The 57,440-nt window shown below is 63.3% G+C and carries 50 protein-coding genes and 1 pseudogene (2 of these 51 running past the window's edge); 24 read left to right on the forward strand and 27 right to left on the reverse strand.

The annotated features are described in order from the left end of the window. The 5 genes from HBF32_RS09870 to HBF32_RS09890 form a co-directional block, all read left to right on the forward strand. On the forward strand, positions 1-823 hold the 3' portion of the coding sequence (locus HBF32_RS09870; protein ID WP_166699460.1) for an acyltransferase family protein. 236 nt of this gene lie to the left of the window's left edge; only the last 823 of its 1,059 coding nucleotides appear in the window; the start codon falls outside the window, past its left edge; its stop codon occupies positions 821-823. Continuing rightward, a complete protein-coding gene (locus HBF32_RS09875) occupies positions 823-1,884 on the forward strand; it encodes an NAD-dependent epimerase/dehydratase family protein (protein WP_240147812.1) in 1,062 nt (353 codons plus the stop codon). The genes HBF32_RS09870 and HBF32_RS09875 overlap by 1 nt, the downstream gene beginning before the upstream one ends. Next, positions 1,881-2,828 carry a glycosyltransferase family protein gene (locus HBF32_RS09880; protein WP_193570349.1) on the forward strand — a complete coding sequence of 316 codons (948 nt, stop codon included), beginning with the start codon at positions 1,881-1,883 and terminating at the stop codon, positions 2,826-2,828. Before HBF32_RS09875 ends, HBF32_RS09880 begins: the two co-directional genes overlap by 4 nt. A gap of 1 nt (position 2,829) precedes the next feature. Further along, on the forward strand, positions 2,830-4,680 hold the full coding sequence (locus HBF32_RS09885) for a methyltransferase domain-containing protein (RefSeq protein WP_166699462.1): 1,851 nt from the start codon (positions 2,830-2,832) through the stop codon (positions 4,678-4,680). A gap of 188 nt (positions 4,681-4,868) precedes the next feature. Then, complete coding sequence (locus tag HBF32_RS09890; protein WP_166699463.1) at positions 4,869-6,785, forward strand: LTA synthase family protein; 1,917 nt, start codon at positions 4,869-4,871, stop codon at positions 6,783-6,785. Here HBF32_RS09890 and HBF32_RS09895 read toward each other — a convergent pair whose 3' ends face one another. The 3 genes from HBF32_RS09895 to HBF32_RS09905 are packed head-to-tail and all read right to left on the reverse strand — an operon-like array spanning position 6,786 to position 10,127. Then, entirely contained in the window at positions 6,786-8,150 is a 1,365-nt protein-coding gene (locus HBF32_RS09895; RefSeq protein WP_166699464.1) for an ABC transporter ATP-binding protein, read from the reverse strand. After that, entirely contained in the window at positions 8,140-8,973 is an 834-nt protein-coding gene (locus tag HBF32_RS09900) for an ABC transporter permease (protein WP_166699465.1), read from the reverse strand. Before HBF32_RS09900 ends, HBF32_RS09895 begins: the two co-directional genes overlap by 11 nt. Then, positions 8,970-10,127 (reverse strand): trans-sulfuration enzyme family protein, encoded by a 1,158-nt coding sequence (locus HBF32_RS09905; RefSeq protein WP_240147813.1) that lies wholly within the window; start codon positions 10,125-10,127, stop codon positions 8,970-8,972. The genes HBF32_RS09900 and HBF32_RS09905 overlap by 4 nt, the downstream gene beginning before the upstream one ends. Before the next feature lie 187 nt (positions 10,128-10,314). On the opposite strand from HBF32_RS09905, the gene rfbB reads away from it, so the two are divergent. From rfbB to HBF32_RS09930, 5 genes are read left to right on the forward strand one after another with little or no spacing between them, the layout of a single operon-like run. Continuing rightward, positions 10,315-11,364 (forward strand): dTDP-glucose 4,6-dehydratase, encoded by a 1,050-nt coding sequence (gene rfbB, locus HBF32_RS09910; protein ID WP_166699467.1) that lies wholly within the window; start codon positions 10,315-10,317, stop codon positions 11,362-11,364. Then, on the forward strand, positions 11,361-12,245 hold the full coding sequence (gene rfbA / locus HBF32_RS09915; protein WP_166699468.1) for a glucose-1-phosphate thymidylyltransferase RfbA: 885 nt from the start codon (positions 11,361-11,363) through the stop codon (positions 12,243-12,245). The genes rfbB and rfbA overlap by 4 nt, the downstream gene beginning before the upstream one ends. Next, positions 12,242-12,799: a dTDP-4-dehydrorhamnose 3,5-epimerase gene (gene rfbC, locus HBF32_RS09920; protein WP_166699469.1), complete on the forward strand. Its 558-nt coding sequence runs from the start codon at positions 12,242-12,244 to the stop codon at positions 12,797-12,799. Before rfbA ends, rfbC begins: the two co-directional genes overlap by 4 nt. Next, positions 12,796-13,719, forward strand: coding sequence for a dTDP-4-dehydrorhamnose reductase (rfbD, locus tag HBF32_RS09925; protein WP_166699470.1), 924 nt, complete (start codon positions 12,796-12,798; stop codon positions 13,717-13,719). The genes rfbC and rfbD overlap by 4 nt, the downstream gene beginning before the upstream one ends. A 7-nt stretch (positions 13,720-13,726) precedes the next feature. Further along, entirely contained in the window at positions 13,727-15,151 is a 1,425-nt protein-coding gene (locus tag HBF32_RS09930; RefSeq protein ID WP_166699471.1) for a mannose-1-phosphate guanylyltransferase/mannose-6-phosphate isomerase, read from the forward strand. On the opposite strand, the gene HBF32_RS09935 is transcribed toward HBF32_RS09930, so the two are convergent. Both HBF32_RS09935 and HBF32_RS09940 read right to left on the reverse strand, forming a co-directional pair. Beyond that, entirely contained in the window at positions 15,144-16,484 is a 1,341-nt protein-coding gene (locus tag HBF32_RS09935; protein WP_166699472.1) for a phosphohexomutase domain-containing protein, read from the reverse strand. The two genes, HBF32_RS09930 and HBF32_RS09935, sit on opposite strands and share 8 nt — an antisense overlap. Beyond that, a complete protein-coding gene (locus tag HBF32_RS09940; RefSeq protein ID WP_205287730.1) occupies positions 16,481-18,187 on the reverse strand; it encodes a glycosyltransferase family 39 protein in 1,707 nt (568 codons plus the stop codon). The genes HBF32_RS09935 and HBF32_RS09940 overlap by 4 nt, the downstream gene beginning before the upstream one ends. Here HBF32_RS09940 and HBF32_RS09945 point away from each other — a divergent pair. Beyond that, positions 18,174-19,124 (forward strand): glycosyltransferase family 2 protein, encoded by a 951-nt coding sequence (locus HBF32_RS09945; protein WP_166699474.1) that lies wholly within the window; start codon positions 18,174-18,176, stop codon positions 19,122-19,124. The genes HBF32_RS09940 and HBF32_RS09945 overlap by 14 nt on opposite strands. 5 nt (positions 19,125-19,129) lie before the next feature. On the opposite strand, the pseudogene HBF32_RS19485 reads toward HBF32_RS09945, so the two are convergent. The 6 genes and pseudogenes from HBF32_RS19485 to HBF32_RS09975 form a co-directional block, all read right to left on the reverse strand. After that, positions 19,130-19,594: pseudogene (locus HBF32_RS19485) on the reverse strand (acyltransferase); the annotation flags it as partial. Further along, positions 19,591-21,420 (reverse strand): glutamine--fructose-6-phosphate transaminase (isomerizing), encoded by a 1,830-nt coding sequence (glmS, locus tag HBF32_RS09955; RefSeq protein WP_166699476.1) that lies wholly within the window; start codon positions 21,418-21,420, stop codon positions 19,591-19,593. The pseudogene HBF32_RS19485 and the gene glmS, both read right to left, overlap by 4 nt. 17 nt (positions 21,421-21,437) lie before the next feature. Next, on the reverse strand, positions 21,438-22,808 hold the full coding sequence (locus HBF32_RS09960; RefSeq protein WP_166699477.1) for a pyridoxal-phosphate dependent enzyme: 1,371 nt from the start codon (positions 22,806-22,808) through the stop codon (positions 21,438-21,440). A 199-nt stretch (positions 22,809-23,007) separates the two neighbouring features. Beyond that, positions 23,008-23,361 carry an HP1242/YdcH family protein gene (locus HBF32_RS19325; RefSeq protein WP_240147814.1) on the reverse strand — a complete coding sequence of 118 codons (354 nt, stop codon included), beginning with the start codon at positions 23,359-23,361 and terminating at the stop codon, positions 23,008-23,010. Between the two features lie 244 nt (positions 23,362-23,605). Next, positions 23,606-24,268 carry a DUF4398 domain-containing protein gene (locus HBF32_RS09970; protein ID WP_166699478.1) on the reverse strand — a complete coding sequence of 221 codons (663 nt, stop codon included), beginning with the start codon at positions 24,266-24,268 and terminating at the stop codon, positions 23,606-23,608. Next, positions 24,268-24,792 carry a DUF4398 domain-containing protein gene (locus HBF32_RS09975; RefSeq protein ID WP_166699479.1) on the reverse strand — a complete coding sequence of 175 codons (525 nt, stop codon included), beginning with the start codon at positions 24,790-24,792 and terminating at the stop codon, positions 24,268-24,270. The genes HBF32_RS09970 and HBF32_RS09975 overlap by 1 nt, the downstream gene beginning before the upstream one ends. 93 nt (positions 24,793-24,885) lie before the next feature. Between HBF32_RS09975 and HBF32_RS09980 the strand changes: the two genes are divergently transcribed. Then, entirely contained in the window at positions 24,886-25,995 is a 1,110-nt protein-coding gene (locus HBF32_RS09980) for a PilT/PilU family type 4a pilus ATPase (protein ID WP_166699480.1), read from the forward strand. Between the two features lie 99 nt (positions 25,996-26,094). Here HBF32_RS09980 and maiA read toward each other — a convergent pair whose 3' ends face one another. Beyond that, positions 26,095-26,751, reverse strand: a complete 657-nt coding sequence (gene maiA / locus HBF32_RS09985) for a maleylacetoacetate isomerase (RefSeq protein WP_166699481.1) — start codon at positions 26,749-26,751, stop codon at positions 26,095-26,097. 118 nt (positions 26,752-26,869) lie between these two features. Here maiA and HBF32_RS09990 point away from each other — a divergent pair, with 118 nt between their 5' ends. Continuing rightward, positions 26,870-28,051, forward strand: a complete 1,182-nt coding sequence (locus tag HBF32_RS09990) for a phosphoglycerate kinase (protein WP_166699482.1) — start codon at positions 26,870-26,872, stop codon at positions 28,049-28,051. Continuing rightward, positions 28,051-28,701, forward strand: a complete 651-nt coding sequence (locus tag HBF32_RS09995; RefSeq protein ID WP_166699483.1) for an HAD hydrolase-like protein — start codon at positions 28,051-28,053, stop codon at positions 28,699-28,701. The genes HBF32_RS09990 and HBF32_RS09995 overlap by 1 nt, the downstream gene beginning before the upstream one ends. 727 nt (positions 28,702-29,428) lie before the next feature. Here the strand turns inward: HBF32_RS09995 and HBF32_RS10000 are convergent. Both HBF32_RS10000 and tkt read right to left on the reverse strand, forming a co-directional pair. After that, a complete protein-coding gene (locus HBF32_RS10000) occupies positions 29,429-31,489 on the reverse strand; it encodes an acyltransferase family protein (RefSeq protein WP_166699484.1) in 2,061 nt (686 codons plus the stop codon). 1,382 nt (positions 31,490-32,871) lie between these two features. Further along, the gene (gene tkt / locus HBF32_RS10005; RefSeq protein WP_166699485.1) at positions 32,872-34,884 is read right to left on the reverse strand and encodes a transketolase; all 2,013 of its coding nucleotides are present in this window, start codon (positions 34,882-34,884) and stop codon (positions 32,872-32,874) included. A 228-nt stretch (positions 34,885-35,112) separates the two neighbouring features. On the opposite strand from tkt, the gene HBF32_RS10010 reads away from it, so the two are divergent. Both HBF32_RS10010 and HBF32_RS10015 read left to right on the forward strand, forming a co-directional pair. Then, positions 35,113-35,844, forward strand: a complete 732-nt coding sequence (locus tag HBF32_RS10010) for an outer membrane protein (protein ID WP_166699486.1) — start codon at positions 35,113-35,115, stop codon at positions 35,842-35,844. A 204-nt stretch (positions 35,845-36,048) separates the two neighbouring features. After that, a complete protein-coding gene (locus tag HBF32_RS10015) occupies positions 36,049-36,633 on the forward strand; it encodes a porin family protein (RefSeq protein WP_166699487.1) in 585 nt (194 codons plus the stop codon). A 106-nt stretch (positions 36,634-36,739) separates the two neighbouring features. Here the strand turns inward: HBF32_RS10015 and HBF32_RS10020 are convergent, their stop codons facing one another. The 4 genes from HBF32_RS10020 to HBF32_RS10035 form a co-directional block, all read right to left on the reverse strand. After that, positions 36,740-37,762, reverse strand: a complete 1,023-nt coding sequence (locus HBF32_RS10020) for a class I fructose-bisphosphate aldolase (RefSeq protein ID WP_166699488.1) — start codon at positions 37,760-37,762, stop codon at positions 36,740-36,742. Positions 37,763-37,868: 106 nt separating this feature from the next. Further along, positions 37,869-38,309 (reverse strand): energy transducer TonB, encoded by a 441-nt coding sequence (locus HBF32_RS10025; protein ID WP_166699489.1) that lies wholly within the window; start codon positions 38,307-38,309, stop codon positions 37,869-37,871. A gap of 234 nt (positions 38,310-38,543) precedes the next feature. Next, positions 38,544-40,013, reverse strand: coding sequence for a pyruvate kinase (pyk, locus tag HBF32_RS10030; protein WP_166699490.1), 1,470 nt, complete (start codon positions 40,011-40,013; stop codon positions 38,544-38,546). A 41-nt stretch (positions 40,014-40,054) separates the two neighbouring features. Further along, on the reverse strand, positions 40,055-40,879 hold the full coding sequence (locus HBF32_RS10035; RefSeq protein ID WP_166699491.1) for a S1/P1 nuclease: 825 nt from the start codon (positions 40,877-40,879) through the stop codon (positions 40,055-40,057). A gap of 149 nt (positions 40,880-41,028) precedes the next feature. Between HBF32_RS10035 and gap the strand changes: the two genes are divergently transcribed. Both gap and HBF32_RS10045 read left to right on the forward strand, forming a co-directional pair. Then, positions 41,029-42,045, forward strand: a complete 1,017-nt coding sequence (gene gap, locus HBF32_RS10040) for a type I glyceraldehyde-3-phosphate dehydrogenase (RefSeq protein WP_166699492.1) — start codon at positions 41,029-41,031, stop codon at positions 42,043-42,045. 81 nt (positions 42,046-42,126) lie between these two features. Next, positions 42,127-42,681, forward strand: coding sequence for an SEL1-like repeat protein (locus HBF32_RS10045; RefSeq protein ID WP_166699493.1), 555 nt, complete (start codon positions 42,127-42,129; stop codon positions 42,679-42,681). 4 nt (positions 42,682-42,685) lie between these two features. On the opposite strand, the gene HBF32_RS10050 is transcribed toward HBF32_RS10045, so the two are convergent. Genes HBF32_RS10050 through hppD form a run of 3 tightly spaced genes read right to left on the reverse strand, consistent with a single transcriptional unit; the run spans position 42,686 to position 46,079 of the window. Beyond that, entirely contained in the window at positions 42,686-43,666 is a 981-nt protein-coding gene (locus tag HBF32_RS10050; RefSeq protein ID WP_166699494.1) for a fumarylacetoacetate hydrolase family protein, read from the reverse strand. Between the two features lie 14 nt (positions 43,667-43,680). Further along, on the reverse strand, positions 43,681-44,991 hold the full coding sequence (gene hmgA / locus HBF32_RS10055) for a homogentisate 1,2-dioxygenase (protein ID WP_166699495.1): 1,311 nt from the start codon (positions 44,989-44,991) through the stop codon (positions 43,681-43,683). Continuing rightward, on the reverse strand, positions 44,991-46,079 hold the full coding sequence (gene hppD / locus HBF32_RS10060; protein ID WP_166699496.1) for a 4-hydroxyphenylpyruvate dioxygenase: 1,089 nt from the start codon (positions 46,077-46,079) through the stop codon (positions 44,991-44,993). The genes hmgA and hppD overlap by 1 nt, the downstream gene beginning before the upstream one ends. An 88-nt stretch (positions 46,080-46,167) precedes the next feature. Here hppD and HBF32_RS10065 point away from each other — a divergent pair, with 88 nt between their 5' ends. Continuing rightward, positions 46,168-46,617, forward strand: a complete 450-nt coding sequence (locus HBF32_RS10065) for a MarR family winged helix-turn-helix transcriptional regulator (protein ID WP_166699497.1) — start codon at positions 46,168-46,170, stop codon at positions 46,615-46,617. Between the two features lie 104 nt (positions 46,618-46,721). Here HBF32_RS10065 and HBF32_RS10070 read toward each other — a convergent pair whose 3' ends face one another. After that, positions 46,722-48,227, reverse strand: a complete 1,506-nt coding sequence (locus HBF32_RS10070; RefSeq protein ID WP_166699498.1) for a peptide MFS transporter — start codon at positions 48,225-48,227, stop codon at positions 46,722-46,724. A 164-nt stretch (positions 48,228-48,391) separates the two neighbouring features. Further along, a complete protein-coding gene (locus tag HBF32_RS10075) occupies positions 48,392-49,240 on the reverse strand; it encodes a tryptophan 2,3-dioxygenase (protein ID WP_166699499.1) in 849 nt (282 codons plus the stop codon). Between the two features lie 229 nt (positions 49,241-49,469). Between HBF32_RS10075 and pdhA the strand changes: the two genes are divergently transcribed. The 5 genes from pdhA to HBF32_RS10100 all read left to right on the forward strand — a co-directional run bounded on the left by pdhA (position 49,470) and on the right by HBF32_RS10100 (position 54,081). After that, a complete protein-coding gene (pdhA, locus tag HBF32_RS10080) occupies positions 49,470-50,546 on the forward strand; it encodes a pyruvate dehydrogenase (acetyl-transferring) E1 component subunit alpha (RefSeq protein WP_166699500.1) in 1,077 nt (358 codons plus the stop codon). A 12-nt stretch (positions 50,547-50,558) separates the two neighbouring features. Beyond that, positions 50,559-51,539 carry an alpha-ketoacid dehydrogenase subunit beta gene (locus HBF32_RS10085; RefSeq protein ID WP_166699501.1) on the forward strand — a complete coding sequence of 327 codons (981 nt, stop codon included), beginning with the start codon at positions 50,559-50,561 and terminating at the stop codon, positions 51,537-51,539. Between the two features lie 13 nt (positions 51,540-51,552). Continuing rightward, the gene (locus tag HBF32_RS10090) at positions 51,553-52,935 is read left to right on the forward strand and encodes a dihydrolipoamide acetyltransferase family protein (RefSeq protein WP_166699502.1); all 1,383 of its coding nucleotides are present in this window, start codon (positions 51,553-51,555) and stop codon (positions 52,933-52,935) included. A 138-nt stretch (positions 52,936-53,073) separates the two neighbouring features. Further along, entirely contained in the window at positions 53,074-53,538 is a 465-nt protein-coding gene (locus HBF32_RS10095; RefSeq protein WP_166699503.1) for a YehS family protein, read from the forward strand. 162 nt (positions 53,539-53,700) lie between these two features. After that, positions 53,701-54,081, forward strand: coding sequence for a VOC family protein (locus HBF32_RS10100; RefSeq protein ID WP_166699504.1), 381 nt, complete (start codon positions 53,701-53,703; stop codon positions 54,079-54,081). A 102-nt stretch (positions 54,082-54,183) separates the two neighbouring features. Here the strand turns inward: HBF32_RS10100 and HBF32_RS10105 are convergent, their stop codons facing one another. The 4 genes from HBF32_RS10105 to HBF32_RS10120 form a co-directional block, all read right to left on the reverse strand. Next, positions 54,184-54,510, reverse strand: coding sequence for a hypothetical protein (locus HBF32_RS10105; RefSeq protein ID WP_166699505.1), 327 nt, complete (start codon positions 54,508-54,510; stop codon positions 54,184-54,186). A 1-nt stretch (position 54,511) separates the two neighbouring features. Further along, positions 54,512-55,930 (reverse strand): tryptophan--tRNA ligase, encoded by a 1,419-nt coding sequence (locus HBF32_RS10110; RefSeq protein ID WP_166699506.1) that lies wholly within the window; start codon positions 55,928-55,930, stop codon positions 54,512-54,514. A 214-nt stretch (positions 55,931-56,144) separates the two neighbouring features. Next, positions 56,145-57,065, reverse strand: a complete 921-nt coding sequence (gene rocF / locus HBF32_RS10115; RefSeq protein WP_166699507.1) for an arginase — start codon at positions 57,063-57,065, stop codon at positions 56,145-56,147. An 11-nt stretch (positions 57,066-57,076) separates the two neighbouring features. After that, positions 57,077-57,440, reverse strand: the 3' portion of a protein-coding gene (locus tag HBF32_RS10120; RefSeq protein ID WP_166699508.1) for a rhodanese-like domain-containing protein. The gene runs 35 nt beyond the window's last position; only the last 364 of its 399 coding nucleotides appear in the window; its start codon lies beyond the right edge, outside the window — the gene reads right to left on this strand; the stop codon is at positions 57,077-57,079.

Here is a 57,440-nt window from a genome sequence, read left to right on the forward strand (position 1 = left end):
ACTCTTTGCAATCTGTGTCCTGACAGTATTCATTGCCGGCCCCCTGATGACCACACTGTCTCTGGGGGAGTATTTCGGTTTTCGCCATACTTATAGCTATTTTCACAACGTGCTCCTGAGGCCGGTTTATGACCTGCCAGGGCTGTTCGCAAACAACGCCTATCCCATCGCGGTCAATGGATCGCTTTGGAGCCTTCCCATCGAGTTTTCGATGTATTTGTTGCTCCCGGTTTTGCTAGTCGCAGGCAGGCTTATAAACAAGAAAGTGGTGATCGTCCTTGCAACGGCCTTGTTGTGCGCACTAAACCTGAACTTCGTTCGCATCTCACCCCCGCAGGCTCATCCGGTCTTTTACGGAAGCGACCTTATAAGCGCACTCGATGTCGCGCCGTACTTCCTCATTGGCGCAACCATCAAAATTTGCAATCTCGACCGATTTCTCGATCCCGTCATGGCACTTTTCCTCGCCATTCTGGTGGCCTTGATTCCTCCTGCTGCTGCTGCGACGTCGGAACTTGCTCTATTCCTCTTGCTGCCCTATTGCACTTTGTCATTGGCGATGTCATCGCACCGGTTTCTTTCCAAGGCTGGTCGCTTTGGAGACTTCTCGTACGGGTTGTACCTCTATGGGTTCCTCGTTCAGCAGTCAGTAAATCATTTCACCCAGAATACACTTACCGCACTGCAGAACGCACTCGTAAGCCTTCCCATCGCCTTGGCGCTGGCGGCGCTTTCGTGGCATTACATTGAAAAGCCGATGCTATCTCTCAAACCCCGCCCCCGCATGGATGACCTGAAAATTTCTCTTGAGGAGACCAAGTGATGACCACCTGCCTAGTCACCGGAGGCGCCGGCTTCATAGGTTGTGCAATTTCCCATGAGCTCGTAAAGAACTTCGACAAAGTCATTGCCGTGGATAACCTGCATCCGCAGGTTCACAAGAAGAGAGAGCGGCCAGAGAACCTGGCAAGGGAAGTAGTCCTCCACTTCGGGGATGTGACAGAACCGAATATGTGGCAGGAGTTACTCGCGGATATCCAGCCGGACACGATTATTCACCTTGCGGCCGAGACCGGAACCGGACAATCCTTGACGGAAGGATCGCGTCACGCAAGTGTCAATGTTGTCGGCACGACTCAGATGCTCGATGCGCTGGCGCGGTACGAGATACGTCCGCAAAGGTTTGTGCTGTCTAGCAGTCGCGCTGTCTATGGCGAGGGTGCATGGGCAAACGCCGAGGGAATGAACATTTACCCGGGACAGCGGTCCTCCGCGATGCTCGAGTCTGGAACATGGGATTTTCCTGGCCTGCGTGCGCAGCCGTTCAGCGCGGACACAACCCATCCAGCCCCCACGAGCATCTACGGCGCAACCAAACTCGTCCAAGAGCACATTCTGAACGCGTGGGCGCTATCGTTCGGCTCCTCAGTAAACATCGTCCGCCTGCAAAACGTCTTCGGGCCAGGACAGTCTTTGACGAATCCTTACACAGGGATCGTTTCCCTCTTCGCTCGCCTCGCCAAGTCCGGAAAAAGCATCCCCGTTTATGAAGATGGGGCCATGCTGCGAGATTTTGTGTTCATCGATGACGTCGCGCGTGCCATCGTCAGCGCCGCGTTGACAGAACGAACCGGGGTCCTTGCAGACATCGGCACCGGAGCCTCTCTGTCCATTGCGGACATTGCCAGAATCACCGCCGATATCTACAACGCACCCGCGCCTCATATTACTGGCCAGTACCGGAACGGTGATGTTCGTCACGCTGCATGCCGGATTCACCTCGCCGCTCAGCAACTCGGGTGGACTCCTGCTGTCACAGCCGAAGAGGGTATCAGGCGCCTTTGCACCTGGATCGACAACTTGAACGAGATAGCGACCGCATGAATTTCGGTAAGCCGCCAGTACACAGCGCAGGACATATCCGGGTCCACTCTGTTCTATACGGTAACGAACTGGACCGGATCATTACGACCGTCAAGCATCTGAATCGTGCAGCAGACCTGGCCATTGCTGCCGGTGCCGCTGAATCCGTCACTTTAATTTACGGCGACAGCTCACCACACCCTCTATTTTCTGACGAAGATGTCGCACGTCTTAAGAGTGAGTGCTATGCCATCGCCAACATCGAATATCACTTCTTCGACTCCAACCTCGGCTCTGCATTGGGTCATAACACACTCCTCGCGGCAGCCGCCAACTCGCTAACGGCAGGCGTGGCGGTAGATAGCGTGTTGATCATGAACCCCGATGTCATGTTAGCACCCGATGCATTGATCGAATTGGCTCGCCCGCTTTTCGACACCAAGGTTGCGATGGTCGAGGCACGCCAGCTGCCGATCGAACATCCAAAGGAATACAACCGATCTACAGGGGAGACCGGCTGGGCCACCACAGCCTGCGCCCTCATTCCCTTTGCCGTTTGCCAGGAATTGGGCGGCTTCGATAACGAGTCCTTCTTCCTCTACTGCGATGATGTTGATTTTTCCTGGCGGGCTAGGATTGAAGGTTACAAGATCATCTACCAACCTTCAGCCACCGCCTTCCACGATAAGCGACTCGACAAGAGGGGGCGCTGGGCTCCTACGCACTCTGAGCGCTATTACTCTGCGGAGGCCGCGCTCCTTATGGCGCATAAGTATTCGCGCCCAGGGATCTTGAAGGATCTACTCAAGCAATTCGCAGACTCACCGGAGGATCACATCCGGCTTGCAGCAGCAAATTTCTTGCAGCGTAAGGAGGAAGGACGCCTGCCCGCTCCGATAGATCCCGGTCACAAGGTTTCGGTCTTCGATGGCCCCTTCTACACTAAACACCGATTCGAGCTCTGACATGGCCCTGTACGAGAATCCATTTCATCACGACAACGTTTACGGACATGTTGTCACGCTCTTATCGAAACATACGGCCGGAGCAACTGGGCTACATCTCGATTTTGGCTGCAACGTTGGGCCGATTGCCGAATCGATCCGTGACGACCTTGCCCGCGAGTACATCGGTTTCGATATCGATGAAGACGCTCTCCAGATTCTACGGGGGCGCGGTTTCGATGCACATCGGGCCGACCTTACTAGGGTCGAAGAAACCGAACAGCAGATTCTGAAGCTTGTAGCCGGCCGAAGCGTAGCATCTATTTCCATTATTGATACGCTTGAACACCTCCCCAATGGCCCTGATGTACTCTCGATGCTTCGTCGCATCGCAGCTTCTCACAACGCCTCCCTGGTGACATCCGTACCCAACGTTGCGCACAGAGACGTCGGATTCAAGCTGGCTTTCGGAAAATGGGACTACACCCCTAAAGGGTTGCTCGACTATACGCACGTGCATTTCTTCACGGAAGATGGGCTGCGTGCAATGATGAACCAAGCCGGCTGGCACGAAACTGCCTCCCATGATGTCTTCGTGGAGATCAGCGACCAACACTTTCCAGCTAACCACCCAGCCATCGCTACATCGTCGTCTCTTCACCGATTCCTGGGCACATTGCGAGCCTCCATCGATTCGAATGATCGGGTGAACCAGTTCATTCGGCTCTGGCTTCCCGGCCCATCCAAAGGACGGGGGCATGTCAGACATGAGGAAGCCAAGCCGCGTCCGTTTCTCACTGTAGTGACGCGAACGCAAGGCCGTCGACTGGACACGCTGCGAGATGTCTTATTGTGTCTTTCGGCACAGTCCGATCCGGATTTCGAAGTCTGCGTCATTGGTCACAAGCTCACCGAGAGTGGGCGCCTTGCTGTCGAGCGAATTATCGAGGACACAAACTCCGACTTACGACACCGCATACGACTAATCAAGATAGATTCCGGCAATCGTACGCGACCGCTCAATGTCGGCTTTCGCGAAGCGCGGGGAGAATACGTCGCGATCCTCGACGACGACGATGTTGTTCTCGGCCACTGGGTTGAAGAATTCAAAAAGCTGGCTGACAAGGCGCCGGGCACTGTATTGCGCGCCGCGAACGTCGCGCAGTTGTGGCAACCCGTGCGGACCAGCGTAGGGACTCAGGCCGTTAGGGCCGTGGGATCGCCTCGGCTTTGCTACCCAACTAAGTTTGACTACCTCGACCATCTGATCGAAAACGCAACCCCGCCAGTGTCATTGGCATTCCCGCGTTCCGCTTTTGCCGATCTCCGCATCGAGTTCGATGAATCGCTAACAACTACCGAGGACTGGGATTTTCTGATGCGTACGGTGGCCGTCTGTGGCACCTCATCATCAGACGAAATCACATCGATTTATCGGCAGTGGGATGGTGCCGAGTCATCCTTCACGGTGCATACCAAACAGGAATGGTTAGACAATCATCACGCCATATGGCGAAAACTCGACGCAATTCCGTTGCTTCTTCCGGAGGGTAGCGCGGCGAAGATACGTCGACTTCTTTCAGATTATCATGCGAGACACGGCGGACGACGCGGCCCCGCCCCGGATGCTCTCCATGAGACAGAACAGTACGAGGATTGCCTGCGCGAGGAGATTCACGGGCTACTACATAGCCGGTCCTGGCAGATCACCGCTCCATTGCGATTCATCAGCATAGTTCTTGGGCGACGCAATGGGTTTCCGATGCTTTGGGCCATGAACGGCCAAGAGCTCGAAGCCACCAAGACGGCGATACTCACCTCGCGCTCCATGCGCGTGGCTGCCAAGATAAAGCGGCTCTTAGCGAGACGCTGAGGTACGCGTTCCGGTGCGGAGGCGCCGGAACCGAAGATATTGCGGTGGATACCGCTCAAGGGGGGGGAGACAAATTGAAGGCGAGTGTTAGGCGAACGGCCATCTGGGCAGCTGTGCAAGTGTGCGTATTTGCTGCTACATGGCTCCTTGTTCTCAAGGTGGACCCCTACGTCTCCGTAGGAACGTCTTTGGCCATTCAGTCAGTGAATGCGCTCTTCGTGGCATTGCTGGCGGTCGCATTATCCGCAACGACGGGACGAGCCCTTTTTGCGATTCTTATCGCGGGCGGCTTTCACGCACTTCTCGTTTACGCTGATCGCGTCAAATCTTCTGTCCTGCATGCGCACGTCATTTATGCGGACTCGCACATTGTTCCGATGCTCTTGTTGGACCCTTCGCTTGTCTTTGGGTTCATCGTCAAGTCGCCTTGGCACGCTGTAATCGGCCTCACCGTAACCGTCGCCACTCTGGTATTCGCTTGGAAAGGGCATAAGCTCAGAGCACCCGCGGTCGCGCGCCTGCTTGTCACCGTCGGTTCTCTCGCAATCTTTGCCACATTCCTCTTTTCTGCGCGAGGCATAGCACCGACTGATCCCCAGTGGAATGTATTTCAGCAAACCGACGAGACACCTCTCTATGGGGTAATGGCGAACATCGTGTATGGCATGCGCGCCTCGGCCCCGGTGGCACCACCAGGTGATCCGAACAGTCAACAAAGACTAATTTCTTCGCTGCCTATTCGGAATGCAGAGGCCAAATTAACTCGAGCGAATACCATTACGCCGGATATCGTTATCGTCCAGAGCGAGTCCCTATTCGATCCGTCAACACTATGTGGTACGCATGACGACAGTCAGTTGCCGGCAATCACCTCGGGGCGTCACGGCGATCTTATGGTGCCTGTGTTCGGCGGGCGGACGTTACAGACGGAGTTCGAGACGCTTACTGGGCTTCCGGTCGCGATGTTCCCGAATGCTAACTTCTCCTACCTGGATCTGATTCCGGGCTCCCTGAATGCCCTGCCTCGCGAACTCAGCCGCCTGGGTTACCGAACCATCGCCATTCACCCAAACGACCGGAATTTCTGGAGACGTAGCTATGCATTTCCCGCGATGGGCTTCGATTCATTTATCGACATACGTTCATTTTCAGGTGTCGACGTGGGCGCCGGAGGGCATGTAACTGATAAGGCTCTCATGACGGCAGCATTATCCGAGATTGATGCAGATAAGGGGCCCTCGTTCATCTTCGTCATCACCATGGAAAACCATGGGCCATGGGGTGGCCATGGCACAAGCGAACTGGATGACTACACAGGAAGAGCTCAGGAGGCGGACGCAGCATGGCGGAACCTAACAGAGCAATTAGCGAAACGCGGAAGACCCGCAATCGCTGTTTTGTATGGGGACCATCTACCGGGGCTGCCCGAAACATATTCGTCGCGATGCTTCAAGGACGGCCAGCCACCTGAGCGGCATATGCCGCCTGTAGCTGTCTGGTCCAACATCCCAGGCGATGACCGGCCACCGCCGACAGCTAGCTTCCTCATACCCGGTTGGATTCTCGATACGGCGCACCTGCCACGGTCGCAGCTCTTCGCAATTAACGGAGCTATCGGCCTGATCGCAGAGCAAGACGGGATGGCGGCAGTTGACCGATTGAAGACTGATTACGCAGCTTCTGCGTGGAATTGGCTCAGGAACTCCGATCCGGTGCTGCACTCACGCGCACCGCTCAAGCCCAACGCAATCGCAAAGATGCTCACTCACTCGCTCGTCAAGGGACATCGGGGATCCTGGACCCCCCAAGACCTCCTGATTGACGCCACCCCGACCCCCGATGCAGCCGTCGTTCTACAACTGGACGGAAAGACCAGAAGCATCACTTTCCGGCCATACCCGGGCTCGAGCTCCTGCGACGAAACCGATCCTATTGAGGTAAGGGTCGACGGGCGCGTAGTCGGGCGGATAAGGGGCGCTCCCGGAGCTAACCTAGCAACAATAAATACCACCGACGCCTCGAAATTGTCACTCATGAGCACCCCAGAGTCAGGTGTAGCGAAGTGCCAGAGCACCGTAATTCGAGTGGTACAAGTGGACAGGTAGCTAGGCAGTTCGGGAGAGACTGATCCTATGCATGGGAATGCCGATCAGGCCGGTACTGACGCTGGAGGAATGACTGGTTAAGATCAGGGCGTCGTGCATCCATTGATGCACGATGTGGGATTGCTGACTGCCATCGGAAACGGCGATCGATATCGAATATTCGCCCGCTGGCAGTACCGGCATTCGGAAGTCGAATCGAGCCACCCACGCATCTGACGCTTCCGCCTGTACTCGCTGATCTACGTACGACAGATAGGTGTTGTCACCGAACAGAGAGATTCCCTGTTTATTTCGGACGAGGAATCCAACAATAAGGTTGGACAGTCGTTCCTTGACACGTATTGCTACAACCAATGATACCGCCTCGCCTCCTATCACCACGCGAAGGGGAGAGCCGCGGTCGTCCAGCAATTTTGCACCAGTGACCTTTGCCCCCCCCTTGCCAAAATTCTCGGCTGTTTCATTGAACTGGATCACTTCCAGGTCATTTCGAAGATTCGAATGAAGAATGAAGTCGCGTCGTGTATCGATGAAATCGTCCATAGAAGACAGTCTCTCGCCGTTATCCGCGATGTCTTTGCTCCACGACTTTTCCGCTACCGCCAGCTGCTCGTCGCCACCCTGATCACTTCTATACATATCCGCGAGGTAGGCTTCGGTAACTTGCTTCGGGTTTGCGTCGAGGCGAACCCTCCCGTCATGCAGCCAGATTGCACGATCGCACAATGCCGTTACAGTCGTACTGTCATGGCTGACAAAGAGCAATGTCCCCCCACGCGCTTTGAATCCATGCAGGAAACGCATGCATTTCTGCACGAAATACGCGTCGCCAACAGCCAAGGCCTCGTCGACTACCAAGACATCCGCATTTACATGTGCGATAACTGCGAAGGCCAAGCGCATGAACATGCCGCTTGAATACGTCTTGACGGGCTGATCAATGTATTCCCCAATGTCGGCGAATGCTTCGATATCGCCGTATCGAGCGTCAACCTCATCTTCCGAGAGGCCTAGGATCTGGCCACTCATGTAGACGTTTTCCTTGCCAGTGAACTCCGGATTGAAACCCGCGCCAAGCTCCAATAGCGCAGCCACGCGACCATGCACCCGGCTAGTTCCAGCCGAGGAGTCAAGCGTCCCACACAAAATCTGCAACAGAGTAGATTTCCCGGACCCATTGCGACCGATCAGGGCAACCGTCTCACCTCGACCCACGGAAAACGATATGTCCCGGAGAACGACGTGCTCACGGAAAAAATTTCGCCGTCCACGGAACAGCATTTGCCACAAACGGTGCGCCGGGCTCTCGTAAATCGAGTAACTCTTGCAGAGCGAGGTAACCTCGATAGCGATATCAGACAACATCAGCAAAGCCGTTCTTCGTGCGCCAGAACCACCAAAATCCCGTAGTACATATTGATATCGCTGCAAAGGAATACCAAAGCAATCCAATCCAATCCGGCCAGTTGCCACTTAGCGTGATCAAGCGCAACTGTGTTACAGGAAACGTAAGCGGGTTGATGGACAGCCATGGCCTGAATTGCAGGGGAACCAGGTCGATTGGAAATAGTATCGGACTAAGGTACATCAAGAGCATCGTGAGGATCCCAGTCACCTGCGCAAGGTCCCGAATGAACACCCCTAGAGATGATAGGAACAATATAACGCCATATGTCAGCACAAGAAATGGAAGAAGGACGAGAGGGACGGCAATCCATGTGATAGGCACTCCGCCGCCGAACCATAATTCGCCTGCTGCAAGAATGAGCAATGACACCAGCAGATTGATCGCCGCACTTCCTAGTACGACCCCCGGGAGCAGCTCAAGCGGAAAAACGACCTTTTTTACGTAGTTCGAATTTTGCAATATCAGAAGAGGTGAGCGGTTGATGCACTCAGCCAGGAATGTGAAGAGTATCAACCCTGAAAAAAGTACCAAGGTGAAGTTTCTTCCACCAACACCCCACTTCGCGTTAAGAACAATGCCGAATACGAACGAGAACACGACCAGGAGAGATAGTGGGTTGAGCAGCGCCCAAAAGATTCCCAACACCGATCCTTTGTATCGGATCCTGACATCACGGTCCACTAATCGCGCATAAAGCGAACGATTGGCGAAAATGGAAAGGAAGCCGCCTGTGAGATACCAGATCACACCTGCACGACGACGCTCAGGGATAGGCATCATCGGAGTGCGGCATCCAACTCGTCACGCAGGTCATCGACGTCCTCGGTTCCGACAGAAAGGCGCACCAAGCTGTCGCTGATGCCCAGTCGACGCCGCGTGACTGGCGGAATGGAAGCGTGCGTCATGATCGCAGGATGCTCAATCAGACTTTCGACCCCGCCCAATGACTCAGCCAGGGCAAACAATTTGCATCTTTCCAACATCCTTCGAGCCTTTCGGAGCCCGCCGCCCACCTCGATGCTGATGATTCCGCCGAAGCCGGTCATCTGCTTGCGTGCGAGAGAATGCTGGGGATGGCTCTTAAGTCCGGGGTAGATCACGCGCGACACCCCTGGGTGCCTTTCGAGCCAAGATGCCAAAGCCAGTGCGGATTGACAGTGCGCCTTCATGCGCAGATGCAGCGTCTTGAGACCCCGCAGCGCCAAGAAGGAATCGAATGGCCCGGCAACCGCTCCAGTGGAGTTCTGTAAGAATGCCATCTCTTCGGCCAACTCACGCTTCGCGGCCACAACCAAACCGCCAACAATATCTGAATGCCCATTGAGATATTTCGTCGCGGAATGCAGCACGAGGTCAGCACCGTACTCAATTGGGCGCTGTACGAGGGGCGATGCAAAAGTGTTATCCACCACAAAGACTAATTTATGCTTGCTGGCAAACGCCCCAACTGCCTCAAGGTTCACCAGCTTAAGCATCGGGTTGGTCGGTGTTTCCGCCCATATCATCCGTGTATTGGGGCGTAGGGCGGCCCGCAAAGCCTTGGCATCGTTTAAGTCGACAAAGGAGAAATCGAGCCCAGCAGATCGGCGGCGTACCTTGTCGAACAGCCGGAAGGTGCCACCGTACAGATCGTCCATCGCTATGACATGGCTGCCCGAGTCGAGAAGATCGAGCACCGTAGCTGCTCCGGCGAGGCCCGACGCGAACGCAAAGCCGGCCACACCTCCTTCCAGGTCCGCAACGCAGCGCTCATATGCCATTCGCGTCGGATTCTGGGTGCGGGAATATTCATATCCCCGGTGGCGCCCCGGGCTCTCCTGTACATAGGTCGAGGTGGCATAGATCGGCACCATAATGGCGCCGGTCGATGGGTCCGGCTGCTGCCCCGCGTGGATAGCCCTGGTCCCCAGTCCTAGGGGCTTTGAACGTTTCATTGACATAATCCTCTACAGACGGGCGGGAGCCGGTGAATGGAATCGGGGCAGTATCTTAGTGGACACCTGCTCACAGTTTAACATTTCGTTAAGTGCTATTTGGAGGGGTCCGCCGTTCAGCATAAAAAAGATCTATAGGCGGTCCCGGCATGTCAAAATCGGACCCTTTACAGTCTCGGACCGTGGCATGAGAACTTTGTTGGTCACCGGCGGTGCCGGCTTCATCGGCGCGAACTTTGTGCTTCAGGCCGTAGCCGACGGTCTGCATGTGATCAACCTCGACAAGCTGACCTACGCAGGCAACCTGCAGACGCTTCAGTCCATTGAGAATGATCCCAAACACAACTTCGTGGAAGGCGACATCGGCGACCGTGACGTCGTCATCCACCTTCTGACAGAGTACCGTCCCGATGCGGTCGTCAACTTCGCTGCGGAGAGCCACGTAGACCGTTCCATCGACGGCCCGGCGGCATTCATCGAAACCAATGTCGTGAGCACGCTTGGTTTGCTCGAAGCGACCCGCGACTACTGGCGTGGCCTGAAGGACGCGGACGCCGGAGCTTTTCGTTTCCTGCACGTCTCCACCGACGAAGTATATGGTTCGCTGGGTGCCGAGGGCTATTTCACGGAATCCACACCCTACGCTCCCAACTCGCCCTACTCGGCATCGAAGGCCGCCTCCGATCACCTGGTTCGCGCCTTCCATCATACCTATGGCCTGCCGGTCCTGACGACCAACTGCTCGAACAACTACGGGCCGTACCAGTTTCCCGAAAAGCTGATACCGCTGGTCATCCAGAAAGCGCTCGCCGGGGAGGCCCTCCCGGTCTACGGCGACGGCATGAACGTGCGTGACTGGCTGTTTGTCGAAGACCACTGCAGCGCCATCCGTCGCGTGCTCGAGGCTGGCCGGGTGGGCGAGACCTACAACATTGGCGGCAACTCCGAGCGCGCGAACATCGTGGTCGTCAAGACCATCTGCGCGATCCTCGACGAGGTCGCGCCGCTGGCCGACGGCCGGGCACATGAGAGCCTCATCACCTTCGTCCGCGATCGCCCCGGTCACGACCGCCGCTACGCGATCGATGCGAGCAAGCTGAAGAGCGAACTCGGCTGGACCCCGGCCCACACCTTCGAAGCCGGCATCCGGGCCACGGTCCAGTGGTACCTGGACAACAAGCCATGGGTGCAGGGCATCCTCGACGGCAGCTACAAACTGGAGCGACTCGGCGCATGACTACCAAGGGCATCATCCTTGCCGGCGGATCGGGCACCCGGCTCTACCCCATCACCCATGCGGTCAGCAAGCAGCTCCTGCCGGTCTATGACAAACCGATGATCTACTACCCGCTGGCCACGCTCATGCTGGCGGGCATCCGGGACGTGCTGGTCATCAATACGCCGCACGAACAGGCGCTGTTCAAGCGCCTACTCGGCGACGGCAGCCAGTGGGGCATCAATATCACCTACGCGGTTCAGCCCTCCCCCGATGGCCTCGCGCAAGCCTTTCTCATCGGTAAGGATTTCATCGGCAACGACCCGAGCTGCCTCGTCCTCGGCGACAACATTTTTTACGGCGTGGGCCTGACCGAGCGCATGAAGCGCGCGGCATCCCGCGAGAGCGGTGCCACGGTCTTCGGCTATTGGGTTAGGGACCCGGAGCGCTATGGCGTGGCCGAGTTCGATGCGTCCGGCAAGGTAGTTGGCCTCGAGGAGAAGCCGGCGAAGCCGAAATCGAACTATGCCGTCACCGGCTTGTATTTCTATGACAATCGCGCCGTTGAGTTCGCCTCGTCGCTGAAGCCTTCGCCCCGCGGCGAGCTTGAGATCACCGACCTCAACCGTTGCTATCTCGACGACCGCACACTGCACCTCGAGCAGTTGGGCCGCGGCTATGCATGGCTGGATACCGGCACCCATGAATCGCTCATGGAAGCCGGCGAGTACATCCAGACCATCGAGAACCGGCAGGGCCTGAAGGTGTGCTGTCCCGAAGAGATCGCGTACGTAAACAAATGGATCGATGCCGAGCAGCTGCTGAAGCTTTCGGAGCCGCTGGCGAAGACTGGCTATGGCCAGTACTTGCAGAATCTGATCAAGCAGGGTTACGTCGGATGAAGTTCATTGAAACCAGCCTGCCGGGATGCGTGGTGATCGAGCCTCAGGTATTCGGCGACGCTCGCGGATTCTTTTACGAAAGCTATAACGAAGCGAAGTACTGCGAGGCCGGCATCGAGCGAAAGTTCGTGCAGTCCAATGTCTCGCGTTCCGCACGAGGCGTTCTTCGCGGCCTGCATTATCAGTGGCCGCATCCCCAGGGCAAGCTGGTCAGCGTGCTCGAAGGCGAGGTTTACGACGTGGCCGTCGACATCCGTGTCGGCTCGCCAACCTTCGGCAAGTGGGCGGGCGTGATGCTGACGGCGGAAAATCACCGGCACTTCTGGATACCGGAAGGTTTTGCCCACGGTTTCTGCGTCGTATCGGAGCACGCGACCTTCTCGTACCAGTGCACCGATCTCTACGACGCCAAGGCCGACGGAAGCGTACGCTGGGACGACCCGGCCATCGGTATCGACTGGCCGCTCTCTTCGCCGCTGTTGTCCGACAAGGACGGGAAAGCTCCCCTTCTTGCCGATGTTCCCGAAGCCAGGCTACCGGAGTACCGGGCGTGAAGATCCTGTTGCTCGGCGCTCACGGCCAGCTGGGACAGACATTCATCGCGCACGGCGGCCTCGCCTCGCGTGGTGCGCTCGTCGCCGCCTCCCGTGACGGCCGGGCGCCTGAAGGCATCCGCGGCGTGCAGGCCGACCTTGCGGACCAGGACGCGCTGCTGGCAGTCCTCGATACAGAACGTCCCGACCTCATCGTCAATGCCGCCGCCTATACCGCCGTGGACAAAGCGGAAGCCGACGAGGCAATGGCCACCGCGGTCAATGGCGACGCGCCCGGTACGCTGGGACGCTGGGCCGGCGCTCATGGCGCGCTGGTAGTTCACTACTCCACTGATTACGTGTTCGCCGGGGATGCCCAGTCGCCTTACGAGCCGGATGCTGACACGGGCCCGCAAGGAGCCTACGGTCGCAGCAAGCTCGCGGGCGAGCGCGGACTGGAGGCCAGCGCTGCCGATCACCTCATTCTCCGTACCGCATGGGTCTATTCCCCGGTCGGGCATAACTTTCTGAAGACCATGTTGCGCCTTGGCGCGGAACGCGACGAACTCAAGGTCGTGGCCGATCAGCGAGGCACACCGACCACCACGGCCCTCATCGTCGAAGGCAGTCTCACGGCCATCGATCGGTGCATGGCAGCTTCCGACAGGTCTTCCCTGACCGGCACCTATCACCTGACGGCCAGCGGCGAGACGACATGGCACGGCTTTGCCGATGCCATTTTCGACGAAGCCATCGTGGCCGGGCTGCTAGCCCGGCGGCCCGTGGTCCGGCCCATAGGAACTGCCGATTTCCCCACCCCCGCCAGGCGTCCGGCCTACTCGGTGCTCGACAACCGATCCTTCGCGCAGACGTTCCGGCACGACTTGCCGGATTGGCGCGCAGGTCTGCACGATATTGTCCACTCGCTCGCATCGCCGTGAGGCACCCATGCTGATTCCCCTCATACTCAGCGGCGGAAGCGGCACTCGGCTTTGGCCGATCTCGCGCCGCAACCTGCCAAAGCAGTTCCTGTCCCTCGCAGGCAAGGAGACGCTTTTCCAGCAGACCGTGCGACGCGCGGCGACATTGGCCGACGTGACCGACCCGATCGTCGTGGCCAGCGATGACCAGCGCTTCCTTGCCGCGGAGCAACTTCAGGAACTCGGTATCACCCGCGCAAGCATCCTGCTCGAGCCGGTTGCCCGGAATACGGCACCGGCGATCGCCGCGGGTGCGCTGGAGGCTTTGCGCAGAGACAAGGACGCGTTGATCCTGGTGCTGCCCGCGGATCATCTGATCGGCGACGACCAGGCATTCACCGACGCGGTCGCCCGGGCCCGCCCCCTGGCGGAACAGGGCTGGCTTGTCACCTTCGGCATTCGCCCCGACCGTGCCGAAACGGGATTTGGCTATATCCGCCGCGGCGCCAATCTCGGGGGCGACACGTTCCAGGTCAGCCAGTTCGTCGAAAAGCCAAACCCGGAGATTGCAGCACGGTACGTGGCCAGCGGCGAGTACGACTGGAATTCCGGCATGTTCCTCTTTCGTGCGTCCCGTTACCTTGAGGAACTTGGGCAGTACGCGCCGGCCATGCTGTCCGCTGCGGAGGCGGCGTTTGCGCGGGCGAATACGGATCTCGACTTCATAAGGCTCGAAGGCGATGCCTTCGCCGCCGCGCCAAGCGATTCCATCGACTATGCCGTCATGGAAAAGACCTCGCGTGCCGCCGTGGTTCCCGTCAGCTGTGAATGGAGCGATATCGGTTCATGGGACGCCCTCTGGCTGGCTGCTGAAAAGGATGCAAACGGAAACCATCTGGAAGGCGATGTCATCGCCCTCGATACCCGCAATTCGCTAATCCGGTCGCATGATCGTCATCTCGTCGCCACCATCGGCCTGGAAGACGTCGTGGTCGTAACGACGCCTGACGCCACCCTGGTCGCACGGCGGGATGCTTCGCAGGACGTCAAGAAGATCGTCGAGCACCTGAAGGCTGCCGGCCGCACCGAACACGACCTCCACCGCGTCGTCCGCAGGCCGTGGGGCAGCTACGATTCGCTGGAATCGGGAGACAGGTTCCAGGTAAAGCGCATTGTCGTCAAACCTGGCGCGGCGCTCAGCCTGCAGATGCATCACCACCGGGCCGAGCACTGGATCGTGGTCAAGGGCGTGGCCGAGGTCACGTGCGACGACAAGGTGTTCCTCCTGGCGGAGAACCAAAGCACTTACTTGCCGCTCGGTAGCCGGCACCGCCTGCGCAATCCCGGCAAGGTACCCGTGGAATTGATCGAGGTGCAGTCCGGCAGCTATCTCGGCGAAGACGATATTGTCCGCTTCGACGATGTCTACGGCCGAGCGGGAAAGATCAGCTGATCAACCGCGACAGCTCTTCGGTCCGCCAGGCAAGCAGCACGGCATCATCCCTGGTTTCGACATTGAGGCGCAGGAGCGGTTCGGTGTTGGACGACCTTAAGTTGAAGCGCCAGGAACCGAAGTCAGCACTGACACCGTCGACGTACTCGAGAGAAGGCGACTCCTTTTCGTAATACGCCAGAACACGCGCTACCGCCGCCTTCGCATCCTCCACCACGAAATTGATCTCGCCACTGCAGGGATACGCCGCCATGCGCTCGGCCAACATGTCGGCAAGGCTCGTTCCCGTCACGGACAGCCGCTCGGCTATCAACAGCCACGGGATCATTCCCGAGTCGCAATAGGCAAATTCGCGGAAGTAATGATGCGCACTCATCTCCCCGCCATAGATGGCGTCCTCGGCACGCATCCGCTCCTTGATAAAGGCATGCCCGGTCTTGCTCTCGACAGGCACCCCACCCGCCTGGCGAACCATGTCGATGGTGTTCCAGGTGAGCCGCGGGTCGTGGATGATCCTGGCGCCCGGATGCTTCTCCAGCAACTGCGCGGCGAGCAAGCCGACGATGTAATAGCCCTCGATGAACTCGCCGCTCGCGTCGAAGAGGAAGCAGCGATCAAAATCGCCGTCCCAGGCGACGCCGAAGTCCGCCCCGTGAGCACGCACCGCGTCGGCCGTAGCCGCACGGTTCCCGGGCAGCAGGGGATTGGGAATGCCGTTGGGAAAGCTGCCATCCGGCTCGTGATTCACGCGCACGAAATCCAGCGGAAGATGGGCCTGAAGCAAGTCGACGATCTGGCCGGCTCCTCCGTTCCCGGCGTTTACCACCACCTTGAGCGGCCGGATCACACCCAGGTCGATGTAACCGAGGAGATGATGGATGTAGGCACTCTTGTCGTGGTCGCCAACCACTCCGCCGCGTGCACCGGCGGGTTCGCCGAAGGCATCCTCTTCCACCATGCGTTCGATGTCGCGCAGGCCGGTGTCGCCGCTGATCGGGCGCGAGCCCTCGCGCACGAGCTTCATGCCGTTGTAGTCGATCGGATTGTGACTCGCCGTCACCATGATTCCGCCAGCGACCCGGCGGTGGAAGGTCTGGAAATAGACCTCCTCCGTACCACATAGGCCGATATCGACGACATCGCGGCCCTCGTCATTGAGACCACGCACGACGGCTCCCGCCAACGCCGGACTGTCGCGCCGGATGTCGTATCCGACGACGACGGCGCCCTCGCCCACCGTGCGCGCAAATGCCCGACCCAGGCGGTACGCGATATCCTCGTTCAACTCGTCCGGCACGCGGCCACGGATATCGTAAGCCTTGAAACACTTCATGGGTGACCTCCAAGCCCGCCCCGCAACCAGTGGAATACCGGCTGTCCCTCCCGAGAAGGAAACGTACGGGCTTCCAGCGACTGAATGCCATTCGCCTGCAATGCCTGACGGTAGCGACCTTCATCGGCCGCATTCCAATAGACAAGGCGAAACTCGGTGATACCGTCCTTCTCCAGCTTCGCGATCGTCGCCGGCTCGATATCGACGCTGTAGCGTACGCGGTTCCCGGTGAGGAAGGCGAATGAGGTGAAGAACCCCCATTCGGGAAACAGGTAGGCGACATTCGCCGGCACGCCGCGTGCTTCGAGCGCCAGCGTCGTGAGGGCGTCGCTGCTGCGGCCGCGACCTCCGGTCTTTGCCAGCCACTCGTGGAAGCGGGCCTGCTGGACAAGGTTTCCACCGATCACTGCCAGTGCAAGCGCCACGACAACCGCCATAGGGACGGGACGGGCGGGAAGACGCGCCAGCTCGGCGAGTTTCGCCGCCAGGAGGGCCGGTAGCAGGTAGACGAAAGGCAAGAGGACACTGAAGTGGTGCGCCCAGAGTCGATGACCGAACAAGGACGCCACGGCAACGAAGGAGATTGGCATCAGCCCCGGAAGGATCATCATCGTCGCCTGTGGCTGACGCCTGCACACAAGGACGATGCCGATCGCAACGAGACCCGCGACGGCGGCAACCAGCCACCAGGCCTTCATCGCGCCCCAGGCGCCGGGCAACCCTTGCCCGAAGATCATTGCCTCGTTCGCGGCATCGCTCGTAGCCAATCCGAGCAAGGCCCACGCATATTGAAGGTTGTTTCCGGAAGCGCCGCTGGCATCGAAGGGCTTGAGCTGCCCCAGCATCCCGCGCACGAACTCGAGCGTCGGCTCGACACCATGCTTCTTCGCCAGCAGCGAGAGGAACCCGAGCAGGAAGGGTGAAACGCCGACAACGGCGCCGGCCACCCAGCGCCCCCAATCGCGGCGGGGTATCCAGCAGGCCACCAGGATGGCCATCGCCGGCGCGAAGAAGGCCAGCACGAAATAACCATAACTGGCGAGGCCAAAAAACACGCCGGACCAGAACACCCGACGCCGGACGATCCACGATCCGCCCTCGGCCGGAAGCGCGAGCAGCATCGAAACGACGAGCCATGCGGCGCCGCCGAGCACGATGTAGAACTGGGTGCGGAACGACGCCGTGAAGGCGAGTTCCGTCGCAAGGCCTATGCCGGTCGCCAGCGCTAGTCCATGCGCCCCGGTGAGGCGGCGTGTGAGCTGGTAAAGCGCCGCCAGCAGGATCAGGCCGAATACCGCCTGCTCGAGACGCAGCGAGGTGACACTGAACCCCGTCACGGCGAAGAAAGGCAGGCCCAGGTAGGCGTTCTGTAGCCCGTGGTAGAAGCTGCCCAGGATGGGAAAGATCTTTGACGGGATCCCCGCACCGGGGTTGTGCCCGCGATGCAGCCACTGGGCCGCGAGGAAGTCCGGATTAACGGCGTCCATATAGACCCCAGGCAGGTCCGAATGGACGAGAACGAGACCAAGGAACACGCCAAGCGGCAGCATCCACGCCAGGCGGGCCGCCCAGGCTTCCTTCCAATACATCAAGGCCGTCTCCTCTCGGTCGCAGCCCGTGCGCCGGCGCTGGTTCGCAAGATTATACAATCGCAGCAGACACGCCGATCCACCAGGGGACGAACGCCTCATGCAGACAACCACTCCGTCCCACGGTCAGGACGTTGCCGTACTGATTCCCTGTTTCAACGAGGAACTGGCCATCGCGGAGGTCGTCAGGGATTTCCGCGCCGCGCTGCCGGAAGCCCGCATCCACGTCTTCGACAACGCCTCCACGGACAGGACCGCCGAGATCGCGAGGGAGGCCGGTGCCATCGTCAGGACCGTCGGCCTTCGCGGCAAAGGCAACGTGGTCCGTCGGATGTTCGCCGATGTCGATGCCGAGGTTTACGTCCTCGTCGATGGCGATGCCACCTACGACGCAGCCAGCGCCCCGGCGATGATCGAGCGGCTACTGCACGACGGATCGGACATGCTGGTCGGCGTACGTAAGGACGACAACCTGGCGGGGGCCTACCGCAGCGGCCATCGCCTGGGCAACCGCATGCTGACCGGCTGCGTGGCCATGATTTTCGGCGGCGCGTTCACCGACATGCTGTCCGGCTACCGCGTGTTCACCCGCCGCTACGTAAAGTCGTTTCCCGCCCTCTCGGCCGGTTTCGAAACGGAAACCGAGTTGACCGTCCACGCGCTCGAACTGCGCATGCCGTGGAGCGAAATGGACACACCTTACTCCGCGCGCCCCGAAGGATCGGAAAGCAAGCTGTCCACCTATAAGGATGGTTTGCGGATACTCCGGATGATCCTTCGCCTGTTCGTGGCGGAACGTCCCCTGCACTTCTTCGGCATCGTAGGCGCCTTGTCGCTCGTGGTCGGTGTGGCCATCGCCGTTCCACTGCTGATGACTTATCTGGCAACCCACGAAGTGCCTCGGCTTCCCACCGCAATTCTCTCTACAGGGTTCGCGCTGGTCGCGGCAATCTCCATCGTTTGCGGCCTCATCATGGATGCCGTCACGCGCGGCCGGAGGGAAATGAAGCGCCTCTTCTATCTCGGTATCCGCGGACCCACGAGACCCTAGGGATCGACATACCCGATGACGCTCGCGGGATTACCGACAACGATCGCGCGCTCCGGCACGTTCTTCGTTACCACCGCCCCCGCACCCACCATCGCCCTGGCACCAATCTCGACACCAGGCAGGATCGTCGCCCCACCCCCTATCGACGCCCCTGACCGAACTACCGTCTGCGGAAACGCCACCGGGTAGGCCCGCGACCGCGGAAACGGATCGTTGGTGAACGTGACGTTCGGCCCGACGAACACATCATCCTCCAGCCGCACCCCATCCCAGAGCTGCACCCCACTCTTCACCGTCACCCGGTCGCCCACCACCACGTCGTTCTCGACGAAGCAGTGCGAACAGATATTGCAGTCGGCACCGATGACGGCACCCGGAAGGATCACCACGAACTGCCACACCCGCGTACGCGGTCCGATGTGCAGCGCCTGCACATCGGCCAGGGCATGAACGAACGGCTCGTCGCTCACTCGACGGTGACCGACTTCGCCAGATTGCGCGGCTGATCCACGTCCGTCCCACGCTGCACGGCGACGTGATACGCCAGCAACTGCATCGGCACGGTAAACACGGCCGGCGCGATCAGGTCGCCGCCGCCATCCACGCGCACGGTGGCGATATGCGCCGTGTCCGCATCCATCTCCGCCCGTTCGTCCGCGAACACGATCAGCTCGCCGCCACGCGCCCGCACTTCCTGCAGGTTCGACTTCAGCTTGTCCAGCAGCGGTCCGTTCGGCGCCACGGCCACGATGGGCATGTTCTCGTCCACCAGGGCCAGCGGGCCGTGCTTCAGTTCGCCGGCCGGATAGGCTTCGGCATGGATGTAGGAGATCTCCTTGAGCTTCAGGGAGCCTTCCAGCGCCACCGGGAACTGCGCACCGCGGCCGAGGAACAGCGCGTGCTGCTTGTTGATGAAGTGGTCGGCGATCTTCACGATGGCCGGTTCGCTCTGCAGCGCGTTCTCGATATAACGCGGCAGCGACTGCAGTTCCTTGCAATGCTCGAGATAGCGCGCGTTGTCCAGCCCGCGGCGACGGCCGAGGTCCAGCGCCAGCAGTGCGAAAGCCGCGAGCTGCGTGGTGAATGCCTTGGTCGAGGCGACGCCGATCTCCGGACCCGCGCGGGTCATCAGGCGCAGGTCGGATTCGCGCACCACCGAGGATTCCGGCACGTTGCAGATCGCGAACGTGGCCAGGTAGCCGCGGCGGCGCGATTCGCGCATGGCGGCCAGCGTGTCGGCGGTTTCGCCGGACTGCGACACCGCCACGAACAGCGTGTTCTCCGGCACCACGACGTCGCGGTAGCGGTATTCGCTGGCCACTTCGACCACGACCGGGATGCGCGCCAGTTCCTCGATCCAGTATTTCGCCACCATGCCGGCGTGGTAGCTGGTACCGCAGGCGACGATGTGGATGCCGCGCGTCTTGTCCAGGATGGGATCGGCGTCGATGCCGAAGATGTTCGGCAGGACGCCGTGCGGTCCGATGCGACCCTCGAGCGTATCGGCGACGGCGCGCGGCTGTTCGAAGATTTCCTTCTGCATGTAGTGGCGGTACTCGCCCCGCTCCACCGAATCCGCGCTGATCTCGCTTTCGTGCGCGGTGCGGTCCACCGGCTTGCCGTCCAGCCCGAAGACGGCGACGCTGTCGCGGGTGATCTCGACGACGTCGTCCTCCTCCAGGTACATCATGCGGTTGGTGACCTTGATCAGCGCCTGCGCGTCCGATCCCAGGAAATGCTCACCGATGCCGATGCCGACCAGCAGCGGGCAGCCACGACGGGCACCGACGATGCGTTCCGGCTCGTCCAGGCTCATCACCGCGATGGCATAGGCCCCCTCCAGTTCGCGCACGGCGGCGGTGACGGCCTCACGCAAGGGCTTTCCGGCCTTCACATGCTCGTCGATCACGGCACCCATCACTTCCGTATCCGTCTCGGACTGGAAGGTGCGGCCCTTGGCCTTCAGCGCATCCCGCAGCGAGGCGTAATTCTCGATGATGCCGTTGTGCACGATGGCGATGCGGCCCTGCACATGCGGGTGGGCGTTCAACTCGCTGGGAACGCCATGCGTCGCCCAGCGGGTATGCGCGATACCCGTGCCGCCCGGCACCGGGTCGGCGTCGTACAACGCCTCCATTTCGCGGACCTTGCCCTTGGCGCGCACGCGGCGGATCTCGCCGCCGTCCGCAATGGCCATGCCCGCGGAGTCGTACCCGCGGTATTCCAAGGCCTTGAGCCCCGCGATGAGGATGGGCGCGATATCACGCTGCGCGACAGCGGCGACGATTCCACACATGACGCTTCCCCTGTTCCTTAGTTGACCTTGCGACGCAGATAATTGAGCAAATCGATCCGCGTGATCAGCCCGAGGAATTGCTCCCCGTCGACCACGATCGCGACATGACCCTTTTCGAACACCGGCAACAACGCCTCGATGGGCGAAGTCACCTGGAGCATTTCCGGCGAGGCGATCATGGCGGTGGACACCGGATCGCGGAACTTCGCGCTGTCGGCGTGCACATGGAGCAGCACATCGGATTCGTCGAGGATGCCGACGATGCGGTCGCCCTCCATGACCGGCAGCTGCGACACGTCGTACAGCTTCATGCGGTTGTAGGCGGTGATAAGCATGTCCTGCGGCTTCACCACGACGGTATCGCGCTGGGCGTACGGGCGCAGGATGAGATCGCGCAGGTCGCCGAAGGTCTCACGCTCCAGGAAGCCGTTATCGAGCATCCAGTAATCGTTGTACATCTTCGACAGGTATTTGTTGCCCGTATCGCAGACCAGGGTCACCACACGCTTGGGCGTGGTCTGTTCGCGGCAGTATTTCAGCGCAGCGGAAAGCAGCGTACCCGTGGATGAACCGCCCAGCACGCCCTCCTTCGCCAGGAGCTCACGCGCGGCGAGGAAGCTTTCCTTGTCGCTGATGGCGTAGGCCTTCTTCACCATCGAAAAATCGCTGATCGAAGGGAGGAAGTCCTCGCCGATGCCTTCCACCATCCAGCTGCCTGACTTCTCCGACAGCGTGCCCTCGTTGATGTACTGCGCGAGGATGGAGCCCACCGGGTCGGCAAGGACGATTTCGGTATGGGGCGAGTGCTCGCGAAGGTAGGCGGTGAGGCCGCTCATCGTCCCGGACGAGCCGCAGCCGACGACGATGGCGTCGACCTTGCCGTCCAGCTGTTCGAGGATCTCGGGCCCGGTGGTTTGCACATGGGCAAGCGGGTTGTCCGGGTTGCCGAACTGGTTGATGAAGTACGCCCCGGGCGTTTCCCGGGCGATGCGCTCGGCCATGTCCTGGTAGTACTCGGGGTGCCCCTTGGCGACGTCCGAGCGGGTGAGCACGACTTCGGCGCCCATGGCCTTCAGGTTGAAGATTTTCTCGCGGCTCATCTTGTCGGGCACGACCAGGACCAGCCGGTAGCCCTTTTGCTGCGCGACCAGGGCAAGCCCCAGGCCGGTATTGCCGGCGGTGCCCTCCACCAGCGTGTCGCCTGGCTTGATCTTTCCGGCGCGCTCGGCGCCCTCGATCATCGAACGGCCGATGCGATCCTTCACCGAGCCGCCCGGATTGGCGCTTTCCAGCTTCAGGAACAGTTCGCAACAGCCCGCATCCAGGTGCTGGGCGCGCACCATCGGGGTACGGCCGATCAGTTCGAGGATGCTGTCGTGAACACTCATTGGAACTCCATGGTGGGTCGGCGCGGCCCCGTCGGCGCGCCCGTTGGGAGCACATGATAAAGGGTGCGGTACTGAACCGATGCCCGGCTTCTCGGCCGAGCCAAAACGGTGTATGGACCGTGCGCGGGGCGTTTCGGTTCCGGAAACGAGAACGGGCGCCTCGCGGCGCCCGTTTCCGTAGGATCGGCCCGTTGGGGCGTCAGTGTCGCGACTGTTGCCAACGGTCCCACATTCGCTGGAGCTGTACCTTGGCCTGCAGCTTTTCCCGCTTCATCTTGCTCAAGGCCTCGTCGCCAAGCGCCAGACATCCGCGGCCGGCGTCTTCGAGCTTGGAATCGAGTTCCTTGTGGCGGAAATAGAGACGGCGAGTCTCGGCATCGGCGTGGATGAACTGCTCGACGTCGTCGTGCTGCTGGTTTTCGAACATATCGATCTCCTCGCGGTGGGATCGGTCTGCGGTGCGGACCGGTCGTGAGGGGAGCCATGCGGGCACCATCCGCGCATCGGCGGAAAGGGGACTGGCGATGCTATGTGCCTGGGTGAACGTACGCATGCTCCGGCAGGACCGCCACGTGTTTTTTCCGTGACGGGAGGTCGAAGCTACTCCCCTCTCGGGGGGGCCGCAAGAGCGATACTTCTCAAAAAATGCTAAAAAATAGTTGCGTGGGCAACGGCTTACGCAGCAGCTGCCGAGCTATGAACTGTAGGAGCCGCTATAGCGGCGAGAAGCCCACGAAGCGAGGAAGCGGCGAGGCGAGTTCCCCTCGCCGCTATAGCGGCTCCTACAAAGGCGGGCTTCAGTGCCCGTTCTTCTTCGTCTTCTTCGGAGCCGGCGTGGCCGGCGTCGAGGCGGGGGCGCCGCCGTCCGAGGAGTTCATATCGCGCAGGGCGCGGGCGGCAGCCTCGGCCAGGGCGGCCTGCTTCTTGGCGGCGTTGGCCACGCGGGCCTGGGCGGCCGCGACCTGCCGGGCCTTCTCGCCCTCGGCCTTGGCCTGCTCCAGGGCCTGGGAATATTCCACGCCCTGCTGCTGCAGGCGCGCCGCCTCTTCCTGGATCATCTGGTTCTGCATGCGCTGCTGCTCGAGCTGGCGCCGGGCCATCTCGGCGTCGAGGCGGCTGGCCTCCAGCAGGATGGCGTCGTGCTCGCGATCCAGTTGCGCGCTCTTCGCCTGGGCGTCCTGGTACTGGGCCATGGCCTTGGCGATGTCCACCCGGCGTTCGGCGATGTACAGGTAGTGGCCATGCTCCTTGTCCTTGGGCTTGAACTGCGCCATCTGGCCGATCGCCTCGCGGGCACGGGCTTGTTCGGCCTGGGCATAGCCACCCAGGGCCGGATCGGAGGAAAGCTGATCCAGGCTGGATGTCAGGCGGCGCACATCGAGGTCCTCGGTGGCGGCGACGGCCGTACCCGCGGAAACGGCAAGAACGAGGGCCGAGAGAAGGATGGTGGAGCGCTTCATCACTGGCCTCCCTGGTCGTTCAGCGGCTGGGTTTCGCCACCGGCGGGCGGAGGCGTGTTGTCGATGGGTTCCGGCAGGACCGTCTCGGATTCCTGCACGTTGTTCGGAATCGGCACGGTGTCGTTCGCGTGGTTATCGATCATCTCCACGCGCATGCTGGCGTTTTCCTTGCTCTTGGCCGCGTTTTGCGCACGGACCGCGCCCAGGCGCGCCTTGGCGCGGGCCAGCTCGCTGTCCGCGCGGGATTCGTCGGCGAGCAGGGCGGCGTCCTCGTACTTGCGGCTGGCCATGGCGGCCTGGGCCTGGCGGAATTTGCTTTGTGCGTAATCCAGGTCCACCGGCGCATAATCTGCGGCGCCGGCGTCGCGCGCGGCCTGGAGTTGCGCGAGCGCCTGGTTCATGGCGCCGTCCGGCGGGGGCACGCTGGCGCAGCCAGCGAGGGTGGCGATAGCCAGGGCCAGGGAGGCCAGGCCGATGAGCCGGCGGCCCCTCGAAAGGGCGTTCGACGGCAAGATGTGCACCATCACTCGTTCCTCGTACAGATTTGCGAGATATTGTCGATATACAGGTCAGTGAGACCGTCTTCTCGATTGTAATGCGAACGCCCGGGGGTTTAGGTGGATATTGGTTATTTCCTGAAGCTGATGGTGGACAAGGGCGCGTCGGACATGTTCCTGACGACCGGTGCCCCTGTGAACATCAAGGTGGAGGGCAAGCTTTACCCGCTCGGTAACACCGGCCTGCCCAGCGGCATGGTCAAGAAAATCGCCTATTCCCTGATGGACGAGGGGCAGGTCCCCCAGTTCGAGCGCGATCTCGAGCTCAACATGGCCCTGGCCGTGAAGGAAGCCGGACGGTTCCGCATCAACGTGTTCAAGCAGCGCGGCGAGATCGGCATGGTCATCCGTGCCATCAAGAGCGAGATCCCCTCCCTCGAGGAACTCCGCCTGCCCGCGATCTTCCGCGACCTGATCATGGAGCCGCGCGGCCTGATCCTCGTCGTGGGCGCCACCGGCTCGGGCAAGTCCACCACCCTGGCGGCCATGCTCGACCACCGCAACAGCAACAGTTCCGGGCACATCCTCACCATCGAGGACCCGATCGAGTACCTGCACCGGCACAAGCGGTCCATCGTGAACCAGCGCGAGGTGGGCCTCGACACCCACAGCTACCACGAGGCGCTGAAGAACGCGATGCGCGAGGCGCCGGACGTCATCATGATCGGCGAGATCCGCGACACCGACACGATGGAGGCCGCCATCTCGTTCTCGGAGACGGGCCACCTCTGCCTCGCGACGCTGCATTCGAACAACGCCGACCAGACGCTGGAGCGCATCCTCAACTTCTTCCCGGAATCGGCACACAAGAACGTGCTGATGAACCTCGCCCTGAACCTGCGCGCGGTGATCAGCCAGCGCCTGGTCATCGGCAAGGACGGCCGCCGCATGCCGGCCACCGAGGTCCTGCTCAACACCCCGCTGATCCGCGACATGATCCGCCGCGGCCAGATCCACGAGGTGAAGGACGCCATGGACCGCAGCCTGCAGGAAGGCATGCAGACCTTCGACCAGTCCCTGTACCGCCTCTACAAGGAGGGCCTGATCACGCTCGAGGAATGCCTCAACAAGGCCGACTCGCGGGACGGCCTGGCGCTGAAGATCCGCCTGTCGGAAGGGGCCTCCGGAAACGAGTTCGCCTCGAGCGACCCGTACGGTATCGGGGTCTGACCTTCCGCCGACATCTACCTGTAGGAGCCGCTACAGCGGCGAGGGAAACGTGCCTCGCCGCTTCATCGCCTCGTTGGCTTCTCGCCGCTATAGCGGCTCCTACAGGGGATTCGGAGCGTCTGGCTGGGCCTCGGGCGCGGCCCTGCGGAAGGCATCCAGCGCCTGGCAAGCCTCGACCACCCGCCGGATCGTCGGATACGGCGCGAGGTCCACACCCCAGCGCACGGCGTTGTAGTACTGCGGCACGAGGCAGGCGTCGGCCAGGCTCGGCGTGTCCCCATAGCTGAACCGGCCAGCCGTGCCGTCGGCCAGCAGCTTTTCCAGGCCGTCGAAGCCGAGCGCGATCCAGCGCCTCGACCAGGCTTCCTTCACGGCCTGGTCGGCGCCGAAGTCGGCCTCGATCGCCTTCAGCACCCGCAGGTTGCCTACCGGATGGATATCGGTGGCGACCGCCTGCATGAGTTCGCGCACCTTCGCCCTGCCTGCGGGGTCGGCCGGCATCAGCGCCGGCTCGGGACGGGTCTCCTCGAGGTACTCCATGATCGCCATCGACTGGCGCACGATGCGCCCGTCGTCGACGAGCGTGGGCAACTGTGCCTGCGGTGACAGCGCGCGGTAATCGGCCTTCAGGTGCTGTCCGCCCTCGTTCACGAGGTGTACCAGGCGGGCCTCGTAGACCAGCCCCTTGAGGTTGAGCACGATGCGCACGCGGTAGGCAGCGCTGGAGCGCCAGTAGGTGTAAAGGACGAGGGACATGTCGGGCCTTCCTTCGGAGTCGCAGGCATTCTAGCGGCACCGGTGCCGCCCCGATTTGCGCCGGTCCGTCCCCGCCAAGGACAATAGCGGTCTTCCGTCCCGAAAGCTGGAGCCCAACGTGTCCGTCATCCGCATGCAAGACCTCGACCTGCGCGGCAAACGCGTGCTGATCCGCGAGGACCTGAACGTTCCGGTGGAGAACGGGAAGATCACCTCCACCCAGCGCCTCGACGCCTCGCTGCCGACCATCGTCGCCGCCCGCGACGCCGGCGCGAAGGTCATGGTCATCTCGCACCTGGGCCGGCCGAAGGAGGGCGAGTTCGACGAGGCCTCTTCGCTGAAGCCCGTCGCCGACTGGCTCGGCGGGAAACTCGGCAAGGACGTGCGCCTGGTGCGCGACTACCTCGACGGCGTGGATGTCGCCGACGGCGAAGTCGTGGTGCTGGAGAATTGCCGCATGAACGTCGGCGAGGGCAAGGACGACGAAGGACTGTCGAAGAAGTACGCCGCGCTCTGCGATGTCTTCGTCATGGACGCTTTCGGCACGGCCCATCGTGCCCAGGCATCGACCCACGGGGTCATCCGCTTCGCGCCCGTGGCCGCCGCAGGCCCCCTGCTGGCGAAGGAGCTGGATGCGCTGGGCAAGGCGCTGGAGAACCCGAGCCACCCGCTGCTGGCCATCGTCGCCGGCTCCAAGGTGTCCACTAAGCTCGAACTGCTGCAAAACCTCGTCGACCGCGTCGACCAGCTGATCGTGGGCGGCGGCATCGCCAACACGTTCATCCTCGCCGCCGGCCACAAGGTGGGCAAGTCGCTGGTCGAAGCCGACCTGCTCGATACCGCGAAGAAGATCATGGCCGATGCGAAGGCGCGCGGCGCCGACGTGCCGGTGCCGACCGACGTCGTGGTCGCCACGGAATTCTCGGCCAGTGCCAAGGCCACGGTGAAGGCCGTCGGCGAAGTGGCCGACAACGAGATGATCCTCGACATCGGACCCGAGACGGCGAAACGCTACGCCGAACTGATCGCCAAGGCGGGCACGGTGGTCTGGAACGGCCCGGTGGGCGTCTTCGAATTCGACGCCTTCGGCAAGGGCACGGAAACGCTGGCCCGCGCCATCGCGGCTTCCAAGGCCTTCTCGATCGCCGGGGGCGGCGACACCCTTGCAGCCGTCGACAAATACGGCATCGAAGATGGCGTGTCGTATATCTCCACCGGCGGCGGAGCCTTCCTGGAATTCCTCGAAGGCAAGGAGCTGCCGGCCGTGGCCGCACTCAAGGCCCGGGCGGAAGCGAAGTAATGCTCGTCCTGTTCGACCTCGACGGCACCCTCATCGATTCGGAACTCGGCATACTCGCCGGCGTTCGCCATTCGCTGGCGAGCGTGGGCGCGGACGCCCCGGACGACACCGTCCTGCGCTCCTGGATCGGACCGCCGCTCCGGATAAGCTTCGGTGCGGTGCTGGACGGTGACAGCGAGCGCGTGGAAGCGGCCGTCGAGGCCTATTCGCAACGCTTCCGCGAGGTCGGCTGGTCCGAGCATACCGTGTACGACGGCGTCGGCGAGATGGTCGCCGCCCTCGTCGAGGCGGGACATCGCCTCGCGGTGGTGACCAGCAAGACGCGCACGCACGCCGAGCCGATCCTCGCCCACCTGCCCTTCGGCCACCTGTTCGAGCGCCTCTATGCTCCGCCGCCGGCGACGGCCCACAGCGAAAAGGCGGAAATGATCGCTGCGGCACTCGCCGACTTCGCACAACCCGCCGGCGATACGATCATGGTTGGCGATCGCCTCTTCGATATGGAGGGTGCGGTCGCCAACGGCGTGCGCGGCGTCGGCGTGCTCTGGGGCTTCGGCGACCGGGAAGAGCTTGAGACGGCCGGTGCGTGGAAAGTGGTCGAGACGCCCGCCGAAGTCGTCCTGCTCGCGGGCGAGGTCATCGCGGGCTAGGGTGTGTTCGACAAAGGCTTCGGCGTACGGTGCGCGTTGGTATAAGCCGATGTTCCAGTAAGACAGCGTGTCGTACCGTCATGCGATGTGCGCGATTGCGCTCGATCCGGAAAGACCCGCATGCGCCTATACCACGTCGTACTCGTTGCCGTCACCAGCTGCGTGTCCTGCACCTGCGCTCACGCCGCTTCCCGCCCGGACTTGACGCGTCTATGGCGAAACGACAATCCCGGCCGGCCGCGAACAGACACGGGCCCGTTCGATCCTCAATGCCTGAATGTCATCAACGTCGACAAACCGCCGCGCGACCCATGGCGGAATGGCGATCCGGCTTTCGTTCCGACAGATCGGCGGGAGCGCTTCGCGAAGAACATCCCGTATTTAGGCCCAGCCTTGCCGGCCACCGCCGCGGTCTGCACATCGGGCACACTTGCCCCTGTCCAGGCACAATCGTCGTGGATGTCGCCACTCGCCCTCCAGCCCATGGCCGCGTATCGCGCGAACAGTTCGGACCTTCGACCAAATGTCGACTTACAAGCGGCAACCAACCGGAAGGCCGGGGCGGGCCCGGCGGCGCAATGGCTCATGAAGGCGGCCTTAGCACTGAGCGCTACGGGAAGAATCTCCGGCACCGGGCACGACACGACGGCCGACATCGGAAAGTCTTTACTGGGAGAGCCCACCGGTCTTTTTGCACAGGGCATCCAAGGCGGCGTCCGATGGCGGATCAATCGGTAACGACCGCTTGCCTGATTGCGTTCATGAGCGATGGCAGAAGCACGCTGTTCCCGTACGCGCTGATATGGTCACCATCGAAGAATAGCGGCCGTCCATTCGCGAATGCACTGCATACGGGGCCTTCCGGGCACAAGATCTTTCCCGCATCGAACACGGTGACCCCATCGTCACCTCGCGCGAGTTCCTCCAACGCATGGAGCATCGGAGAGCGCTGAGAGAGGAATTCGGCACGATCTATTTCAGCCCCTCCGGCACAGATCTCGTTGGATTTTGACCACCAGTCGACACAACGAAAGGCAGGGGCTTTTAGAACCGGGCCCGGAGCCTGCAGGACGACCTTCGCCCCGGTGCCTCTCAGTTGCCCGATTATCCCGGCTGCGCTCCTCACCGCCGCTTGGAGCGACGCCTCCGTACCCCGATTCAGCGATTCCACCTCCTCTCGTGGGAAGACGATCCATTGATCGACAAATCTCGGCAGACGAAGCGAAGGAAGGAATACGACGTCGCTCGGCTCCAGCCTCGGCAAGAGATCATTCATCGCGACAGATGAATTCTCCCGGCACAGCGCGTTGTCCTCCCGCCAAGGCTGCAGGCTCAGGAACGGACAACCGCCATTGTTGTAGACGGTCACCTCGCCGCCGGTTTCGAGCGCGTATGCCGCAAAAGCAGGCCCATATGAGAGCGCGTGCGAATCACCAATCGCAAAGAGGCGCGGTGCTGAGACGGGTGTCTCGCAGCCCGACCTGCGATACGTAATTCGTCGTCCGGACGACAATGCCTCTTGAGAAGGGACGACCCGACATCCACGGTCGTCGACGAGCTTCTGCCCACGCGATGGATACCAATCCTCGGGTGACTGAGCAACGCTACTGAAGGTAAAGTGCGGCTGATGGCGTTCCATGGTGCGAGCTGCGAACGACCCCAAACATACCGCAGCTACCGCGGCGACGATTGCCTTCGCCTTCATGACCGACGGCATGAGCGGCGAGCGGAACGGTTGCTCAACGAAGCGCCACGATGCCCAAGCCAATACACCGGTCAACGCCAGCGCGGCGCCGCCGAACCATGGACCGGAAAGCCCCACGGTCCATTTAAACAGTACGATTACCGGCCAGTGCCACAGGTACAGGGAGTACGAAAGCCGGCCAATTTGCAGGAACGACGTCATGTACACCGGAGCACGCCGGCCGACGGTTATCGATCCCGAACGCGGCATGGCGACAAGGAAAGCCATGGCAGCGATGACCGGCAGCACGGCACCATATCCCGGTAAGGTCTCCGGCTTCAGGAACAGAAACGCATAAGCGAGAAGGCTCAGTCCGCCAAGGGCCACTCCCCCCCTAATCATCGCGCTTCCCAGCGCCCCCGCAAGACGCCGGCTGGCGAGAGAGGTTTGCGCCATGTACAGCAGCACGCCCACCGCGAGTTCCCAGTACCTCGTCGAAAGCAGGTAATAGGCACCCGCGTCGCCGTCTGCATGCATGTAGACGGCGTAGACAAATGAAGCCGCCCCTAGGACCAGGAAGATTGCCGCACATCCATGCCGCCACAGCCCGCCTCGCGTCCATAAGTAGAACAGGCCAGGAAAGAGAAGATAAAACTGCTCCTCCACGCCCAGCGACCAGGTATGGGTGAATGGATTGAATTCGGCCAGCGGCGAAAAATAACTGTCTGCCTGGGTCGAAAGGACGAGATTGCTCGCTCCGAAGAACGCGTATCTTCCCGTGCGCGGTATGTTGTCGCTCAACCACGACGGGGGAATCCACAGCATCGTGGCCAAGGCAGTGACAAGCAAACAGACCACAAGTGCCGGAACGATACGACGGACGCGCCTTGCGAAGAAATCTATTGCGAATTTTCTGAGTGAGGCGCCGTCATGGGCATCGGCCGACCTGCTGACGACGAAGCCGGATATGACGAAGAAGACGTCCACGCCCGCAAAACCACCGGGCAGTAAACGACTATCGAGGTGGTAAATAACGACAGCCAGAACGGCTACAGCACGAAGGGCGTCTACATGCGGGAGATAGCTGGAACGCGCGGTTGTCATCTTGACTGAAAGATCCTTGGAGCCGACATTCTAGCAAGAAGACCCTCTGAAGCCGGCGGCCGTCCTGTAGTCCATGGGCGATGCATACATCGGCCAATAACGACGCATCACATCAACCGGAGGTTTTCTTACATGACGCGCCGGGTGAGGATGGCATCATGACAGGGCGGCATAATTTATTTTACCAACGCGCATCACCATCCCTTCCTGGAGCAACATCGTGCGCCAAAGCTTTCCTGTACTGGCTTTCCTCGTCATCACTGCTTCTTGGATTGCGGCTGGCAGAGCCCACTCAGCGGACACCATTATCACTGACAGTTCAGCGCCACTTTCGTGGGCACCTCCACGTGCTTATCAATCTAAGGATGCATACCGGAAAACCCGTCCCAGCGCCCACCCGAATGCCGACGATCCGCTAACGTTTCCCATACCGCATACCATCGCAACAGCACATCGGAGACTGGACTCGGCCCTGCTAGTGCTGAATCCCTCCGGCAGAATCAAGATAGCCGGCGATACCACGGCATATTCGCGAAAGCCGCCGCTAGGGATCGGCAGCACCCCATACCCCATCACGGCGCATGGCGGAATCCGATAGAGACGTCGATGGCAGCAGTCACCGCCAGATCTGTGGATGCGGCAGGAGGCCGAAGGCACATAGTTACAATATGCTCCCGCAGCGACTGCGACACCGTCAAACGATGACTGGCCGCTTCGGATGACGACGACATTTGCTGTCTATGAACGACGTTATCGCTTAATGATCCACCTCCCTATCGTAGCCACTCATCCACTAACTCACGGGGATGAACTACCAAAGGAGGATTCAATAATGAAACCAACTCGCGCTATCAAGATTACGCCTCTTGTTGTAGCCGCCCTTGCGTGGTGCAGCGGTGTTCAAGCGCGGCTAGACCCCGGACAAAGTCTTCATACAGGCCAGGTCACGTATTCGGATAGCGGTCGCTATCTTGCGACCATGCAACATGACGGCAACTTCGTTGTATACCGAAATGATGGACACGCAATCTGGTCGACAAACACCGCGGGATTGGGCGCCGTAATCGCCATCATGCAGCATGATGGGAATTTTGTGCTCTACGACGCGGCAGGGCGTCCCGTCTGGTGGACGGCAAGCAACGGCCCAGGCCGCCTATTTGCCGTTACCGAAGCAGGGCAGGCACTAGTGATTGCACCCGGACACGTGCAGGGATACGTTTGGTCAGCCAGTTTGTACGATTTGCCGCCCCGTCCAAGGACCGGCCGCCGTTGCCATGGCAATCCAGGTGAGTGCCTGGGAGAAAAAAGGAGACTCCACTTCAACCTCCTGCAAGTGAGGCTCTGATGCGAATAGGCCCCCTTGCGGGGGCCTATTGCAACACTTACTTGATCACACCCTTCACCGCATCCACCACCGCCGTGGTGGTAATGCCGAAGTGCTCATAGAGCTTGTCGATCGGCGCCGACGCGCCGAAGGTGGTCATGCCCACGACCTTGCCGTCGAGGCCGACGTACTTCGCCCAGTAATCCACGCTGGCCGCCTCCACCGCCACGCGCGCGCGGCACCACGACGGCAGCACGCCCTCGCGGTATTCGACCGGCTGCGCGTCGAACTCTTCCGTGCAGGGCATGGAGACGACGCGGACGGGAACGCCCTGGTCGCCAAGGGCCTGGGCCGCTTCGACGGCCATCCCGACTTCCGAGCCCGTGGCGATGATGATCGCCTTGAACTTCTCGGCGGGTTCGAAAAGAACGTAACCGCCCTTCTCGATGTCGGCCACCTGCTGTTCGGTGCGCGGATTGTGCTTCAGGTTCTGGCGCGAAAAGACCAGGCACGACGGGTTGCCGGCGCGCTCGATGGCCTTCTTCCACGATACCGCCGACTCGACGGCATCCGCCGGACGCCATACGCGATTGTTCGGAATGAGACGCAGCGAGCCCAGGTGTTCCACCGGCTGGTGGGTCGGGCCATCTTCGCCGAGGCCGATCGAATCGTGCGTATACACGTGGATGACGTGAGCGGGGATCAGCGCCGACATGCGCACGCCGTTGCGGGCGTAGTCCGAGAACACGAGGAAGGTGGCGTCATATGGCACGAAGCCGCCGTGCAGCGCGATGCCATTGGAGATCGCGCTCATGCCGAACTCGCGCACGCCGTAATGGATGTAGTTGCCTTCCCCACCGGCAGTGTTGACGTTCTTTGAACCCTTCCAGATGGTGAGGTTCGACGGTGCAAGGTCGGCGGAGCCGCCGATCAGCTCCGGCAGCAGCGGACCGAACGCGTCGAGGGCCATCTGCGAGGCCTTACGCGACGCCACGACGGGACCCTCGGCCTGCATCTTCCGGATGAAGGCATCGGCACCCTCCTTCCAGTTCGCCGGCAGCTCGCCGGAGAGGCGGCGCTTCAGCTCGGCGGCGAGCTCCGGATGCGCCTTCGCGTAGGCATCGAAGGCGTCGTTCCAGGCCTTCTCCGCCTTGGCACCGGCATCCTTCGCGTCCCACGAGGCGTACATCTCCTGCGGGATTTCGAACGGCGGGTACTTCCAACCGAGCTTTTCGCGTGCGGCCTTCACTTCGTCGGGGCCGAGCGCCGCGCCGTGCGAGGACTCCTTGCCCTCCTTGTTCGGTGCGCCGAAACCGATCACGGTCTTGCAGATCACCAGCGAGGGCTTCTCGTTCTGCGAGGTCGCGGCCGTGATCGCCTTCTTGATGGCGTCGGCGTCGTGACCGTCGACCGGCTTGCCGTCGTCGCCCATGACGACATTCCACCCGTATGCGCGGAAGCGCGCAGGCGTGTCGTCGGTGAACCAGTCATGCACTTCGCCGTCGATCGAGATGCCGTTGTCGTCGTAGACCGCGACGAGCTTGCCGAGCTTCAGGGTGCCGGCGAGCGACGCCACTTCGTGCGAGATGCCTTCCATCAGGCAACCATCGCCGACGAACACATAGGTGTGATGGTCGACGATGTCGTGGCCGGGGCGGTTGAAGCGCGCCGCGAGCACCTTCTCCGCGAGGGCGAAGCCCACGGCGTTGGCGAGGCCCTGGCCCAGCGGGCCGGTGGTCGTCTCGACGCCCGGGGTGTGGTGGTATTCCGGATGGCCCGCCGTACGGAAGCCCAGCTGGCGGAAGTGCTTGAGGTCCTCGATGCCGAGGTCGTATCCGGTGAGGTGGAGCAATGCGTACTGCAGCATCGAGCCGTGACCGTTGGAGAGCACGAAGCGATCGCGGTTCGGCCAGTGCGGGTTCGACGGGTTGTGGTGCAGGAAGTCGCCCCAGAGGACTTCGGCGATATCGGCCATGCCCATCGGCATGCCAGGATGGCCGGATTTGGCGGCTTCCACACCATCCATGGCCAGGGCGCGGATCGCGTTGGCGCGTTCGCGGCGTGTCGTCATCGGCGTTCTCCAGTAAGCAGGCGGCGGAAAAAACGCGATTGTCGCCCATTGCCCGCCCGCTTGTCGTGGACGTACCTGCCGTGGCCGGAGAAGTTAACCCCGGCTTAATCTTTTGACCCCGTTTTTTGAATCTCTTCAGGTAGGGGTGGCTCTAATCGACCACGGCCACCGACCTTTCCCCCTCCCCCAACGGATGGTGGCCGCCCCGAAAAGAAGAGGAACATCTCCATGAAAAAGGCAGCGCTTGCCCTTGCAGTCTCTTGCGTCTCGTTTTCGGCCATTCCGGCCTTCGCCCAGGACAGCAACCCGGCCGTGACCGGCAACTACCAGCCCAGCCAGGCCATGGGTAGCGGCAACTGGTTCATCGGCGCCAACGTCGGCCGCACCAACGGAAGCGACACCGGCGGGTTCGGCAGCAACTCCGGCGGCTTCAACTTCCTGCGCGGCGAAAAGGGCCGTCGCACCGGCTATGGCCTGCTCGGCGGTTATCGCTGGAAGGTCGGTCCGGACCTGGGCCTCGGCCTCGAGGCCGGCTATGCGGACCTCGGCAATTTCCGGGTCAAGAACGTTTTCGAATCGGGCCAGGACGTGAACCAGAAGTCGACGCGCAATGCGCTGCGCGGCTGGATGGTCGGCGTCAACGGCAAGATCAACCTGGTGCCGCAGTGGTACATCAGCGCGCACGGCGGGTACTTCCGCGCCAACGACAACAACCAGAACTACAACAACAGCGTGGGCCAGGACCTCGGCTTCTCCAGCGGCGGCCGCCCCGATCGCGGCAGCTGGTACGCCGGCCTTGGCACCGGTTGGGACGTCAACGAGCATTTCGGCGTCGGCGTCTCCTACGACTACTTCCATGCGGATGCCGGCAAGGTCCGCAACAACGCGACCGGCGAGGTTTCGCGCGGCCTGAAGCGCTCCACCGGCATCGTGTCGGTGGCGGGCGAATACCGCTTCTGAGTTGTTAAGCAAATGATGAGGCCACGGCGCCACCCCCGCCGTGGCTTAATCGTTTCTTAATACTGAACTGCACGGTATTTGAATCTTCCCGCTACCACCCAATCTAACCCTTCACGCACGGCACCCCCGCTCGTGCGCCAGCGCGGACGGCATTCCCCCAAGGCCGTTCGCGTCGCGAAAAACAATAAGCAGGAGAGATCCACCATGAAGAAGACCCTTATCGCCCTCGCCCTGGTTGCCGCCGGCATGGCCGCGGCTCCCGCCTTTGCGCAGGATGCCAACGGCGCAGGCGGTTGGTTCATCAACGGCAACGTGGGCCGCACCTCGGTCGACAAGGGCCGGTACGACGGCCATGACACCGGTTATGCCCTCAACGGCGGTTATCGCTGGACGGTGAGCCCGTGGGCGGCGCTCGGCGTCGAGGCCGGCTACAACGACCTCGGCAACATCCACGCCAAGAATTTCTTCAACGGCGACCGCGTGGTCGACCGCCGCAAGTCCGAGCTGCACGGCTGGACGGCCGGCGTCAACGGTCACTTCAACATCGATCCGCAGTGGTACATCAGCGGCCGCGCCGGCATCTACGCGTGGAAGGGCCACGGCACCAGCAACAACGACCTCAACCGCCACGACCTGGACAAGACCAGCTGGTACGCGGGCGCGGGCGTCGGTTACGACTTCAGCAACAACTGGAGCCTGGGCATCAACTACGACCACTACGACGCGAAGAAGAACGGCCTGGACCTGTCGACCAACATGACCTCGGTCTCGGCGGAATACCGCTTCTAAGCACTAGAAACTGTGGGAGCCGCTATAGCGGCGAGAAGCCAACGGAGCAACGAGGCGGCGAGGTGGATTCCCCTCGCCGCTATAGCGGCTCCTACAAAAGCTGCGATCAGCGCTTCTTCCACTGTCCCAGCGCCGCAGCGCCGTTTTCCTGCGCGCGGGCATACACGGCCTTCTGCGCCTCGGCCACGTTGTTCTGCTGGTCCTTCGACCAGATCTTCAGCGCCTCGGCCACCAGCGCGCGGCCGTAGGAGAAGCTGACCGGCCAGGGATGCGGGCCCATCTGGTTGATCAGGTTCAGGTGCTCGGTGGCCTGCTCGTCGCTCTGACCGCCGGAGAGGAACACGATGCCTGGCAGCGTGGCCGGCACGCAGGACTTCAGCACGCGAATGGTGGCGTCGGCGACGTCTTCCGGCGTGACCTGCGCTTCCTTCGGCGCGTACTTGCCCGGGATGACCATGCTGACCTTCAGGATGGTGCCCTCGAGCATCACGTTCTGCTCGTACAGCGCGTTGAACAGGCTGCGCAGGACGGCTTCGTGCACCTCGTAGCTCACGTCGATGTCGTGCTTGCTCTCCGGGTCGTCCATGAGGACTTCCGGCTCGACCATCGGCACGAGGCCGGCTTCCTGGCAGAGCGCGGCGTAGCGAGCCAGCGCGTGCATGTTCGCCTCGATGGCCGTGGAGCTCGGGTTGTCCTCGGTGATCTTGATCACCGCGCGCCACTTGCAGAACTGGGCGCCGAGCTGGGCGTATTCCTTCAGGCGGTCGCGCAGGCCGTCGAGGCCTTCGGTGACCACGTCACCCGGGAAACCGGCAAGCGGCACGGGGCCCTTGTCGACCTTCACGCCGGGGATGATGCCGGCCTTCTTCATGGCCTCGACCAGCGGCACGCCGTCCTTGGTCTTCTGGCGGATCGTCTCGTCGAACAGGATGGCGCCCGAGATGTGCTCGCCGAGGCCCGGGGTGGTCAGCAGCAGTTCGCGGTAGGCGCGACGGTTTTCCTCGGTATTCTCGACGCCGGCCGCGTCGAAGCGCTTCTTGATCGTCCCGGTCGATTCGTCGACGGCGATGATGCCCTTGCCGGTGGCCACCATCGCCTGCGCGATCTGTTCGAGGTTTTCGATGCTCATGACAACTCCGTGGAAGTAGTGGTATGCCCCGCGAGGCAACGCGGCGCGAATGCAAAAACCCGCGGAGTATAGGGGAATACTCCGCGGAAGCCGTTGTGCGGCGCGATCAAGTGGTCTGGTAGCCCGGCAGTTCGCACTTGGCGAGGATGGCGGCCTTGCGCGCCGGATCTTCCGGCAGGTTGAAGCCGGCGACGTAGTAGGTCTGCACGGGCTGGGCCGTCCCGTTCTGCGAGCCCTTCACGTAGGTCAGCTGCCTGACGATGCTCACGCCAACCTGGCCGAGATCGCCTTCGGGCACCACCTTTTCGATTTTTGGGTTCTGGGTACGGCCGTCGGAACCGATCATGTAGCTCACGGCCGCGCACCCTGGCTGGTTGAGGTTTTTGCCCGTGTTGGGCACGTCCACGTCCAGGCTCTTATTGGTGAGGAACCAATAGCCCGTGAGCCGGTCCGGGGAAACCTTGCGAAGGGTCTGTGCCTCCGCCGTGCCTGCGGCGAAAAGCACAGCGACGGCGATAGCGCCTGTAAACAAGCTGTTGCGGATCATGATGCCCTCGTGGCTGTGCCGGGGCATCGAGTTTAACCCCCAGCAAGTAAAGCGTGCGTGTGAAATCATGCCGCAACTGTGGGAGCCGCTATAGCGGCGAGAAGCCCACAAAGCGGAGAAGCAGCAGGGCAAGGCCCCCTTTCGCGGCGAGAAGCCCACGAAGCGGTGAAGCGGCGAGGCGCGTTTCCTCGCCGCTATAGCGGCTCCTACGGCGCAGCGTCCATCGGGGGGGCGTTACAGATCCCGCAGGCTGTCGGCAATGCCGTCCTCGCCGATCACCAGCAGCTTCAGGGTATTGGTGCCGCCGCCCCGGCCGATATGGTCGCCGTGGGTGAGGATCACGCGGTCGCCCTTGGTCAGCTTGCCCAGCGCGAACAGGTGCTGGAGCGCGGCACGGGCCGTGTGCGCCGGGTCGAGGTTGTTCTGCTCGAAATCCACCGGCTGCACGTCGCGCAGCACCAGCATGCGGCGGCGTGCCACGGCCGACGGCGACATCGCGTAGATCGGCACCGCGAAGCGATAGCGGGAGAGCCACTGCGCCGTGGCGCCGGATTCGGTCAGCGCGACGATGGCGCGCACGCCCACCTGGGCCGCGAGCAGCATCGCCGCCAGGGCGATCGCCTGGTCGGAGCGGTCGAGCGAGTGGGTGCCGGGACGAAGCTCGTCGCGCGGCTCGAACTGGCGTTCGGCGCCGAGGCAAATGCGGCGCATCGCGGCCACCGCCTTGTCCGGATGCGCGCCCGCGGCGGTCTCCTGCGAAAGCATCACGGCGTCGGTGCCGTCGATCACCGCGTTGGCGACGTCCAGCACTTCGGCGCGCGTCGGGATCGGCGCGGAAACCATGGACTGCAGCATCTGCGTCGCCGTGATCACCGAGCGGTTGCGCATCACGGATTCGCGGATGATCTTCTTCTGCAGGCCCGGCAGCTCGGCATCGCCGATTTCCACGCCCAGGTCGCCGCGGGCGACCATCACGACATCGGAAGCGTCGATGATTTCGCCAAGGACCGGGATCGCGTCGGCGCGCTCGATCTTCGAGACGATGGCGGCATCGCCGCCGGCCTCGCGAAGAAGGCGGCGTGCCTCGTGGAGATCGTCCGCGGAGCGGACGAAGGACACCGCGAGGAAGTCGGCCCCCATCTCGGCGGCCAGCTTGATGTCGTTGCGGTCCTTGTCGGAGAGCGCGGCCACGCTGAGGCCGCCGCCCTGACGGTTCAGGCCCTTGCGGTCGGAAAGGCGGCCGCCGATGGCGACGCGGCAGCGGATCTCGCTGCCGACCACCTCCACCACGGACAGCGCCACGAGGCCGTCGTCCAGCAGCAGGATGTCGCCCGCCACGACGTCCTTGGGCAGGTCGTAGTAGCTGACGCCCACGCGGCTCTGGTTGCCCGGAGGCGCGTCGGGGCGGCAATCGAGCACGAAGCTGTCGCCGGTCATGAGGTCGACCGGACCGCCGGCGAATTTCTCGATGCGGATCTTCGGACCCTGCAGGTCGGCCAGGATACCCACCTCGCGTCCCACGGCATCGGCGGCGGCGCGCACCGCGGCGGCGCGTGCGCGGTGGTCGTCCGGCTGCCCGTGCGACAGGTTCAGGCGGACGACGTCCACGCCTTCCTCGAGGATCTTCTCGAGCATCCCCGGCGCGTCGGTGGCGGGGCCGAGGGTGGCGACGATCTTGGTGCGGCGTACCTGGATATCGGTCATCGATGTCTACCTTGTCTTAAGCGCGAAGTCTTGGGCGCGGATCAGTCGAGCGTCTTGTTGAGCAGGTCGGCGAGGCGCTTGCCCGCTTCGCGCAGGCGTGTCTCCGCGACGGGAAGGTTCTTCGCCACATAGGCATCGTCGATGCGATGCCCGTCCGGATAGAAACCGCGGCCGGCCACGATCTTGCACGATTCCTCCGCCCACTGCGCGTACGGATTGTCGAGCGGCGCGATCGGCCTGGGCAGCTTCACCTTGCCTTCGGCGGCCAGCCGGTCGGCGTACGCCTGCCACTTGAGATCGCGGGTGTAGAGCATCTGCGAGTCCCACACGCGATGCAGGTTCGTGCCCTTGCCGTCGAACTGCACCTGGTATTCGTTACCGCCCTTGTCGTCGCGATTGCCGGCATGCAGCGGCTGGTGCACGTCGCCCACGAAGTGCACGACGAATTTCAGCGCGTCGGCCCGGTCGGCGTCGGAGGCGTGGCGATCGCGGAGGACGGCCACGTACTTCTCCAGCCCGCCGATCACGCAGCGGCCGTCGGCGCAGTCGCGCGGCGGCACGTAGCGGCATCTGTCGTCGCGGAAGTTCACGTAGTGCAGCGGTCCCGTGGCCTTGCCCAGGGCAGCCTTCTCCGGCATGTCGCGGAGGTGGTCCGGCCAGCTGGCGATGTCGGGAAGCGAATCCGACCCGTCGACCCTGAGGAGCCGGGTCACCTCGGCCTTCGCCGCGGGATCCAGCTGCCGCCAGGCCAGTTCGGCCACGATGCGGTGACCGATGTCGCCCCAGGCCTGGACGGTGCTGGCGAAGGCGGGAACGACCAGGGCCAGCACGAGGGCGATGCTGCGGCGCTTCAGGGCGGCTTTCATGGGACAGTAAACGTTTCCGGGCGGTGGAACGGTCAAGTGTGCCACAGCGCGGCTGAGACACGGATGACACGTCGCGGCGGCGCAGCAAGCCCGGCGCGGGGAGCTTCGGCTAACATGCGGGTTTTAAAACCCCTTCCGGAGGCTCTTCCATGACCATCAAGGTCGCCATCAACGGTTACGGACGTATCGGTCGCAATATCCTGCGCTCGCTCTACGAAGCGAAGCAGAACGGCAAGGATATTCAGATCGTCGCGGTCAACGACCTCGGCAACGCCGAAACCAACGCCCACCTCACCCAGTACGACACGGCCCACGGCCGGTTCCCGGGCGAGGTCTCGGTCGATGGCGGCGACCTGATCGTCAACGGCGACCGCATCAAGGTCTTCGCGGAGCGCGATCCGTCCAAGCTGCCGTGGGGAGCCCACGACGTGGACGTGGTGATGGAATCGACCGGCTTCTTCACCTCGAAGGCCAAGGCCAGCGCGCACATCGCCGGCGGTGCGAAGAAGGTGATCATCTCCGCCCCGGGCGACAAGGACGTGGACGGTACCTTCGTCATGGGCGTGAACCACGACAAGCTGACCTCGTCGCACCAGGTCATCTCGAACGCGTCGTGCACCACGAACTGCCTCGCTCCGCTGGCCAAGGTGCTGCACGAGAAGATCGGCATCGTGCATGGCCTGATGACCACCATCCACGCCTACACGAACGATCAGGTGCTGACCGACGTCTACCACTCGGACCTGCGCCGCGCCCGTAGCGCCACGCACAGCCAGATCCCGACCAAGACCGGCGCCGCCGCCGCGGTCGGCCTGGTGCTGCCGGAACTCAACGGCAAGCTCGACGGCTTCGCCATGCGCGTGCCCACCATCAACGTTTCCGTCGTGGACCTCACCTTCACGGCCGCGCGCGCGACCACGAAGGAAGAGATCGATGCCGCCATCAACGAAGCGGCCAACGGCGCACTGAAGGGCATCCTCTCGGTGAACACGCAGCCGCTGGTGTCGATCGACTTCAACCACAATCCGCATTCGTCCATCTACGACGCCACGCAGACGCGCGTCATGGAAGGCACGCTGGTGAAGGTGCTCTCCTGGTACGACAACGAGTGGGGCTTCTCCAATCGCATGCTGGACATGGCGAAGGCGCTCATGGCGGCGAAGTAAGTCGCGCCGACAATCGAATAGGCACGGCCACGGGGGGCCCGCAGCGATGCGGGCCCCTTTTTGTTGTACGGAGGAATACCCATGCGTCGCGGCGCCATTCCAGCCACCTGCCTGATCCTCTTCTTCCTTGCGCTGTCGCCCTCGGCGGCGAGCGCCTCCGCCGCGGGGTCGGCCACCGTCGAGATCGCCGGGCACGGCCTGCTGAACCCGGCGCTGCCACTCGAGCGGCGCCGGCAGCTGGCCGACCGGCTGCTCTTTTCGGCCCTGGCAGGGAACGCCGCCAGCCAGGAACTGGCCGGCACGCTGTATCTCCAGGGGCGTTCGCGGCAGGGCAACGTTCTGCCGCGGGATATCTCGCGAGCGCGCCGCCTGCTTTCGGCCGCGGCCCATCGTGGACGGCGGCACGCGATGCAGCGCCTGGCCGAACTGGAATTGGGCGATGGACATGCCTACGAGGCGGCGCTGTGGACGCGCGTCGAACACGAGCTCTACGGACCGGCGAGCCCGCGGATGGAGCCTGCCCGCCCGGACGCGGACGGCGGTGCCGGCCCGGATGCGCGACTCGACACCGAGGTCGCGCTGAAAGTGCTGGCGATCCGGGAGGCGATCGGGATCGACGCCTCCCCGCCCTGGTGAAGGATCAGCCCTTCGCGATCGCCTGTTCGATCGCCCCGAAGATCGACGCGCCGTCCTTGCCGGTGACGTCGATCCTCACCGTATCCCCGAACGAGAGGAACGGTGTCGACGGCTTTCCGTCGCGCAGCGTTTCCACGGTGCGCTGCTCGGCGAGGCAGGAAGCGCCCTTGGAGGTGTCCTCGTTGGCGATGGTGCCCGAGCCCACCAGCGTGCCGGCGGTCAGGGGGCGCGTCTTCGCCACATGCGCCACCAGCTGCGCGAAGTTGAACTGCATGTCGACGCCGCACTCGGCCTCGCCGAACCACGCGCCGTTGATCCATGTACGCATGGGCAGATGGAGCTTCTCGTCCCGCCACGCGTCGCCCAATTCGTCGGGCGTGACGAATACCGGCGACAGGGCCGATCGCGGCTTGGACTGGAGGAACCCGAAGCCCTTCGCCAGTTCCGCGGGAATGAGACCGCGGAGCGACACGTCGTTGACCAGGCCGATGAGCTGGATGTGTTCCGCCGCCTGCGCCGGCGTGACGCCCATGGGGACGTCGTCGGTCACCACCAGCACCTCGGCCTCGAGATCGATGCCGAATGCCTCGCTGGGTACGATCACGGCATCGCGCGGGCCGAGGAAGCCGGCACTGGTCGCCTGGTACATCAGCGGGTCGGTATAGAACGACGCCGGGACCTCGGCGCCGCGAGCCCGGCGCACGCGTTCCACATGCGGGAGGTAGGCGCTGCCGTCGACAAACTCGTAGGCACGCGGAAGCGGCGCCGCGAGCTTGGCCATGTCGAGGTCGAAGGCGCCTTCCGCCCTGCCCCCGTTGAGGTCTTCCGACAGCGCGTTGAGGCGCGGCGCGAGCGAGCGCCAGTCGTCCAGTGCAGCCTGCAGCGTGGGCGCGATGCCGGTGGCCTTCACGGCGCGGCCGAGGTCGCGGCTGACGACGACGAGCGTGCCGTCGCGGCCGCCTTCCTTGAGTGACGCGAGCTTCATGCGGTTCCTTATCTTCAGTCGGCAGACGGATCGAAGTGCTTCTTCAATCCGCGCCAGCATTCGTAATAGTCGCCCTGCAGCGCCTTCGAATCGAGGGCCTGCCGGCTGGGACGGATGACCTTGCGGGTCTCGAACATGAAGGCCATGGTGCCGACGATGTGGTCGGGACGCGAGGTGTCGGCGTTCGAGGCCTTCTCGAAGCTGGCCGCGTCCGGCCCGTGACCGCTCATGCAATTGTGCAGGCTCGAACCGCCCGGCACGAAGCCGCCGGCCTTGGCGTCGTAGGCACCGTCGATGAGCCCCATGAACTCGCTCGCCACGTTGCGGTGGAAGTACGGCGGACGGAAGGTATGCTCGGCGACCAGCCAGCGCGGCGGGAAGATCACGAAGTCCATGTTCGCCACGCCCGGCGTGTCGCTGACCGAGGTGAGCACGGTGAAGATCGACGGATCGGGGTGGTCCACGGCGATGGAGCCGATGGTGTTGAAGCGACGCAGGTCGTACTTGTACGGCGCATGGTTGCCGTGCCATGCCACCACGTCGAGCGGCGAGTGGTCGATGCGCGCGGACCACAGGTGCCCCTGGAACTTGGCGACGAGCGAGAAGTCGCCGTCGAGGTCTTCATAGGCCGCGACCGGCGTCAGGAAATCGCGCGGATGCGCGAGTCCGTTGGCGCCGATGGGACCGAGGTCCGGCAAGTGCAGCGGCGCGCCGAAGTTCTCGGCCACGTAACCGCGCGCCTCGCCGTCCGGCAGCTCCACGAGGAAGCGGATGCCGCGCGGCACCACCGCGATCTCCAACGGCGCCACGTCGAGCACGCCGAGCTCGGTCCGAACGCGCAGCCTGCCCTGCTGGGGCACGATCAGCAGCTCGCCATCGGCATCGTAGAAATAACGCCCTTCCATCGAGCGATTCGCGGCGTAGAGGTGGATGCCCACGCCGGCCTGCTCGGCGGCACCGCCGTTGCCGCCCATCGTAAACAGCCCGTCGAGGAAATCGCACGGGCCGGCGGGCATCGGCAGCGGATCCCAGCGAAGCTGGTTCGGCGTGGCGGGCGCTTCGTCGAAGCGGTTATGGAACGTGCCGTGATCCATCGCCGCGAAGGGCGAATGTTGCGCGGCGGGGCGGATGCGGTACAGCCAGCTCCGCAGGTTGCGGTGGCGCGGGGCCGTGAACGCGCTGCCCGACAGCTGCTCCGCGTAAAGCCCCTTCGCCACACGCTGCGGCGAGTTCTGCCCGGCCGGCAACACGCCCGCCACGGCTTCGGTGGCAAATTCGTTGCCGAAGCCGGTCTGGTAACCGCGGGTATCGGCGACGTGGTTCATTACAGCACGCCGCGGCGCATCTGGTCGCGCTCGATCGACTCGAACAACGCCTTGAAGTTGCCGTTGCCGAAACCTTCGTTGCCCTTGCGCTGGATGATCTCGAAGAAAATCGGGCCGATGTTGTTCTGCGTGAAGATCTGCAGCAGCAGCTTCTTCTTGGTCTCGTCGTCCGCGTCGATAAGGATCTTGCTTGCCTGCAGGCGCGGCACGTCTTCGCCGTGCTTAGGCACGCGCTCGTCGATCACCTCGTAATAGGTGTCCGGCGTGTCGAGGAACGCGACGTCCTGCGCACGCATGGCTTCCACCGACTCGTAGATGTTGTCGGTGAACAGCGCGATGTGCTGGATGCCCTCGCCGTTGTATTCGCGCAGGTATTCGTTGATCTGCGACTTCTCGTCCGCGGACTCGTTCAGCGGAATGCGCACGAGGCCGTCCGGAGCGGTCATGGCCTTGGACACCAGGCCGGTCTTCGCGCCCTTGATGTCGAAGTAGCGGATCTCGCGGAAGTTGAACAGTCGCTCGTAGTAATCCGACCACTTTTCCATGTTGCCGAAGTGCAGGTTATGCGTCAGGTGGTCGATGAAGGTGAGCCCGAAACCCTTCGGGTGACGGTCCACGCCCGGCAGCCAGTCGAACTCGGCGTCGTACACCTCGCCCTTCGCGCCGTAGGTGTCGATCAGGTAGAGCGCGGCGCCGCCGATGCCCTCGATGCTCGGCACCTGGAGGGCCAGGGTTTCCGGCTTGAGCGCGACCGTGGTGGCGCCATTGGAGAGGGCCGTGGCCTGCACGTCGGCGGCGGGACGGGTGAAGCGGATGGCGAAGCCGCAGGCACAGGGACCGTGCTTGGCGACGAAGTCCGACGCGAAGGAATCCGGTTCCTCGTTCACCAGGAAGTTGCAATCGCCCTGGCGGTACAGGGTGATCTTCTTCGTCTTGTGCTTCGCCACCGGGGTGAAGCCCAGTTTCGGGAACAGCGAGTGCAGCAGCGCCGGATCGGGCGCGGCGAACTCGACGAACTCGAAGCCATCGACCCCCTGGGGGTTTTCGAAGGTGGTGACCTGCATGCCGATATTGGGCTGGGCGCTCATGGGCGATACTCCTGGCAAGGGGACGGCTTGCGCCGTATGCCCTCATTTTATAGTTTCACATGTAACCATTTGCAAGGACCAGTGCAGCATGACCATCGACGCCGTTCCCGCCCATGCCCCCCTGGAACTGGAAACCTTCCTGCCTTACCGCCTTTCGATCCTCTCGAACACGGTAAGCCAGTCGATCGCCGACGAGTATACGGACCGATTCCAGCTCAGCATGACGGAATGGCGCGTGATGGCCGTGCTGGCCCGGTTCGCGGATTTGTCGGCACGCGAGGTGGCCGAGCGCACGCGGATGGACAAGGTGGCGGTGAGTCGCGCCCTGGCCCGGCTGGTCGAGGCCGGCCGGGTGGACCGCAGCACGCATGGCGGCGACAAGCGCCGCTCGGTGCTCAAGCTGTCCGAAGCCGGCTGGGCCATCCACGACGAGGTGGCGCCGCTGGCCCGGGCCCACGAACGCGACCTGCTGGCGAAACTGGACGACAGCGAGAAGGAGCAGCTGACCCGCATCCTGGACAAGCTGATGGCCCCCTGATCGCCAATCACCCTGTAGGAGCCGCTATAGCGGCGAGGGGAATCTTGCGAGCGCGTCGCGAGGTTTCCTCGCCGCTATAGCGGCTCCTACAGGGCTTGCCGGGGTCATTTGACCCCGTGCATGAGCCGGTTGATCAGCGGGGCGATCAGGAACAGCACGATACCCGCGCCCACCAGCAGCTCGAAGCTGAAGCTGAAGCCGGATAGCGCCGACGCGACGGTCATGCCGGTTTCGCCGCTGATGTGGCCGGCGAGCAGGCCCGACAGGTTGTTGCCGATGGCCGTGGAGAGGAACCAGCCGCCCATCGCCAGGCCGACGACCCGGATGGGCGCCAGCTTGGTCACCATCGACAGGCCGATCGGCGACAGGCACAGCTCGCCGATGGTCTGCAGCACGTAGCAGGCGGCGAGGGGCCAGAACGGGATGAGGCCGTCGCCGCCCACGAGGCTCTTCAGCGCGTACATCAGCACCAGGAACCCCAGGGCGTTGAAGATGAGGCCGAGGCCGAACTTGCGCGGGATCGACGGCTCCTTCCTCAATTTGGCGGACCAGGCCCAGGCGAGCGCCACGACGGGCGCGAAGACCAGGATGGCCGCCGAGTTCACCGACTGGAACCAGCCGGTGGGGAACTCCCAGCCGAACATCTGGCGGTCCACGATGTTCTGCGCGAGGAAGTTGAAGGAGCTGCCGGCCTGTTCGAAGAACATCCAGAACAGCACGTTGAAGGCGAAGAGGACCAGCATCGCGATCACGCGATGGATCTGGATGCGGTCGTGACGCACCGCCTCGATCACCAGCATCACCGCCACGCCGATGAACAGCAGGCCCAGCAGCCAGGCGATGAACACGGCGCCGGCCTGCGCCATCAGGAGGTAGACGAGCGGGATCGCGACCAGGACGCCTACGATCACCGCGAGCAGGTTCTTGCCCTCGTGACGCTCCGGCGGCGGCACGCCCACGCCCTGGAGCTGCCGCTTGCCGAGCAGGAACCAGATGAAGCAGATTCCCATGCCGATGCCGGTCGCGGCGAACACCACCTTGTAGTTCTGCTGCAGCGGCGTATCGGTGATCACCGAGGCGAGCCAGCCGGTGACCAGCGGGGCGAGGAAGCCGCCAAGATTGATGCCCATGTAGAAGATGGTGAAGCCGCGGTCGCGGCGATCGTCGCCGACCGGGTAGATCTGGCCCACCAGCGACGAGATGTTCGGCTTGAACAGTCCATTGCCGACGATGACCGTGGCCAGGCCGGCGAGGAACACCTGCTGGTTCGGCACCATGACCATGAACAGGCCGGAGCCCATCACTACCGCGCCGAGCAGGATCGAGCGCTGGTAACCGAGGATGCGGTCGGCAACCCAGCCGCCGAAAATGGCCGACGCGTAGACCAGCGCCAGGTAGGCGCCATAGGTGCGGCTGGCGTAGCCCTGACCCGACTGATCGCCATGAAAGAACTCGGCGACGATGTAGAGAGTGAGGGCCCAGCGCATGCCATAGAAGGCGAAGCGCTCCCAGAATTCGGTCATGAACAGCATCCACAGGGGACGCGGGTGACCGAGGGTCTGTGGGTAGTCGGGCACGGGCCGGGCGGCGGCTGGAGCGGTCGGTGTCATGGCTTACCCTGGAAAAGTTCGTGCATGGTGTTTAGCTGGACCGGCCCGATGCGTCAAATCAGGCCCCCCTGTAGGAGCCGCTATAGCGGCGAGAAGCCCACGGAGCGATGAAGCGGCGAGGCAGGTCGCCCTCGCCGCTATAGCGGCTCCTACAAGGGTCTTTGCTACGTCCCGATAATCGTCCGAACCTCGATCAATTCGGGGAAGAACGTCTGCTCCAGCGCCTTGCGCAGGAAGGCCACGCCCGAGGAACCGCCGGTGCCCTGGCGGAAGCCGATGATGCGCTCCACCGTCTTCATGTGGCGGAAGCGCCAGAGCTGGAACGCTTCCTCGATGTCCACCAGTTCCTCGCTGAGGTGGTATTCGGACCAGTGGTGGGCCGTGTCCTCATAGATCCGCTTGAACACCGGCAGCAGCGCCGGCTGGCTCCGCCAGGGCTGGGTGAGGTCGCGCTGGAGCAGTTCCGCCGGCACCGGATGGCCGCGACGGGCGAGGTAACGCAGGAATTCGTCGTAGAGGCCCGGCGCCTCGAACACCTTGCGCAGCCGCTCGTGCGCGACGGGATCGTGCTCGAACACGCGCAGCATGTCGCCGTGCTTGTTGCCGAGCAGGAACTCCACCATGCGGTACTGCAGGGACTGGAACCCCGAGGACGGCCCCAGCACATCGCGGAACTGGAGGTATTCCGCCGGCGTCAACGTCTCCAGCACGCCCCACTGTTCGTACAGCTGCCGCTGCACCTGTTTCACCCGGGCGAGGATCTTCAGCGTGCCGTCCACGTCGTCGGCGCGCAGGCGGACCAGCGCGGCCTCCAGCTCGTGGATCATCAGTTTCAGCCAGAGTTCGGAGGTCTGGTGCTGGATGATGAACAGCATCTCGTCATGGTGCGCGGGTTCGCTGCGCGGTTGCTGCGCGGTCAGCACCTGGTCGAGCTTCAGGTACTCCCCGTAACTGAGGCGCCCGTCGAGATCGGTGCGGATGCCGGGTTCGAGATCGCGCTGGGGATTGGCCATGGGACGAATTCACAATAAGGGGGTTGACAGGCTGGAAACCCGCGCCGTGGCGCCATCCTGGGGCGTTCGAGTAAAAAGTACATGCTGCACCGTGCCTTGCGGCGTCATAATACCCCTGATATCTAGTCCGGCTCGCAAGAACCCAAAAGCCGTGTCGCGCCCCGCTGGATGGGCCCGGCCGCTTCCCCCACTCGTGCGTGTCGTTTCTAACCATCCCCGGGAGCGAGTCGTGTCCATCGCCGCCAAGTTCGAAATCGAATACCTGCAATACCTTGACCAGGACGGCAAGGAAACCGGCAAGGAGCTGCCCGAGTTCGCCAAGGACCTCGACCACATGGTCGAGCTCTACAAGCTCATGGTGTCCACCCGCGTGTTCGACGCCAAGTCGATCGCCCTGCAGCGTACGGGCAAGCTGGGCACCTATGCCTCCTGCCTCGGCCACGAAGCCGCGCATGTGGGCATCGGTAGCGCCATGCGCCGCGAGGATTCGCTGGCCGTGTCGTATCGCGAGTACGGCGCGCAGCTGTACCGTGGCGTGAAGCCGCGCGAGGTCTACACCTACTGGGGTGGCGACGAGCGCGGCAACGACTTCGCCGACGCGCCCGCGCACGACTTCGCCTGGTGCGTGCCCATCGGCACGCAGTGCCTGCACGCCGCCGGCTCCGCCCTCGCCTTCAAGATCCGCAAGGAGCCGCGCGTGGCGGTCTGCACGATCGGCGACGGCGGTTCGTCCAAGGGCGACTTCTACGGCGCCATCAACGTCGCCGGCGCGCAGCAGCTGCCGCTGGTGGCCGTGATCGTGAACAACCAGTGGGCCATCTCGGTGCCGCGCCGCATCCAGAGCGGTTCCGGCACGCTGGCCCAGAAAGGCATCGCCGCCGGCCTGTTCTGCATCCAGGTGGACGGCAACGACATCATCGCCGTGCGCAAGGCCATGGAGGACGCGCTCGACCGCGCCCGCTCCGGCCAGGGCGGCAGCGTGATCGAAGCGGTCACCTACCGCCTCGGCGACCACACCACCGCCGACGACGCCCGCCGCTACCGCGGCGAGCAGGAAGTGAAGGACGCCTGGGAACGCGATCCCGTGCCGCGCCTGCGCAAGTGGCTCGAAGGCAAGGGCAAGTGGGACGACGCGAAGGAAGAGGCCTGGAAGGCCGAATGCGACGACTGGATGGATAACGAGGTGAACGCGTACCTCGAGTCGAAGGTGCAGCCGGCGACGGCCATGTTCGATTACCTGTACGCCGAACTCCCCGCCGACCTCGAAAAGCAGCGTGAACTCGCCGCTTCCCTCGATCGCAAGTAAGGATCCCTTTCCATGGCACAAATCACTCTCATCGAAGCAGTGACCCAGGCGCTCGCTTACGAAATGCGCAACGACGACCGTGTCGTCGTGCTCGGCGAGGATGTCGGCGTCAACGGCGGCGTGTTCCGCGCCACCCAGGGGCTGCAGGAACAGTTCGGCGAAGAACGCGTGATCGATACGCCGCTGGACGAGACCACCATCGCCGGCATCACCGTCGGCCTGGCCGCCCAGGGCATGCGCCCGGTCGCCGAGGCCCAGTTCGAAGGCTTCATCTACGCGATGATGGAGCACATTGCCTGCCACGCCGCGCGCATGCGCAACCGTACCCGCGGGCGCATGACCGTGCCGGCCGTGTGGCGCGCCCCGTGGGGCGGCGGCATCCGTGCGCCGGAGCATCACTCCGAAGCCAACGAGCACCTGTTCACGAACATCCCCGGCCTGCGCGTGGTGATGCCGTCGTCGCCGGCCCGCGCCTACGGCCTGCTGCTCGCCGCCATCCGCGATCCGGATCCGGTGATCTTCTTCGAACCGAAGCGCATCTACCGCCAGTACAAGGAAGAAGTGCCCGACGACGGCGAGGCCCTGCCGCTCGACGTCTGCTTCGTGCTCCGCGACGGCACCGACGTGACCCTGGTGACCTGGGGCGCGCAGGTGAAGGAATGCCTCGAGGCCGCCGATGCGCTGGCCGAGAAGGGCATCAGCGCCGAGGTGATCGACGTGGCCACGCTCACGCCGCTCGACTTCGACACCATCGCCGAATCGGTGACCAAGACCGGCCGCTGCGTCATCGTGCACGAAGCCCCGAAGACCGCGGGATTCGGCGCCGAGATCGCCGCACGCCTGTCCGAGGAATGCCTCTACAGCCTGCTCGCGCCGGTGGAACGCGTCACCGGTTTCGATACGCACATCCCGCTGTTCCGCTTGGAAATGAAGTACCTGCCCAGCGTCGAACGCATTGTCGAAGCCGCCGAGCGCACGCTCGCCGCCTCCTGAGGAACCGATAGACATGGCCGACATCAAGACTTTTTACCTGCCGGACCTCGGCGAGGGCCTTCCCGACGCGACCGTCGTGGAATGGCACGTCAAGGAAGGCGACACCATCAAGCTCGACGCCCCGCTGGTGTCGATGGAAACCGCGAAGGCCGTCGTCGATGTGCCGTCGCCCTACTCCGGCACCGTGAAAAAGCTGCACGGCGCCACTGGCGACATCATCGAGACCGGCGCCGCCCTGGCCGATTTCGAGATCGATCCGAACGCGCGCCAGCGCGCCGAGGCCGAATCCACCGGCCATCACCACGGCCCGAAGAAGGGCGTGGGCAGCCAGGCACCGGACGACGCGCATAAGGTCATCGCTTCCGACGACGGCGGCGAGATCGAGGCAGCGGACGGCAACGATCGCGAGGACGAAGGCACCGTTGTCGGCGCCATGATCAGCGGCAACGCCGTGCACACCGAGCAGGTCAGCAGCGCCGGCGGCGTGAAGGCCGTCCCGGCCGTGCGTGCGTTGGCGAAGAAGCTGAAGATCGACCTCGCCCGCGTGCAGCCGACCGGCGCCGGTGGCGTCATCACCATGACCGATGTGAAGAACGCCGCCGCCAGCGGCAGCGCCGCGCTCGGGGCCGCCCCGGCTCGCCCGGCGTCGGCGCAGCACCTCGCCCCCACCCTGCCCGAACCGGGCCCGGCACCGCAGCGTACCGCCGTGTCGCAGGCCGGCAAGGCCGTCCGCACCGCGCCTCCCGGCAAGGAAGCGATGGGCCAGCCGGAGCAGCTGAAGGGCGTTCGCCGCAACATGGCCCGCGTCATGGCCGATGCGCACGCCAACGTCGTCCCGACCTCTCTCGTCGACGACGCCGACCTGCACGCCTGGATCGGCAAGCAGGACATCACCGCGCGCCTCATCCGCGCCATCGTGGTGGCCTGCAAGGCGGTGCCGGCGCTCAACGCCTGGTTCGACGGCAAGAACCTCAGCCGCACGCTGCATCCGCACGTGGACATCGGCATCGCCGTGGACACCGAGGACGGCCTGTTCGTGCCGGCGCTGCGCAACGCCGACGTGCTCGACGGCGCGGGCATCCGTGCCGCGATCAAGCGTCTGCGCACGTCGGTGGAAGACCGCAGCATCCCGGCGTCGGAGCTCTCCGGCTACACCATCAGCCTGTCGAACTTCGGCATGTTCGCCGGCCGTTACGCCACCCCGGTGGTCGTGCCCCCGACGGTGGCCATCATCGGCGCCGGCAAGCTCAGCCACGACGTCGTGGCCGTGATGGGCGGCATCGAAGTACACCGCCGCATGCCGCTGTCGCTTACCTTCGACCACCGCGCCGCCACCGGCGGCGAGGCCGCGCGCTTCCTGAAGGCGATGATCGACGACCTGGGCTTGCCCAACTAAGGCGGCAGCCCACCCTGTAGGAGCCGCTATAGCGGCGAGGAAATCCTGCCTCGCCGCTTCATCGCTACGTCGGCTTCTCGCCGCTATAGCGGCTCCTACCATTCGTCGGTGGGCTAAGGTCGCGGTATCCTGCTCGCCATGCTCAACAACGACACCCTCCGCAGCATCCGCTACATGCTCGACCTCGGCGACGTCCATGTCGTCGAGATCATGAAGCTCGCCGGTTTCCCCGCCACGCGCGAGCAGGTGGAACCGTGGCTCCGCAAGGAAGACGAGCCGGGCTTCGCCGAGATGCCCGACGCCGCCATGGCGCACTTCCTCGACGGGCTCATCGTCCATCGCCGCGGCCGCGACGAGAGTCAGCCGCCGCGCCCCGTGGAAACCCGGGTCAACAACAACGTGGTGCTGAAGAAGCTGCGCGTCGCCTTCGAGCTGAAGGAAGACGACATCCTCGCGATCATGACCGAGGCCGGTTTCCGCGTGTCCCGCGGCGAGATCAATGCCCTCTTCCGCCAGCCGAAGCACAGCAACTTCCGCCTCTGCGGCGACCAGTTCCTGCGCAACTTCCTAAAGGGCCTCACGCAGCGCCTGCGCGGTGCCTGAGCTTGTCGTCCCTGCACAGCAGGGACCCTGAGACGCAGCGCACGATCGAGCCGGGAGGCCCTGGATTCCTGCCTTCGCAGGAATGACGGGTACACGAAGTGCTCACGCGAATCCTGCGTCGGCGGGGCTACGATGCGACTTTCGTCATCGAGAGGCCACCTCATGCACCACAGCAGGCTTTGCGCCCTCGTCCTGGACTGCCAGGATGGCGACCTCGTCGCCGCCTCCGAATTCTGGAGCCGCGCGCTGGGCAAACCGGTCAAGACCACCGACGAGGAAGGCGACGGCAAGTACGCGTCGCTACAGACGGCTTCCGATGAACTCCAGGTCATCCTGCAACGCGTGGATCACCCCAGCCGCGTGCACCTCGACATCGAAGCCGACGACCTGGACGCCGAGGCCGACCGGCTGGAGGCGCTGGGCGCGAAGCGCATCGGCTTCGTGAAGCGCTGGTGGGTGATGGAGGCCCCCACCGGACACCGCTTCTGCATCGTGCGCAAGCAGGCCGAGGCCTTCGGCCCGCACCTGAACACCTGGGACTAGGTCCCCTGCACCTTGCAGGAGCCGCAATAGCGGCGAGGAAACCTCGCGAAACACGGCAAGATTGCTCTCGCCGCTATAGCGGCTCCTACAGGAACAGCGGTCCTACAGGGCGCGTTTTTTCCAGACGAGCTGGCGGACGATGAGCGCCACCACGAGCACCGCCACGAACGCACCGTAGCCATAAAGCGCCGGGACCACCTGCTGCCAGATCGCGCCGCTCTTCGGCCCGAACTGGTCGGCAGCCGGCAATTCGACCGCATCGAAAGCCAACAGGGCCGCCTGGAACGCCGCCACCGTCGCCGCCAGCAGGGCCAGCACGTCGAACCCGCGGCGTGCCGCGTTCTTCGGCAGCGACTTCGGATACGCCCAATAGGCCCAGCCGAGCACGACCAGCCAGGGTGCCAACAGCATGATCGCGAGGTAGCGCATGTCAGGCCTTCTGGGTGGCGTTGCTGGCGGCCTTCGCCGCGGCTTCCTCGGCCGTCGCGGCGGCGAGGGCGTCCAGGGCACCGCGCAAACGGAGCAAGGCGGCGGCGCGCGCCACCTCATCGGGATACGGCTCGCCGTTGGCGACGACCTTGCCATCGACCAGCAGCGCGAGGTGATCGCCCTGCGACTCGATGGCCGCATGCGTGCCGCCCACGGTCGAGAGCGTCTGCCGCAGCGCGCCCGCCGCCTTCGGATCGGCGAACGACACCGACAACAGCAGCTCCTCACCGTCCGCGCCGAACAGGCGGAAGCGGAAGCTTCCGTCGGCGTCGCGGAAGCTCGCGAAACGCGGCGGCTTCGCCTTCGCGACGGCCGGCGCGGATACCGGCTCGTCGGGCGTCTTCAGCGTGTGCCGCGCGCTGCGCAGGCCCACCGCCTCGCGCAGCGTTTCCACGAGCGGGCCGGCGATGGCGCGCGCCTTGGCGGCACCGGCGAGGAGGATGTCTTCCATCTGGCCGGGACTCGCCATCAGCGCTTCGTACTTCTCGCGCATCGGCGCCACTTCGGAATCGATACGCTCGAACAGCACCTGCTTGGCTTCGCCCCAGCCGAGACCGCCATGCAGCGCCTCGGCGAAAGCGCCCGTTTCGGCCGGCGATGCAAATGCCTTGTAGATGGTGAACAGCGCGGAGTCTTCCGTGTCCTTCGGTTCGCCCGGCGCGCGCGAGTCGGTGACGATCTTCATGATCGCCTCGCGCATGCCCTTCGCGCCGCCTTCGAACAGCGGAATAGTGTTGTCGTAGCTCTTCGACATCTTGCGCCCGTCGAGACCGGGAAGCGTCGCCACCTGCTCTTCGATCAGCGCCTCCGGCATCACGAAGAACTCGCGGCCGTAGGTGTGGTTGAAGCGCTGCGCGATATCGCGCGCCATCTCGATGTGCTGGATCTGGTCGCGCCCCACCGGCACCTTGTTCGCGTTGAAGGCGAGGATGTCCGCGGCCATCAGCACGGGATACATGTAGAGCCCCGCGGTGACGCCCGCATCGGCGTCTTCCTGGTTCTCGATATTCCGGTCCACGGCCGCCTTGTAGGCATGGGCGCGGTTGAGCAGACCCTTCGCCGTCACGCAGGTGAGCAACCACATCAGCTCGGGCACCTCGGGGATGTCCGACTGGCGATAGAAGGTGACCCTGTCCGGATCCAGCCCCGCGGCAAGCCAGCTGGCCGTGATCTTCAGGCGCGAGGCCTCCACGCGGTCGGCGTCGTCGCTCTTGATCAGGGCGTGGTAGTCGGCCATGAAGTAGAACGCGTCGACGTTCGCGCCCCGGCTGGCCTGGATGGCTGGCCGGATGGCGCCGACGTAGTTGCCGAGATGCGGCGTGCCGGTGGTGGTGATGCCGGTGAGGACGCGGGTATGCATGGGGGCCTGATGCTCGGACGGACGGAAACCGTCCGAGTGTAGCCCGCGTGACGGCCGGGCGGCGACCCTGTGCCGCGGCAGGTTGCCGCGCCTTGCAGATAATCGTCTGTGTGGGAGTCGCTTCAGCGGCGATGGGTGCTTGCGGCAAACTGGCCCGCTCCCGCGGGATCGCCGGCATAGCCGGCTCCCACAGAGAGCCGGCTCCCACAGGACCTCAGCGCATCAGGGTGGACTTCCCGAACAGCGACTCCACCAGGTCCACGGCCAGCTTCGCGGTCTGGTTGCGCTTGTCGAAGGCCGGGTTCAACTCGACGATGTCCAGGGAGCCGACGCGGCCAGTGTCCGCGATCATCTCCATGCACAGCTGCGCCTCGCGGTAGTTCGGCCCCCCGCGCACGGTGGTGCCCACGCCCGGCGCGATCGACGGATCGAGGAAATCCACGTCGAAGCTCACGTGCAGGTGGGTGTCCTCGTCCACCCCGGCCAGCGCCTCTTCCATCGCCGCCTTGATGCCGATCTCGTCGATGTAGCGCATGTCGTAGATATCCAGGCCCACCTCGTGCACGAAGCGTTTCTCGCCCTCGTCCACGGAGCGGATGCCGATCTGGCGGAACACGTCGGGCGTGGTGGCCGGCACCGAGCCGCCGATATGCGTGAGCGCGGCCGGACCGTAACCGCAGAGGCAGGCCACCGGCATGCCATGGATGTTGCCGGAGGGCGTGATCTGGCTGGTGTTGAAATCCGCATGGGCATCGAGCCACAACACGCGGAGTTTCTTGCCCGTTTCGCGGCAATGCCGCGCCACGGCCGAGATCGAACCGATGGCGAGGCAATGATCGCCGCCGAGCATCACCGGCAGCTGGCCTTCGCCGAGTGCCCCGTGGATGGCCTCGTGCACGGCGGTGTTCCAGGCCACGACGGCATCCAGGTGACGGTAGCCGTCCGTCGGCGGTTGCCACGGGTTGAGCGGACCCGAAAGGTTGCCGCGATCCACGACATGCATGCCGCGCTTGGCCAGTCTTTCGCCGAGGCGGGCGACGCGCAGGGCTTCGGGACCCATGGAACTGCCGCGGTGACCGGCACCGATGTCGGTGGGGACGCCGATGAGGGCGACCGAACGGGTGATTGGACTCATGACGGGGATACTCAGGGGGACGATGGTTCTTCATGCACGAGCGGCCGCCCTTCGGCGCGCCACGCGTCGGCGCTGCCTTCGAGCAACCGCACGTTCGAGTAACCGAGCGACTCGAGCGTGGCACGGGCACGGGCGGCCCGCTTGCCGGACTTGCAGTAGACGACGAGTTCACGGTCGCGGGGGATGCCCAGCACCCCGTGGCGGGAAGCCACCTCGTCCACCGGGACGTTCAGCGCCCCAGCCAGGTGGCCATCGCGATATTCCGAGGGCGTGCGGACGTCGAGGAGCAGCGGAGCCTCGTGCCCGGCCATACGCGATGCGAGGTCCTCCCGGGACTCGTCGCCCGCCCATGCCGCGGCCGGTAGCCAGAGGAGG

The sequence above is a fragment of the Luteibacter yeojuensis genome, assembly GCF_011742875.1.
Lineage (GTDB): Bacteria > Pseudomonadota > Gammaproteobacteria > Xanthomonadales > Rhodanobacteraceae > Luteibacter > Luteibacter yeojuensis.

Bases quoted from the DNA above. Each gene is read 5' to 3' on its own strand.
- HBF32_RS09875 (WP_240147812.1), top strand. From the start codon at position 823: ATGACCACCTGCCTAGTCACCGGAGGCGCCGGCTTCATAGGTTGTGCA.
- HBF32_RS09880 (WP_193570349.1), top strand. From the start codon at position 1,881: ATGAATTTCGGTAAGCCGCCAGTACACAGCGCAGGACATATCCGGGTC.
- HBF32_RS09885 (WP_166699462.1), top strand. From the start codon at position 2,830: ATGGCCCTGTACGAGAATCCATTTCATCACGACAACGTTTACGGACAT.
- HBF32_RS09895 (WP_166699464.1), bottom strand. From the start codon at position 8,150: ATGTTGTCTGATATCGCTATCGAGGTTACCTCGCTCTGCAAGAGTTAC.
- HBF32_RS09900 (WP_166699465.1), bottom strand. From the start codon at position 8,973: ATGATGCCTATCCCTGAGCGTCGTCGTGCAGGTGTGATCTGGTATCTC.
- HBF32_RS09905 (WP_240147813.1), bottom strand. From the start codon at position 10,127: ATGAAACGTTCAAAGCCCCTAGGACTGGGGACCAGGGCTATCCACGCG.
- rfbB (WP_166699467.1), top strand. From the start codon at position 10,315: ATGAGAACTTTGTTGGTCACCGGCGGTGCCGGCTTCATCGGCGCGAAC.
- rfbA (WP_166699468.1), top strand. From the start codon at position 11,361: ATGACTACCAAGGGCATCATCCTTGCCGGCGGATCGGGCACCCGGCTC.
- rfbC (WP_166699469.1), top strand. From the start codon at position 12,242: ATGAAGTTCATTGAAACCAGCCTGCCGGGATGCGTGGTGATCGAGCCT.
- HBF32_RS09930 (WP_166699471.1), top strand. From the start codon at position 13,727: ATGCTGATTCCCCTCATACTCAGCGGCGGAAGCGGCACTCGGCTTTGG.
- HBF32_RS09935 (WP_166699472.1), bottom strand. From the start codon at position 16,484: ATGAAGTGTTTCAAGGCTTACGATATCCGTGGCCGCGTGCCGGACGAG.
- HBF32_RS09945 (WP_166699474.1), top strand. From the start codon at position 18,174: ATGCAGACAACCACTCCGTCCCACGGTCAGGACGTTGCCGTACTGATT.
- glmS (WP_166699476.1), bottom strand. From the start codon at position 21,420: ATGTGTGGAATCGTCGCCGCTGTCGCGCAGCGTGATATCGCGCCCATC.
- HBF32_RS09960 (WP_166699477.1), bottom strand. From the start codon at position 22,808: ATGAGTGTTCACGACAGCATCCTCGAACTGATCGGCCGTACCCCGATG.
- HBF32_RS19325 (WP_240147814.1), bottom strand. From the start codon at position 23,361: ATGCGTACGTTCACCCAGGCACATAGCATCGCCAGTCCCCTTTCCGCC.
- HBF32_RS09970 (WP_166699478.1), bottom strand. From the start codon at position 24,268: ATGAAGCGCTCCACCATCCTTCTCTCGGCCCTCGTTCTTGCCGTTTCC.
- HBF32_RS09975 (WP_166699479.1), bottom strand. From the start codon at position 24,792: ATGGTGCACATCTTGCCGTCGAACGCCCTTTCGAGGGGCCGCCGGCTC.
- maiA (WP_166699481.1), bottom strand. From the start codon at position 26,751: ATGTCCCTCGTCCTTTACACCTACTGGCGCTCCAGCGCTGCCTACCGC.
- HBF32_RS09995 (WP_166699483.1), top strand. From the start codon at position 28,051: ATGCTCGTCCTGTTCGACCTCGACGGCACCCTCATCGATTCGGAACTC.
- HBF32_RS10000 (WP_166699484.1), bottom strand. From the start codon at position 31,489: ATGACAACCGCGCGTTCCAGCTATCTCCCGCATGTAGACGCCCTTCGT.
- tkt (WP_166699485.1), bottom strand. From the start codon at position 34,884: ATGACGACACGCCGCGAACGCGCCAACGCGATCCGCGCCCTGGCCATG.
- HBF32_RS10010 (WP_166699486.1), top strand. From the start codon at position 35,113: ATGAAAAAGGCAGCGCTTGCCCTTGCAGTCTCTTGCGTCTCGTTTTCG.
- HBF32_RS10015 (WP_166699487.1), top strand. From the start codon at position 36,049: ATGAAGAAGACCCTTATCGCCCTCGCCCTGGTTGCCGCCGGCATGGCC.
- HBF32_RS10020 (WP_166699488.1), bottom strand. From the start codon at position 37,762: ATGAGCATCGAAAACCTCGAACAGATCGCGCAGGCGATGGTGGCCACC.
- HBF32_RS10025 (WP_166699489.1), bottom strand. From the start codon at position 38,309: ATGATCCGCAACAGCTTGTTTACAGGCGCTATCGCCGTCGCTGTGCTT.
- pyk (WP_166699490.1), bottom strand. From the start codon at position 40,013: ATGACCGATATCCAGGTACGCCGCACCAAGATCGTCGCCACCCTCGGC.
- HBF32_RS10035 (WP_166699491.1), bottom strand. From the start codon at position 40,879: ATGAAAGCCGCCCTGAAGCGCCGCAGCATCGCCCTCGTGCTGGCCCTG.
- gap (WP_166699492.1), top strand. From the start codon at position 41,029: ATGACCATCAAGGTCGCCATCAACGGTTACGGACGTATCGGTCGCAAT.
- HBF32_RS10045 (WP_166699493.1), top strand. From the start codon at position 42,127: ATGCGTCGCGGCGCCATTCCAGCCACCTGCCTGATCCTCTTCTTCCTT.
- HBF32_RS10050 (WP_166699494.1), bottom strand. From the start codon at position 43,666: ATGAAGCTCGCGTCACTCAAGGAAGGCGGCCGCGACGGCACGCTCGTC.
- hmgA (WP_166699495.1), bottom strand. From the start codon at position 44,991: ATGAACCACGTCGCCGATACCCGCGGTTACCAGACCGGCTTCGGCAAC.
- hppD (WP_166699496.1), bottom strand. From the start codon at position 46,079: ATGAGCGCCCAGCCCAATATCGGCATGCAGGTCACCACCTTCGAAAAC.
- HBF32_RS10065 (WP_166699497.1), top strand. From the start codon at position 46,168: ATGACCATCGACGCCGTTCCCGCCCATGCCCCCCTGGAACTGGAAACC.
- HBF32_RS10070 (WP_166699498.1), bottom strand. From the start codon at position 48,227: ATGACACCGACCGCTCCAGCCGCCGCCCGGCCCGTGCCCGACTACCCA.
- HBF32_RS10075 (WP_166699499.1), bottom strand. From the start codon at position 49,240: ATGGCCAATCCCCAGCGCGATCTCGAACCCGGCATCCGCACCGATCTC.
- HBF32_RS10085 (WP_166699501.1), top strand. From the start codon at position 50,559: ATGGCACAAATCACTCTCATCGAAGCAGTGACCCAGGCGCTCGCTTAC.
- HBF32_RS10090 (WP_166699502.1), top strand. From the start codon at position 51,553: ATGGCCGACATCAAGACTTTTTACCTGCCGGACCTCGGCGAGGGCCTT.
- HBF32_RS10095 (WP_166699503.1), top strand. From the start codon at position 53,074: ATGCTCAACAACGACACCCTCCGCAGCATCCGCTACATGCTCGACCTC.
- HBF32_RS10100 (WP_166699504.1), top strand. From the start codon at position 53,701: ATGCACCACAGCAGGCTTTGCGCCCTCGTCCTGGACTGCCAGGATGGC.
- HBF32_RS10105 (WP_166699505.1), bottom strand. From the start codon at position 54,510: ATGCGCTACCTCGCGATCATGCTGTTGGCACCCTGGCTGGTCGTGCTC.
- HBF32_RS10110 (WP_166699506.1), bottom strand. From the start codon at position 55,930: ATGCATACCCGCGTCCTCACCGGCATCACCACCACCGGCACGCCGCAT.
- rocF (WP_166699507.1), bottom strand. From the start codon at position 57,065: ATGAGTCCAATCACCCGTTCGGTCGCCCTCATCGGCGTCCCCACCGAC.